Below are 57,671 nucleotides of genomic sequence, written 5' to 3' on the forward strand. Positions count from 1 at the left end.
ATGGTGGGGTTCCCCTATATAGGACAGTAACGTCAAAAGGAACAGCAACATGCCAACAAAACTACACTCTTTTGTATTAATGCTACCCGTCATTATCTTTTCGTTGTTTATGCCATACATAGTAAACGCGAAAAGTGACAATAATGTATACCAACCTTCAGATATCACCAAGGTGGTCATGCTGGGAACAGGCACACCGTTTAATGACGCTAAACACTCAGGGCAATCCATTGCTATCGTGGTTAACGATCAAGTTTATCTGGTTGATTTTGGTCCGGGTGCTGTACGTCAAATGGATGCAGCTAGAAAACTTGGTTTTACTGGCTTTCCTGGTAATACCGTACGCCCGACATTCTTGAAAACCGCCTTCTTAACTCACCTAGACTCTGATCACACGACTGGTTTACCCGATATTATCCTTACTCCGTGGGTACTTGGCCGCAAAGAGCCACTACAGCTATTTGGTCCTCCCAATACCAACTTTCTCGTTAACAACGTATTGGCAGCCTATAAGTCAGATATTGATCACCGGATGAAGGGAGCACAACCCGCAACGCCTGAAGGCTATAAAGTAAATACCACAATCATTAAAAAGCCGGGTGTTGTTTATCAAGATGAAAATGTACAAGTTGAAGCTTTCAACGCCCGTCATGGCGACTGGCCCGATGGCTATGCGCTTGGCTACCGCTTCACGACCCCTGACCGCGTTATCGTGATTTCAGGTGATACTGCTTATGATGAAGAGGTGATCAAAAATTATAAAGGTGCCGACATTTTGATCCATGAAGTCTATAGCATGAAAGGACTTGCGAAACGTACCCCTGATTGGCAGAAATATCACCAAGCAGCTCACACATCGACTGAAGAATTGGCGAAAATTGGCAACCTAATAAAACCCAAACTGATGGTACTTAACCACGTTTTGTACTTCGGGGCGGGCGAAGAATCTATCGATAAGGAATTCCGTAGTTTCTACGATGGTAACTATGTCATGGGACAGGATTTAGACGTCTACTAACTATTGCTATCAATTAAAAATAAAACACTGGGCAGCAATACTGCCCAGTGTTCAGTTTAATACCCAGTATCTTCACACAATGTGTTGCTATGAAGAATATAAAGAGTGATTAACGACGGCGACTGAAAGTGGGTCTTTCATGTCGAGTATTTACAGGCTCTTCAACCGTATGTACGGGTGCTGGCGCTTCATACTCCGAGTCATCTTCACTTTGATGTTTTAAGCGAGTTTCCTTATACATTTCAGCCATGTATTGCGAAGGAGACTTCGCCTCAGACGTATCACTAAGCGTCGCTAGGTAAGCCACTAAAGCCGACTCTTCATGTTCATTTAATTTCAGATCACCCACCGCAAAGGTGGCAATATTGTGGTCAAACTCTGGATCGGGCCAGCAATTATTTTCCATTGCCTCTTCAACAGTAACATTTACACCAACACAACGCGTTTTTTCAAAGAAACAAGCGGTAGAAGCTGCCATTCTTTCAGCATCATTGGTTGCAAGATTACATGCTGCAATTGCAGCAGGATCGTCAATTAAGCCTGATGAGTTATAGAAGTGTACGAGTTGCTCCAATGTTTTAAACCAACCATTGTGGGTGTATGCTTTTGAAAATCCAGCATGAGGCCTTTTATCTACATTACGCAATGTTGGTACTTTATGTTGTCCTAAGTTCCCAAACGCACCAGTAAGCGCAAAGACACCTTCATTCGGCTCTGGATCTTCTGGTATTTCATGATTTCTTGGAACCCCAATATTGAAATACCGATCATCGGTATAGCGCTGGAATTTTGCCGTACCATCAGGATCATTATCGCTAACATGGCAGAAGAAGCACCGGCCATTAAAACCGTAAAAGATATCATGACCTTCATTTTCTAAATCAGAAAAGTCATCCAATGGAAATGCACCATCAGCATCGTTTTCCAAAGCAATATCTCGTTTAGAATCAAATGGGTTATTATCACTCGACATTTGCCATGATGCTAATGATACTGCAAATCGACCAAACGCTTGTTGAACATCACTATCGGTACTACAGCGAAGTTTTTTGCCCCAAGCATATTGATACAGCTGCGGCCCCCACAATGTCTGCTTCACCTGTTTACACACCTTATACATATTTGGCAAAGCCTGTTCAACAGGGTTAATAAACGGACTAGCATGTGCCTGATCAGCCATTGGCCCTAAATACTTGCTGTACATATCGTAATATTTACTATCAATACCGGCAAATACATCAACTTGTTGCTCTAATAAGTCGCCTGTCGCTCGGCCATTCCAAAATGCCCCACCACAAGGTACAGAGAAAGGTGGAAAAGGTACTGAACACATTTCAAAGTTCGCGAGACCTGTAACATTTTTCTCTTCATCCAAAAACTGCACATACTTATTTGTTGGCGGTTTAAGCGAACCAACGCTAAAGCCATCAGAACCCGTTACGGCAACTTGCCCTAAGTTCACTTCCGACACACCATTTGTTCCGCCAGTCCCTCCCGTATGACATGAAGCACACGACTGGTTTCTATTGACTGAGATCTCTGTAAAAAACAATCGTTTACCCATCTCCTCCAAATAAGTCATATTTTCAGGGTTTGAAGTAGGAAAAGATGGAGTATCACCAATCGCATGAGCGCCATAAGGGAAAAGACCTAGACTAACGATTAACCCCACAGTAGTACTACACCATATATCTTTATTATTTTTCAGTTTATTCTTTGTTTTTGTATTTATCATGGAATCCACCAGAATATCAACCTAGACAAGGACATCACTTTATATCAATAGCTATTTTCTCCTCTCAACATTTAACCAGAGGCACAAACTAAAACTAGCACGATAAATATAAAATCAATTCTCATCATCAGTAATTATCAATAAAAAGAAAAGTAGCAGGTTTAATCATCATCTTTATCCTAAGACGAAAATTTATATTTTATTAACAACTATAATCATTCTTATTAATGGATGTTAAATTCACAACTATTATTGAATTAATAAAATTAAGACTAAGTCTTATTAGTCGATTAATTTAACGCTACTTTGTCGTAGAACTATAAGATTAAAACTGAAATGTCTGACATTTCAGACAATAGACACGCGTTATATATAGCGTGTAGCGCTAATATGGGGGAAATATCTAAGGTTTATGTTAGGCCAACCTGCCAACGTCAGCCTATCAAAAGTACTGCAACGCAATATTACGTCGCCATTAATTTTAATCGTTTATATTTTCTCGTATCACCCGTGCAGGGTTTCCCACAACAACGGTGTCAGCAGGCACATCTTTTGTTACCACGCTACCACCGCCAACAACCGCCCCATTACCAATTGTTACACCCGGTAAGACCAAAACATTGGCGCCAATCCATACTTTATTACCAATGCTGATAGGTTTAGCAAATTCTTCATAAGTGTAACGCGTTTTAGCGTCAATCGGGTGACCAGCGGTGCATAACGTAACGTTTGGCCCTATCATCACATAATCACCAATAATTACTTTGCCACAATCGAGGATCACGCCATTGGCATTCATGTAAAAATCTTTGCCGACCTCAATGTTATAACCATAATCACAAGCAAAGTTACCATTTAGTGATGTCGACTCATCCGCTTTGCCAAACAATTGTTGGATCAACTTTTGTTTCTCTTCAGCATCAAAACTATTCGAAATTTGATGACATAGCTTACGCGCTACACCACGATCATCAGGTAACCCATCTTTCCCTGGGTGATATAGCATGCCACTAATTAAACTCTTTTCTCTATCGCTCAACGCCATTGATAGTACCCCTAAAAATTTTACCCATAATGATTAAACTGAGTGCAAAAAGAACAATATGACTTAAACGATTTACAACAGAATATTCCACCACATTTCACTCATTATAAAGATTAAGAGTTCATCTAATAGCCATGATTTTAAAATATTTCCCACTGTGAGATGAGCATCACATCAACCTTGATATGCTTCATATCCATAAATATAAAATTCAACTGAATCAATACTTCAAGTTTGCATCACAATGTTTACCGTAACATATTTACCTATATAACGAGGAAGAGAATTATCAACTTTCAAAAATTAAACTAAAGGCTTAACAAAAAGATCATCAAACGATGACATTAGTTTTATCTCTTTTACTATACCGACCATTTAGATAACCAATATAAATACTGTTAATTATAATGTTGAAAACACTCTTGCAAGAAAATTAAGCATTTAACATTGAGGTATTTACATAATCACTTGTTAAACATTGAATTAACGTCACACCAGCACCAATGACCAAGTCATATTTTACTGCTAAATTTCAATTACAAACATAATATTCAAGCTAGGTTAAAATAATGAAAACGTCTAACTATGATAAGATTACCCGATACTTACATTGGTCAATGGCAGCCATCATAATCTATGCGACAACGGCAGGTTACGTAATGCATTTGGTGGTCGATAGTCACCCTAGCATTTTCCAGTTTTTATCAATATTAAACATGTCACTTGCAACAGTCGGTAGCATTGTCTTTATTTTCCGCTGGTTTTGGAAGCACCTCCGTCCAAACTATAGCTTTACAGACCACTCAATTCCATCTTGGCAAAAAAAAATAGCTCATATGGTTCACGATATTATTTATCAGCTAATGTTCATCGTTTTCATCAGTGGTTTTTTGATGCTAGAAACAAATTATGAACTATTTTGGCTCATAACCGTTCCGAACCCTATTTCTTCCCCAGAGGTTAATTCTTTCTTTTTTAGCGTTCACAGAGCCAGTTGTTTACTTCTAGCTATCGTTGTTTTACTCCACGCTTCTGCTGCGGTTAAACACCATTATTTATCAAAGAACTTAGTTTTACTTCGTATGTTAGGTCGAGCATAGCCTTTATTAGCAGAAAGCTTGTCCCATACTCGTAGGCAAAAAAAGGCCTAACATAATATATGCTAGGCCTTTACCATTTAATCCGCTGATTTTAACTTATGACGTAGCTATATTAATGAAGATTTGTGCACCTACAAGCAAGAAGTCTTCATCAACAAAGTATGGATTTGAGTGCAGATAATTATTGATACCTTTCGCACTGTTGCCTGAGCCAAGGAAGAACATAGCGCCTTGCTTATTCTTTGCAGCTTCAACCATTAGGCTAAAGTCTTCGCTACCCGTCATCGGCGAACCTGTCGCATCTAACAGCTCTGCTGGAATCGTCTCGCTTGCTGCTTTAACCACACGTTGATAAGCGCTCTCATGGTTAATTACCGCAGGGTAACCACAGTAATTAATTGAGGTTTTATAACCACGTAGTTCACTTTGAGCGACAATACCTTCAAAGCTATTTTGCAGGATTTTATTCGTCTCTGAGTCCATAGAACGAATGGTACCGCGAGCTTGAACATTGGCAGCAACAGCGTTTGGAATCGTACCGCCATTAAACAAACCACACACAAATACCGCAGGTGAGAATGGGTTGGTTTGTTTAGCAACGATGTAGTCCATATCTTCAATGATACGTGCACCTTCACGGATTGCATCAAGGCCTTTATGCGGCGTTGAACCGTGTGCAGACACACCCTCAATGTCTAATGTCCAAGCATAACCATAAGAAGACATAATGTTGTTGTTCACACGAACAGCACCACATTCCATCGCCGCATCGTTGTGAAGTGCGTAAACTTCATTAACGCCTTCCATGCAACCCAGCTCGACCATTTTATTAGCGCCATCAACACGCATATCTTCTTCCGCCATTTGGAAGATGAAGCGTACGTTATGACGTAATTCACTTTGATTTGCGGCTAAGTACTTAGCCGCAGTCAACAAAATGGTCATGTGAGTATCGTGACCACAGTTATGAGATCGACCTTCATGCGTTGACGAATACTCATTATCGGTCAAGTCATCCATTTCCAATGCATCCATATCTGCACGGAAACCAACCAAACTAAACGCTGGGTCAACAATCAAATCAGCAATAAAACCGGTATAGCCATCGTAACTGACTACTGTATAACCGTACTCCGCCATCAGCGTTTTACAGTACTTCGAGGTTTTGTACTCTTCACCAGATAATTCTGGAATCATGTGTAAATCACGACGTGTTTTTACACTGTATTCTTGAAGGCTAAGAAGCTTTTCGTTTAATTCAAACTTACTCAACATTAGATAATTCCCTTCATGGTGAAACCGATTTGCGCAATAATTGATGCACCAAAGAAACAAGCGGTAGAAACAACGAAGAACAATACAACGATCTTCCAAGATAGCTTCTTAAGCTCTTCCATTTGGCCACCAACAGACAAACCAGCAAAGGTTAGTAGTGGAACACAAGCAGAAAGGAATCCAACTTTACCAATAGAATCCAGAATAAAGGTACGAACCACGGTGTCTGGTAGACATAGGAAGATACCAATCAAGGTCGCGTAGGCAAATGTTGGCAGTGGTGACTTGATGTACTCTTTAGCAACAAGCGATAAGAATACAACCACAGCCATAGCGATAAAGCTATCCCACATGCTTAATAGTGGAGTACCGTCTGTTAGAGTTTGTGTAAAAATAGCAAGTGCTAGTGCTAGAAATACAAACTTCATATCATTGATAGCATTAAGCATTAGTTGATACCTCTGAGTTACCCTTGTTGCACATTTTATACACGAATTCAGCTAGCGGCAGACCAAGGAACGTTAAAGACAACGCACCAACAACCGATGATAATAAGTTTGAAGCAGCAGCAATACTTAATGCTTGGCTAGCCATTTCAGCATCAAGACCACTCACTAACGATGCAGATGCTGCACTTAGCATAGAGCCACTACCAACACCACTACCCGCAGCTAGAGCGAAAGGATGAAGCCCCGTCATAGGTGCGATGCTACCAAGAACACTGAACCAAATAGTACCGATCACTGAACCACATAGGTAGATAGCCAGCACACCTACATATTCAGGAGAGCCTGTACCGTATTTACCCTGAATTACCGCAATAGATGGCTCACGACTGATTGACGAACAAGCACCAATAGCATTTCGACCAAGACCGAACTTAACCGCAAGAGGAACCGCAACTAAAATAGGCAGTAAGTTTCCAAGTTCTTGGAAAAGAAGTGGTAAACCTGCATCAATAATATTATCTAAGTTTGGAATGATCATTCCTGCGTACTGAGTACCAAGAACAAGAAGAGAAAAGCCAACCATTTTTGAAGCAAAAGATTCTTCTTTGTCTGTAAATGTTTTTCCCCAGACTTTAACTTTGTCTCTAACAACATTCAGTGAAACAGTCATACCAATAATGACCGCAAATAACATTGGAAGAATTGCGATTGATACTGATCCAACCTCAATTGATTGTGCCCCAATTACAACTTGGGCTAAAAATATAACAAGCATAACAATAATAGTTGTTATTACAGTTACTTGTATGGATGAGCGTTTACTCATGGATGTATACCTTATAAATATGCGTTAATTGCGCGAAGAGAATAATAGAGATGCCGCAGATAATTTTTGTGATATCAATCCACTTAAGTAATAACGAAAAGTTATTACTTATTAATTATTTTCGACTCAAAACATTTAATTAACAGAACGCACATAAAACACCCCACATCTATTCTTATAACGATTTAAAAGTCACAAAGACCTTACAGTCGTGCTCATTTAAGTCGCTCAACAAAGCGAAAAGATAAACCTGTTAACCCATGAATTTTAATTTATCCACAAATCCATTACAAAACAGGAGTAAAAAAACCATTCCCAATAGAATAAGTCACACCGCTTATTAATATTTTGTAATAACTTTCGAGTTCTATAGACACAATATATTTGAGGTTAAATATGCTTCTTTCTTAACCATGTAAAATGTAATGACCCGTGGATGTATGTGGTTTAATTGTTGCCATGCGTGCGGCAGATTCAGCTAAGAAAAGCTAATCAGTATCATAACCAGTACTCTCAGCAGGCTGATGTTCGATGATCATTAAGAAAACCTTTGGATTTAACAGTACTTTTTAGCTACGCATTAAACTGCATATATCATTTTAAACTCAATTCCAAAACAAACCTCACATAAACTTGCGACTTAGTTATTATAAATAACAATTTGTTCTATGAAGCGCACCGCAAACTCTGGCAGAATGCCTATATTAAATAATTTTGCTGATTTTAGAGGTGTTTATATGAAACTACAGCAGCTCAGATACCTAAAGGCGGTTGTCGATAACAACTTAAACATTTCTCTCGCCTCAAACTCTTTGTATACAACCCAACCGGGTGTTAGCAAGCAGATAAAGCTATTAGAGCAAGAGCTTGGAGTAAAAATATTCGAGCGTAAAGGCAAATCACTTAGCTCCGTAACTGCTGTTGGTGATTTGATCATTCAAGAAGCCATTCAGATGTTGGATATAGAAAGCAGGATCAAGACTATCGTTAACGATCATGTGAAGCCGGAAGAAGGCTTTTTGAATATCTACACCACCAATACTATCGCTAGATATCTATTACCGAACACCGTTGATCAGTTCGTTAAGCGATACCCAAAAATTAAATTTCATATTGGTAGCTCACAACTCGATAAATACGGCCATTTAATTAAACGAGGCCAATCCGATTTTTCGATTGTTGCTCAAAAAGTTGAACATGATTCAGACGTCATTGTTTTACCTGCATACAAATGGAATTTAGGGTTGATCGTTCCTAAAAATCACCCTTTAGCGACGAATAAAGAAGTCACTCTTGAAAATATCAGCCAATATCCGCTGATCAGTTACGAGCCCGGCTCTACAGGTCGAATAGCCCAAGACAAAGCCTTCAAAGAGCATGGGATCAGCCCTTACTATTTCATGACGGTTATGGATGTCGAGGTCATCAAAAAATATGTTAAGTTGGGATACGGTATAGGTGTTGTTGCACAAGTAGCAGCAAATGACGTGATTGACGATGAACTCATCAATATTCCTCTTGAGCATGTTTTTGAGGCTTCTGATGCTTGGCTCTGCTATAGCCGTAATCTCTTTTTACAAAAGTACATGCTCGATTTTATCGAAAGCTTCTGCCCTCACCTAACTCGTGAAGTCATGGAGAAAATTGCTAGCTATACAGACAACGATATTGTGAAGTTATCGAAAACCTTTCAGCTGCCAGAGTATTAATTCTTAAAATTGTCCGCCCTCTCGGCAAGGCAGCACCACGCTTACAGTCTTGGGTCGCGCAACCATCTATGTAAATATCTACATAATCACGACTAGGTCGATGCTACCGTAGCATGACACCAGCTACCTTTGGTCGAAAGATATCGCTGGAAGCGGGCATAAGTTAACTCAAACATATGCGCTACAAAATAAGGTTGAAAATACACTTGTACTTACTTAGGTACAGGTGTAAGCTTTACTCAAGCCATAATGGCATCGTACTACGTCCTATATTAGGGTGTAGTGCACGAAACAGATGAGGAAACTCTGATATTACGCTGAGATAATTTCAGGTAATAGAGTGTTAAATTCGGAGCTGACAACGCCTAAAAACGCTTAGTGAAACACGGAATCATTAACTATGAAAACCTATACCTATACCGAAGCCCGTAGTTCGTTGAAAACGGTATTCGACACGGTGGTTGACGATTGTGACCAAGCGTTGATCCACCGCCGTGACGGCGAAAATGTCGTTGTGATGTCGGAGTCCGAGTTCAACAGCTGGCAAGAAACCATGCACCTGCTGAGTAGCCCGGCTAATGCCCAACGCCTCCGTGAGTCCATGCGCCAATTACGTGCGGGTCAAGGCCAAACACGAGAACTGATTGACCATGACGAAGACGACAACGAAGCGCAATCTGACATTTGCTGATCATGCTTGGGACGATTACCTGTACTGGCAGACCCAAGACAAGAAGACCCTGAAACGCATAAACAAGCTCATCACTGCCATCAAACGCGATCCGTTTGAAGGCGAAGGTAAGCCCGAGCCACTGAAACACGACATGACGGGGTTCTGGTCTCGGCGCATCGACTCCACCAACCGCTTGGTGTATGCCATCACCGATGACGCTATCCTAATTGCCAGCTGCCGCTACCACTATTGATTGAAAGGCCACTGTTCACGGTGGCTTTTTCGTTTGTAGTACCTAGATACTACTTTTGGCATCTTCTCTCTTGTGGATAACATTCACTATTCCAAAGATAACATGGCGAGTAAACTCGCTAATTAATGCTTTTCCTAAGCCAATTTTTAAACTGTGCGACCTTATATTGATTATCTCGATTCCTATTTACAATGATGTAATGGTTACTCTGGCTATCCAACGTTGCTGGATGAGCTATAACCAAATCCCCAGCTTTCAAAGCATCTTCAACTAAAATAGTTTTAGCCAATAGCATACCTAAACCTTGGCACGCGGCCTCCATCGAAATTTTAGTACTATCGAATTCAAGTTCAGGATCGGTGAATGGCATACCTGGAGAATGTAAATTAAACCAATCACGCCAACCTTCACTGTACCCCATCGTCGCGATCTTAGGGTAGCTTGAAATCGCTTCTATGGATTGATTAAAATCGTACTGTTTTAAATAAGAGGGACTTGCAACAACAACCCAGCGCTCGTTGTTAGTAATCCGCTCAGCATCTTTACCTTGCCAGTTACCATAGCCATTTATAATCTCAATATCGACAGACTGATTCGTTGACGGATATAAGTTAACGGTAGAATAGAACTTAATTTTTAAATTTGGGTTTTGCCTTTGAAAATCAGCAAGTCGAGTTAGCAACCATGCGCAGCAAAAGCTTTGTGATATTCGGATGGTCAGCGTGTGACTCACATTTTTACCAAATAGACTTTGTGTACCAACTTGAAGGTTATTAAAGGTTTCCGTTAGCAAAGGCAGGTAATTAATCGCTTGATCGGTCAAAGTTAGGCTCGAACCTTGGCGAATAAAAAGTGCTTCATTCAGGTATTCTTCTAGAAGCTTAATTTGTTGACTAATAGCACCTCGGCTGACACTTAACTCTTCCGCTGCCCGTGTTAAGCTTAAATGCCTCGCGGCTGATTCAAAAGCGCGAAGTGAATTAAATGGGGGTAAGGAACGCTGTATTACTCTCTCTACTCGACTCATATTAAAGCCCTATCAATCCAATCAACCTAACAATAAAATCATGGGTAATACTGCTCAGCCAAATAGCAAGATAGGAGCCGTATTGATTCAAATTACAACTAAGGTACTGCGACGCTTGATACTGCTTGAACAGGGTGGCGAACATCGCAAGAATAGTCCGCAATATCTATCACTTTATCGCATACCTGACGAATTAAGGTGTGATCATGGCTAATAAGCAGTAGTGCACAACCAATGCGCTGTGTTTGTTCGATTAATAAACGCATTGTTGATGCCGCAGTAATAGGATCAAGTCGTGAAGTAGGTTCATCCGCAACTAATAACTTAGGTTCCATTAAAAGCGCGCGCAATATAGCAAATCGCTGTAATTCTCCACCTGATACTTGTGCAGGTTTTCGAGAGAGTAATGTTGGGTTCAAATGCAAACGTCTCATTAAATCGGCTATGGGTTCTTTATCAAGACCATGTAACTGACACAAGTCATCTACGTTTTGTCCCAATGAAATCGATTGTGCAAACGCCGATGGTGGGTCTTGATATAACTTGAGTGCTTTACCTCTACTAAGGCTATGGCAACGTAATATGTTACCGCTATCAATAGTAGTCAAGCCAAGTACCATATCTGCTAGTGTCGACTTACCAGTACCACTATCTCCAACAACACCGACTATTTCCCCTTGATCTATGGTGAAATCTAATTGGTTGAACAACCTTTTTCCACCTCGATACTTGTTGAGTTGGTGACACTGAATCAATGCGTGGGATTGATGAGTACGATCCCGACTAGATAACGTGTAGTGTTGCGCTTCAATCAGCTGCTTCGCATATTCAGATATAGGCTGTTGAAGCAGCTTTTCGCAGCTACCACGTTCGACAATCTTGCCCAACCGCATCACGATAATCTCGCCACCTAACGCTCGAGCTATGTCAATATCATGAGTAATAGTGAGTAAACAGCCCTTCTTACTGTGTTGCTTCAATAACGTTATGATCTGCTGCTTTCTACTCGCATCGAGCCCTTTAGTTGGTTCGTCTGCAATCAATACTTCACCACCAGCTGCCGTTGCACATAAATAAGCCAAGCGCTGTGCCATTCCGCCAGAGAGCTGGTTTGGCACTTTCAAGCCATCTTGCCCTAACCCGAAGGCGCTAAAATTCTGCTTTGTCGACTTTTTTGACTGTTCTTCTGACTCATGATTAACCAACGTTTTGACTAACGCGTACTGTTTTTCTCCCGCCATAATCGGGTCTAACGACAACCATGGTTCTTGAGGCAGCATGGTAATCTTACGTCCCCAGTATGATTCAAGTTCTTTCTGAGAAAGGTTTTTCTTACCAAACAAGGTTATTTGGCCGTCACTGTGAAGTCCTGCAGGCAAGGCCCCCATAATGGCTTGTGCTAGCAAACTTTTTCCTGAGCCAGTCTCACCGAGGATGGTTACTGGCTTTCCTAATCGTAAGGCCACAGACAAGCGCTCAACAATGCAATCTTCGTCTGAGTAAATTGAGAGGTCGTTGACCTCAACAGCAGGGTTAGTCATGCTTCCCTCCTGCAATCAGGTTAAAGCTTAAGACCAAGACGATAACCGCCGCAAGAGGCTGAAATAGAACCCAAGGCGCATCACTATAGTAAGGGAATAGCTCTACCATCATTAGCCCTAACTCCGCATGGGGGGGCTTAAGGCCTACATAAACAAATCCAATTGAAGCCAATGCCAAAACAGCATTTCCTGCGCTAAAGCACGCCAAAGTAAACACATCTTTTTTGAAAGCAGGCCATAAATGACGCTTAAAAATATACCAGCCCCCAAAACCGTATAGTAATGATGCCTCTACTTCAGGGTATTGCATGGTGACAATGGTGCGAGAGCGAATAACACGAAAGTACTCAATCCAAAGTACTAATGAGATAGCAACATACAGAATAAAAAATGACCCTGGGATTAACGCGCCAAATAACAGCACTAAGATTAACCCCGGCAGTGCTAACAACACGTTAACTAGAAACGAAAGTAGCTTGTCTATCCAACCACGCTTCCAGCCAGCAACCACCCCAAGGAAAACACCTAATGAGGCCGAAGTACCTACGCTAACAAACACCATGAGCAATGACGTTTTAAGCGCACTGGACAACCTTGCTAAATTGCTACGGCCAAATTGATCGGTACCAAGAGGTTCTATGGCAGAGGGATTGGCAAACACCATATCTAAGCGTTGAAGGGCAGGATCCCCCGCAAAGAAAAACGCCTCGATAGCAATAACAACGCAAAGAGTCACTAGCAACAACACGCCAGCCCTCTGTGAGAAACTGAACGATGTCATGCTAGTGCCTCCTCTTTTTGCCTAGGGTCAAGTAAATACACTACAAAATCGACCGCCCCGTTGATCAACACAAATAGCAAACCCATCACCAGTGCAGCGCCTTGGATCATAGGCACATCACGGCCAAAAATCGCATGTGCCAACGCATGTCCAATACCAGGCCATGAAAACAGCGATTCAATCATAACAATCCCTTCAATAAGCCCTACCGCTTGAATACCAATGAATGAAATAACAGGTAACGCAATATTGGGCTGAGCATGATGCGTAAAAGCTTGCTGTTCATTTAATCCCTTAAAACGAGCAAATCGATAAAAAGGAGAATTAACGACATCAAACGTGGAGTTTCGAATAATCCTACTCGACAGTGCCGCCATCGAGAGCGCCAGCGAAATAGCTGGAAGAATGACATACTCGCTGCTCCCAAACCCAGCAACAGGCAGAAGTCTTAGCTGTAATGCAAAGAACAGCACCAACACTAAACCAATCACAAATACGGGTTGCGCGCGTAAATAGACAGATACGAACAGTGAGGCTTTATCCGCAATGCCACCAGCATTACGCCCTGTATATAGCCCAATAGGAATGGCTATCAATAATGAAAAGAAAGTGGCAAAAAGAGCCAGTTGTAGTGAGTGTCCTAATTGGTGCTGTAACTCATCAATGACAGGGTTTCCACTCACCAGTGAATCCCCAAGGTTGAATTGAACTAAATTAAACAACCACTCTAAATATTGTATGAATACAGATCTATCCAGCCCCAACTCTATCCTTACCGCATCAGCTGCAGCTTGATTTACATAATCGTAACCGTAACGTCCTGCTGCAATTCGATAAGCAAAATCCCCAGGGAGTAGCTGCATCAAAATAAAAGTTAACGTGCCCACCGCCCACGCAACGAAAGCGGCTTGCCCTAATCGTTTAGCAATGATCTTAGTTAGCAAAATACATCTCCGATACTCGGTAGTTATTTTCAAAGGGATCAAATTGAAAATTCATAACGCGCTCGTTGATCGCCACCTGCTGGGTATAAAACACCACGGGGATCAATGGCATTTCATCTGCTAGGAGATTAGCAGCTTGCTGTGATAGTGAATAAAACGCCTGATCTGTACTGTTCATCATGCGATCTAACACAGCGTTTAACGCTTCAGATGACCAGTTCATTGGCCCCCAATCACTGCCTTTGTGAGTACGAGTATCATCAATTAATAAAGCAAGAGGGTCAGATATAATGCCAAAGTTCCTCGCAATAAGAGCCAGCTCCAAGGTGCCATCATGATGCCTTGATGGAATCGCGCTCGAGTTATCAACACTAATGTTAACCTCAATGCCAACTTGACGTAATTGAGCCTGTACCGCCGTCGCGATAACCGTCAGCTCTGGGCGATCAGCATAGGTCACTAAATTCACACTAAAACGTTCGCCATCACGCTCAAGTATGCCATCGACGTTAGGCTGCCATCCTTGTTGAGCTAACAGCTGTTGTGCCTTTACTCGATCTTGTTGCTCGACTTGCATACCTGACAGGTGCCAATTTGATAGCGAAGGAGGGAATAATTGATACGCCTCAGAATCAGGAATTCGCACAATATGTTCTGATATGCCTTCTCGGTTCAAGGCCAAACTCATTGCTCGACGAACATCCTTGTGATTAAGAAATTTATGTTCGTTATTTAACTTAATGAGTACCGTGCGAGGAATAGACTCACTGTACACATCAATGTGGTTAGTTCGTTTAAGCACCTCTATGCTGGCAGGATCAAGGGTATAAATCAGATCCGCCTGCCCGCTTTGAGCCTGCAAAGCTCGACTTTCCGCCCGGTGTCCCGTTAGGTAATGAACGTGCTCAATAGCTGGCTTATCACCCCAGTATTGATTGAAGCGTGTAACATTCAGCTTATGCGGTGGCGCCAACAGTGACACTTGGTAAGGGCCTGTGCCATTAATGTCAAATACACTCCCCTCTTGGTCAAAAGAATTCGGAGACAAAATAGCCGTAGAGAAATGTGCCAATACCGATAACAATGGTCTGTATGGTTCGCTCAGCTCAACAACAACTTGTTGATTATCTGAATAAATACGCTTAAGCGGTAGTTGCTGCAAAACGCCTGGCTTGTTAAGTGCGTGAGATAAAGAAATAACGATACTTTCAGCCGTTAATGCCTCACCATCATGGAACAAAACATCCGGCCTTATATCAAAATACCAGACTAAATTATCATCACTGGTACGCCATTTAGCCGCTAACTTTTCAGATACTTTCCCATCAGGCTGTACTTCAAGTAGCGTTTCAGCTACCTGCATTCGAGTATAGATAAAGCCATCTTTGGATAGGTCTTGGCTTGTAAACTCAAAAGGACCACCTATAGTCAGTGTTTTCTCTGTATCAATCGCTTGATAATCAAGAAGTAACCAAGCAAGAAGAGCAAAAGCCAGAGCAATGGTCGTGTTTTTAAACATAACTAGATACTACCTACCAACACACTGAATATGCCCAAAGTGATATAACCATACCCGCTGGCATTCACCACCTTGTGGTAATTCCTATATTGTTTAGGAACCATGCCAAACATCACGCCGATAATATGAATAAGGACAGAGCCGAGGAAAAAACCCTTTCTAAAACCCGTTGGATTAATTAACCCACCAATTTCGATGCCATGAGCATATCCGTGAAAGACGCCAAAGAATAAAACAAACGAAACCATCATATACAAAGGTGGCATCCGCTTAAGGGCAAGTAACCCACCAAGCAAAATCAATGAAACAGCAATTGCCAATTCAAAGTAAGGCAGTTCAAACCCACGTTCACCCAAATAAAGTCCGAATAACATTGAAGCAATAAACACGGCAGGAACCTGCCAAATAGTTGAACCACCAAACCGGCTACTTAAAACCCCAACGGCCAGCATTGCAAATAGATGCAGCCAACCGCTCAAAGGATGAATAACTCCATCAATAAAGCCAGCGGTCGACTCAGCACTATGAGCAAATGCAAAAGAGGAAGTAAGTGATAAAATTAAAAGCAACAATTTCATAATAAAACCAAAACGAACCTTTCTAAATACAAGCTGTCGGTACGATATATCAATAATATTATAGTTTCATTTCAACTTGGACTACACCAAGGATATTATTTTAATAACACCCACAAAAAGCAATATTTAACTCGCAGTCACATTTAAYTTCTGCATTGTTTAGAAAATCTATACAAGCGTTAATTTTTCAGTCATAAATCGATCATATGCTATGAAGAATCAACCTATTAAGCATTCATGATTAATATACACAATGAAAACATTACTTTTAAACAAAATGACACAGTTCATGAGACAGCCTTTAGCTATCTTTTTTTTAATCGCACTATGCGTCCTTGTTATTGATAAAACAATTTTGTTTGATAGACAAAGTAATAACGTTTTAATAAACCAAGATAACTTAAGAAAATTCGTAAATGTAAAATATGGCTTAGATAATGCTAGCATGATTAATTCATACATTAATGCGTTAGAAGGCGAACAAAAAGATAAGCTAATAAATGAATACCTCACTAATGAAGCATTATATAACTTCGCTTTAAACCGTTCATTAGATAAAAATGATGAAGATTTAAAATCAGTCATTACAGCAAAATCACAAAATATAATTGAAATGATGATTAACGCTGAACAGCCTATTCCTAGCTTAGAAGATGCCAAACAGTATTTCATTGATAACAATGACCAGTATGTCAAAGGTGAGAGTTTCAACCTCATGCTAATAAATAGAAAAAATGAAAGTAAAACATTACTGGAAAAATTACAGAATGAACCCTTAACGTTAAGACAAGCTGTTGGCCTATCCGATATCATTAATTTCGACAAAGTATTTAGGCAAGCAGATATTACCACCATAAAAGACGTGTTCGGACAAGAACAAGCCACACAAATTATCACTCAGAAAGATGATGATTGGTCTGGTCCCTATAAGACACAGAGTGGCTACCATTGGGTGAAAGTTAATCGCAACCCAGCTCAGTCCCCTGACTTTGATTCAGTTAAAGAACAGGTTATCAATGATTTATATAACGAAAAAGTGGAAGTTCGTTTACAACAAATCATCGCAGATCTTATTGGACAACTGAATATAAGGTCGGATATCTAACATGAATATACTTTTCCGCTCTGCAATAAGGTTATTGCTAGTATTATTAACGCTATTTGCTACACCGGCATCCTCTCATGGTTTGGAGCCCATTTTTATTTCTGTCATCACAATGGAAAACAATCAATACCGTGTCGAATTGCGATTGCCAGATGAATACAAGGAGGAGAACAGCCCATACTTTATCCTTCCTGACACCTGTAAAAGTCATGAGTTTAACCACTTAATATCAACGATAAGTTGCCAAGAAACACTAACAGGAACAGAATTAGAAATACGGTATGACTACTACGTACCTCAAATATCAACGCTTATTAATTATTATGATAAAGATGGCAATAATGAATTAAATGAAATTGATGGTCAATTGAGCTGGACTGTACCAGAAGAAGTTAATAACACGGAAAAGAATAAGCTATTTTTAATCGTTGGATTTGAACATATATTAGGTGGGTTTGATCATATATTATTTATTGTTTGTTTATTAATGATAGTTCAATCCAAAAAGAAATTGATTCAAACCATTACTGGATTCACCATTGCACACTCCATAACATTACTCTTAGTTAGTACCGGCGTCATAAAACCGGCGATAGAGCCTATTGAGCTTATCGTTGCAATGAGTGTGCTGTTATTAGCGTATGAAATAGCGACGAATGAGAATAGTTTGACTCACCGCTTCCCTATTACCATCTCTATTTTTTGTGGGTTATTGCACGGCATAGGGTTTTCATCAGTGCTATCTGAAGTTAATACTACTGATTTAATTAATCTATCTAGTATTTTGTTTTTCAATCTAGGTATAGAACTTGGTCAGCTATTAATTGTTTCATTGTGGCTAACAATGGCATTCGTAGCGAAAAAACTGTCTTTCAATAAAAGTGAAATGTTTAAAGCAAAAATTATATCTGTTTATTTAACAGGGGGCCTGTCTCTATTTTGGGTCTTAGATCGTCTTTTTATTTGGCTCGACGCTCGAGCCGTTCATTTGTTTGTTTAATTTACACAATAGGAAATAGCATGAATAAGTCGCTTATCTATAGCGCAATAGTCGCTTTACCGCTTCTAGCAGGCTGTAACTCTTCATCTGATGATACGCCAGATGAACCATCTGATGGTATTTTTGGCCGTGAAGGTAGCATCATTGAATTTTTAGCAACACCATACCTGCAAAACCCAGCAACAGACGGTATGACTGTTATGCTGGAGCCAACAGTTGAAGGAGGCCGCTCACCTGAATCAACCGTTTATTACCGAGAACAAAACGATACAGGACCATTTACAGCAATCACCACTGCTGGCTCTGAATACGATGAACTGGGGCTTGTACAGCGTGCACGTATTAACGGGCTAAAAAGTGATACCAAATACGATTACTTTGTTCGTACATCATACGGTGACTCTAAAGTATATAACTTCCGTACTTGGCCAACAGATGCAGATATTAACAACAACAATGAGTATACCTTTGTTGCAATGTCTGACACCCATGCAAGTGATCGTGATCGGTTTGGAGAAGGGTTAACTGGCCTTAGAGATATCTACGAACACGGCATTATTAAACATGAGTGTTTAGACGATATAACCACGTGTAATGATTTAGTTGCAGGTATCATTGTTGCTGGTGATCTTGTGTACGCATCTAACGCGCGCAAAGCATACCGTGACTTTTTCAATTCTTCACATGAATTGGCCGCTTATATCCCAGTACTTCCAACACCAGGTAACCACGAGCACGATGGCGGAAACATCGAAGCATACGATATTTACCTAGATTGGCCAGAGCAGATGGGCTGGCATAAAGCTCGTTATACGTATTCGCTAGACTTTTTAAACCTACGCCTCTTCTTCTTCGATAGCTTTGTTAAAACAGACGGCGGCCAAGAGTACCAATATGACTGGACCATGGAAGAGCTAGAAAAAACAACTAGTGACGCCAGTATTGACTACGTACTGGGTGTTACTCATGCGCCATGTAAATCTTCAATGTGGCTATCCGGTGAGTCATGGAAGTCTTGTGACTTCGTTGGTCTACTACACGATTATTCAGAGCAGTCAGGAAAAATTTCAGGCCATATGTTTGGCCACACGCATGCATATACTCGTGGTAACGATAAAGATGTACCACACGTCGCGCTGAACGTTGCAACGTCTGTGGGCCGAATTGACCACTTCGCCGAGTTTGCTCAGAAAGATTATGATAGCGTGGCTGTGTCTAACGACAGCAATGGCTACAACATCTTTACGCTAAAAGCGGCGGGTGAAAAGCAAATGACCATGACGCGTCGTACTGGTGGTAGCTTCTACCGCGGTATCGACCTTAGCTTCCCTGTCTATGAAACCCAAGTTTATAAAATGAATAATGGCCCAGATCAGCCTATATTCGAGCGCTTTGAGTTCACAGGGCCGGGGGTCATTAGCTTAGCCGCAACTGATTTCCAAGGCCTTGAAGGCACAGAGCACTACGAAACCCACTGGCAGGTATCTACCTCTCCAGAGTTTGAAGATGATGTGTCAGATATTTGGGGGAACACTACTCGTGCCTATAACTGGTGGTATAACGAAACAGATTTCTTAGATGAAGATGGCAACCGCATTCACGATGAATGTAACCCGTATGCAGATAAGAATGAAGAGTGTGAAGGACTCCTGCATACATTCGCCGTCGACACACAAGAAGGCGTCGATATTACTCAATATGAAACAACCACGACCACCGCTCCAGGTAGCACTATCTATGCGCGTGTACGTTACCGTGACAACAATCTAAACTGGTCTGAATGGTCGACAAGCGAGTCGTTATTTTACGCTGGGGTTGCGACAGATAACGTAGTTATCAATGGCGATGCAGAAGCCGGTGATGAAGACAGTTGGACTCATCGCGCAAAAACAGACACTGGTGCTGAAAACGCGCTTCGTTCTTTACCACTCGGCGCTTGTGGAATTCCTGATGCCCGTGGCGCGCGTGTGTTTCAGCTAGGTAACTTAGGGGGAGAAGACTGTAACGGCTATGGATATGGCTTTGGTGGTGTGGCGTATCAAGACGTCAATGTCTTCGATGCCCTCGAAGACTATACCGGTAATGAGCCACTTTATGCGACGTACTCAGCCTATATGATGAACTGGGGCAGCGCCAACGATGACCCTATCTGGCTATACGTGGCATTCCTTGATGAAGGTGGAAACATTATTGGTGAGAGTGAGCATATTAAAGCTAACTCACCAAAAGTACTGACTAAATACATGGGAAGCACTCTAGCGCCAGAAGGTACACATTCAGTCCGCGTTGTACTTGAATCTGACCACCAGTCAGGCACGGATACAGATGCGCAATTTGATGATGTTGAGCTAATTCTGAGTATGCCAAAGTAACGTAAATAAACGGAAGCGCTTTTGGTTATTAGCCTCAAGCGCTTCTTCTATCAAACACGGTTATAAAAAACCGAGATTCATAACGTCATATGTAAGATTGGAAAGGGTTTCCCCATATCATCTAACGGTGAACGTGACGCAACCGTAAAGCCCATATGTTGGTAGAAACCAACGGCTTGTGGGTTTTGTTCATTCACATCAACCGCTTTGGCATCGAGTTCAGCTAAAGCGTATTGCAATAGCGCTTTGCCGACACCTTGTCCTCTTACTTCATTGAGTACAAACAGCATTTCAATTTTTTGCTCATGCACACCAATAAAGCCAGTAATAGCCCCTGCATCATTTTTAATGCAACGAAGCGATACCGCAGGAAAAGCTTGTTCAATGATAATCGGTTTAAAAAACGCAATATCCTCATCAGTGATGAAGTCATGGGTTGCTCGGACTGAATTTTCCCAAACAATTAGCATTTCTGCATAATCGCTAGGAAGCACATTTTCTACAATCATAATAATCTCTAATGATAATAAGTTGCTGTATGTGCAGCCGCGAACAGGGATTATATCGAAATAAGGCGACTATGGCAGCCTTAGAATTACCCCAATTGCTAATTTACGGAGTGACATGAAATTAAGCTTCATTCTTTTTTCTTGAAAACCCAAGACCGACTAACCCAAGTCCAAATAATGCAAATGAGGCTGGCTCTGGTACATAACTAGCATTAAGGGAAACATCATCAACAAGATAATGCCCACCAAAGCCCAGTTTGAGCAGATCAATGGATCCTGATTGAGCTCCATAGTATTCATAACTGCCATTTAAACCGGTAGTCACACTCCACACTAAACTCCCATCATTATACCCTTCTAGTACTCCCGTTAATGTATCAGGGCCACCTGACTCTTTTGCCGTTCCCCATTTTTTAGCCCACAAACCATCGAAGGTAAAATCCGCATTATTCTCATCCGTGATTGTAATAACAGAGCCATAACCCGAATTAAAAAAGCCAAATTCCCCACTATGCGCCCCATAATTCCAAGACGATCCATCAAGATCAATCCACCTTAAATTATTCGAAAAATCAAATCCTTTATAATTAGCCACATAACCATGGTTATTTTGAATACTGCCGCCGGGGATATCATCAAATGTTAAAAGGTTGGCATTCGCTTGGCTGACCAAAAAAAGTAAGGTAAGTGAGCATATCGTTTTCTTCATATCGTATGACCTAAAATGAAATGTATTTAAGTTAATTAAGAACAGCAAAAAGCAAACCAACAATTAAGGCTTTGATTTTTAAGCAAATTCAACATCATATAGGACGTAAAATGCAAACCAACATGCAACAAATACACACCAAGTTGCATATTGCTAAGAAAATAATCATTTTCGATTAAGAAAGCTTACTGTGAGAGTTTTGTGATAAATCTACGATTGATTTATGAAAACAGTGAGAGAGCTCTGCAACATTTGTCCGCCATAGTAATTACGTGGTTCATTACTAAATGGATAAAACAATGAAAAAGACCTTAGCTTCAATAGCTGTTGCCAGTGCATTCTTAGGTTCAATCACAGTCAGCAGTGTCTCCGCTGCCGAAATTGATGTCACTATTACCAATGCAACCAAAAACATTTACTTCACCCCTTTATTGGTGGCGGCACACAGTAGCGATGTTTATTTATTCCGCTCGGGTGAAAGCGCATCTCCAGAGGTTGAAGCCATGGCGGAAGGTGGTGATATCTCAGGCCTATCATCCGTAGCAACCAATGCTGGCGCTATCGTTGCCGAAGACCCAGCTGGCGGCATTCTAGACCCTGGCGTCTCAGCCACAGCCAGTATGAATACTGGCGACGCTGACAGACTTTCCATCACCGCCATGCTTTTACCAACAAACGATGGCTTTGTCGGCTTAGACAGCTGGGAAATTCCCGTCACACCGGGTAGCTATACGATATCGCTTAATAGTTACGATGCTGGTACCGAAGCCAATGATGAGCTTGCCGCTAGCATGCCTAACCCGCCTTTCATTAACTTCGGCACGGGGGGAACTGGTGTCGAAACTGTTGTGACCAATGACAAGGTGCACATTCATCCCGGTAACTTAGGCGATAGTGACCCTGCAGGTGGCCTAAGTGACATCAACAGTGCCACTTACCGTTGGTTAAACCCTGTGGCGATTGTCACTGTGACGGTTAAGTAAGGAGGCTATATGAAATACCGCTTAATACTAATAGCAACCAGTGCCACCTTACTTGCCGGCTGCCCTATTCTTGATGATGACGATGACACACCACCAGCAGATACCTTGGTGAGTTACACCGTTGAAGTAAAAAATCTTACGCCTAATCAGCCTCTGTCACCGCTTGCGGTACTTGCACACAGTGCAGATTATCAGTTATTCGAAATCGGCCAGCCTGCATCAACTGCTCTTGAACTTCTAGCAGAAAGTGGGGACAACAGTGAAGTGCTTAACGATGGTAGTGTGGCCTATAGCTTTTCTGGCGCAGGAGTGATCCTTCCCTCCTCAAGTGACACCGTCACGATTACGGTTGACCCACAGGAAGCACAGTACCTTTCAATCAGCAGTATGCTCGTCAATACCAATGATGGCTTTGTCGGTGAAACCCAAATTTCATTGGCTAGTTTAGATGTTGGAGACAACATGAGCATCAATATGGCTGTTTGGGATTCAGGCACCGAAGCCAATGATGAAGCGGCTGCAACTATCCCCGGCCCAGCCGCAGGTGGTGAAGGGTTTAACAGCAATCGTGATGACAACGATAGAGTGTCATTTCATGCGGGAGTGATCAGCCAAGATGACGGGTTAGAAAGCTCTGTTTTAACGGCAAGCCACCGCTTTCTAAACCCCGGGGCGCGGTTAACCATTACTCGTACAGAGTAGCGTTAATTGTCCATCAGAATGAAAGAAATATCAGTACATCCGGTCGTTAGCTAGGGAGTATGTAATTTAGCTTATCAATGATCGGGATGTACTGATGAAAACGCAAACCAAACAGGTTGATCCTGCTATGATCCTCATTGTGGAAGACGATAATGATTTAGCCGATCTCATCTCCATGCACTTGAGCTTTCAAGGTCATGAAGTCACTCGCGTTATGACGCTGGAGCAAGCAAGATGCTCAATCGAAAATAATAACAAGACTGAAAGTCCGTTTGATCTCTTAGTGCTCGATAGAGGGCTTGAAGATGGGGATGGCCTAACACTATGCCAAGAGCTGCGCCAACAAGATAACTGGCTACCAGTACTGATGCTCACCGCTCGCGATACCGAAAAAGATAAAGTTGATGGCCTTGAGTCCGGCGCGGACGATTACCTCACCAAACCGTTTAGCGTATTGGAGTTCCAAGCTCGGGTACGCTCCATTCTAAGGCGTAAAATCCACCCTCAGCAGCCCCACAAAAATGATCATAACGATAGTAAGCAGCCACTAACCATTCAGACAAATGAAGAAACGATTCTTTCTTTTGAAGGGCTAACCATCCGGCCGCAGTCACATCAGGTAGAGCTAGATGACCAACCGATCTCCCTGACCGCTACCGAGTTTACCTTACTCCATTTTCTTGCGAGTAAACCTGGTCGCGTTTACAGCAAAGACGAACTGTTAGACCGAGTATGGCAAACCAACTTCAGTGGCTATCACCATACCGTTTGCAGCACCATCAATCGACTACGCACCAAATTAGAGCTCCCTTACACCCAACATAAATACATCCACACGGTATGGGGCGTTGGCTATAAATTCCAAGCACGGCCAAATGCCGCTTAAGGAGCAGTCATGAACTTTAAGCACCGATTACTGTTATTAACAGGCTTTTGGTTTTTTATCTCTGCGCTATTGCTTGGCAGCTTGTTTGCCTACCAGCAACAATTAGTCGAGCAACGAACTCAACAAACCCTGCACAAAGAATTAGCAGCCCATATGCGAGATGATAGCCCGCTGATGCAAGGCACCGACTACAACCCCGCCGCACTGAAATCTATCTTCCATACCTTAATGTTACTTGGGCCGGACTTTGAGATTTACTTTCTCGACCAACAAGGCAATATTCGCGCTCACGCGGCCCCTGAAGGAACAATGCTACTCGACAATGTTAACCTCTCACCCATTCAGCGTTTTCTCGATAACCAACGCTTTCCAGTTCTAGGGGATGATCCACGTAATCCAAATATTCAGAAAGTATTTTCCGTCGCACCGATCACCGAGTTTGGTTCAATCGTCGGATACTTATACGTGGTTATAGGCAGTGAACAACGTGCACTGCTTGCTGCACAAGAGCAGCTCCCTCCCCTACTCTATTTCACTGGCCTCTCGCTACTTCTGATCATCGGCTTTAGCATTCTTACTTACCGGTTAGTTAAACGCACTTTGCTCAAGCCTATTGAACATGTCACCGGCGATCTCCAAGCACAAGCTGGTAATGATTTCCGCCTAAAGCCTGACTTTGTTAACCAAGTTCCGGAGTTAAAGCCTGCCGCCAAGCAACTCTATTTAATGGCACAACAAATTCAGCAGCAGTTTTTACAACTACAACAAGAAGAAGCAAAGCGCCGCGAATTGCTCATGCAGTTAAGCCATGATCTTAAAACCCCGCTTTCAAGTATTTTGGGTTATCTCGAGACGTGGAAGATTCAAAACCAAGGCCACGATCCACTCATCGATACTGCACATAGAAACGCAGAGAAACTGGCCAATCAGTTAAGCGAGCAACTAGCCTTAGCGCGAAATCAGCAGCAAGCGCCACAACCTAAATTTGAACAAGTTAAGTTATATGATGTTATTCAAGAAACACAGGAAAGCCTTGCGCCAGAAGCCAATAAAAAAGGGCTCTTATTCGCCCTTTCTACGCCACAACAAGAAATTGTATATGGTGATAGGCAGTTGCTAATGCGCCTGTTTGCCAATCTATTTGAAAATGCTATTCGTCACGCACCAAGTAACAGCCGTATCTCATTAGACGTTACTCACCATCAGTCTAATTTAACCATCACGCTACGAAATGACATCGATCCCAACGCCCCATCAGGTTCGATGGGGCTAGGTACCAAGATCATTCACTCCATTCTTATGCTTCACCATAGCCAACTAGTCACAGAGCAAGATGACACGCACTTCTTGCAGCAATTTCACTTACCTGCAACCTCTAGCTAAAGCAGTGGCTTTACTCTTCCAATAGCAAGCTGCCCAAACGACGGGCAGCAGCATCATCAACCACAGGCTGTATAGAGATATCCATTTCTGAATTCCAAGCCAGCGCATAGGCAGTTACGGCTTCAGCGTTATCTGACTCTATAATTGCAACGCCACTCCCGCTGACTAAATCATGCCATCGCCCAAGCATTGTCATCTCATCGCCCATCATCTCTTTATCCATCCCTTCGTTCATCTGGGCGAAATGTGCTAATACTGGGTGTAATCTGCCTTCATGAAACTGCCAAGATACTAGGAATAACATGCTATATACCTCGCTAATAAACTCACGGTTAAATCGGATTATTTAAGAACACAATGAATCGCTTAGAGTATAGGTAATTAAACGATCCCTAGCTGCTGGAGCATCCCCATTTGATCCCACTGCTCCCAACGCTCAACCACTTGACCACTTGACCATCAACTACGGTATCTAATATTAGTCCATCGAATTGGGCTTGGTTTCCTGTTGGCTCGTTATCCCCAAGCATGCCACTATGCGTCCCTTTTGCCGACCACCGTGTCGCCACTTGATTTCCCGCGACTATTTGATCTTCAACCGTAAGCTTCAGGTCTGGAAATGCTGTTAGCAGCCCACTCACCAGTCCTTTAAATTCCTCAACCGAAAGACTGGGGGCTGGTGCCCCAGCGATATGAATAACGGAACCAAAGTGTATACGGTTCACGACACTCTAAAGGTATAGACGATGAACTGGAGATGCGGGCAGATAACAATCATTCAATATACCCAAGTGACTTCAATATACGCTTCTTAAGAACGCAGTCACTTGGATATAGGCCGAACCGATTTCTTCCGCTTACGAATTTTATACAACGTGAGGATAAGCACCGAACTAACAACAACGGTTAATACGACGAATATGTAAATAAAATTGTTACTTACTGTATAGTATTTAAAAGTATGAACAATCGCGATAAAAGCCACAAGATACATCGCGATAACAGAAAACAGTTTATAGAATTCAAACTCACTGACCTTCCTAAGCATCATTTACCCCCTGTCGACTACAAGATAATGATTTACTAAAGTATGGTGTTGCTTATATGACCTTGCTTGCTCCATACAGAATAATCTATATGCAATAAATGTTTTTCGCCTCAAGTAGATAGAATACAAAATAGAACAAACCGTTATATTTCAACACAGTGTGAATAGGTGTTGCACATATTTACATCTATTTCTAAACGTAAAATTTAAAGTACAATTAGACAACAGCCATAGCAGATCACATTGGCTCCCCTCAAACTAAGGTTAAAGGAAGAAACCATGAATTACATGTATGATTACGTCATTATTGGTGGGGGAATCGTTGGGATTTCAACCGCTTGGCAACTCAAACAACGGTTTCCGGATAAGTCAGTGATCGTGGTTGAAAAAGAAGATCACCTTGCAGCGCATCAAACAGGCCATAACAGCGGAGTTATCCATGCGGGCGTTTACTATGCGCCTGGCAGCTTGAAGGCGGATTTTTGTAAAGCAGGTGTAGAAGCGACACTCTCGTTTTGTAAACAACATAGTATTCCGGTTGAAAACTGCGGCAAACTTTTAGTCGCAACAAATGAAATCGAGCTTGAAAGAATGCATGCGCTATTTGAGCGTTGTCAGCGCAATGGCATTGACGTTGAACGGCTTGATCAAGCCGCACTGCAAGCCAAAGAACCCAACATCACCGGTTTAGGGGCAATCTTAGTATCTGCTACCAGCATTGTGGACTACAAACTAGTCACGGAGAAAATGGCCGAATCTTTTCTTTCTGTGGGGGGTGAAATTGCTAAGCGAACTGAAGTTACTGCAATGACGGAAAATTCTGAAAGCATTGCTATTCATTGTAAAAGTGATGGCCAGCCTGTCCATTTATCAGCGCGTTATGTCATTAGCTGCTCAGGACTAATGGCAGATCGCTTGACGAGAATGCTGGGAATCAAAACAGATTTCCAAATCATTCCATACCGTGGTGAGTATTATCGCCTTAAACCCCAGCATAACAATATCGTAAATCATTTGATTTACCCTATCCCAGATCCTGAACTGCCATTTTTAGGTGTTCACTTAACGCGGATGATCGACGGTTCTGTCACTGTTGGCCCCAACGCTGTTCAGGGCTGGAAACGTGAAGGTTATGGCTCTCTTAATTTCAGTCTGCAAGACACTGCCGACATGCTCACCTTCAAAGGGTTCTGGAAGGTAACAGCGAATAACTTAAAAACCGGTTTAATAGAGACTAAAAACTCATGGTGGAAACCTGGTTACCTGAAACTAGTCAATAAATACTGCCCACAATTAACAGCAAAAGACTTAACGCCCTACCCAGCAGGTGTTCGGGCACAAGCTGTTTTGAATGACGGTACGCTGGTTCACGATTTCTTATTTGCTGAGAGCCCACGTAGCTTGCATGTTTGCAACGCGCCTTCTCCGGCTGCTACCTCAGCAATCCCCATCGGTCACTATATCTGTGACAAAGTCATCGCATCGGTAACAAAAGAAAGCAGTTGTAAAACACGACGAGAAGAAATACAAATACCAGACACAACAACCCCGTAATTTATCTGGTCTATCTTATTTCCCCCAACAAAAAATTGCCACCTTACAGATAGGTTCTAAGGTGGTATTTTTTGCTTATGGCCAAGTCATGTTCAAAGTCTTGCTTTGATTGATAACCTAATGCCTGCCATGCTGATTGATAGTCGGTACTAAAATCAACGACTAATCTCGCAACCCATTGTCTGCGGGTATTTACACTCATTTTCTTAATCATTGCGGCTACTGTTTTCATAACGGTTATCTCTTGTGCTGGAATACCGTCACTATAAGCAAGCATCAATGGCAAACTAACAGTAAGCCACCAACTAGTAATACTTTTCCATCAACCGCTATTCTTCAATACTAAAATAAGTACTATATCGCTACATAATAATAGTTTTTTATCACCATCAAGAGACTCAAATGGCCATTATGCAAAGCCATATAGAAAAAGTGCCACAACGACAAGGTATGTCCTGGCGATACAAAAAAATCGATGGAGAGTTTAAGCCTAGTGACTGGCACCATCATCAAGAGTTTGAGCTGGTTATCAACCGTAATATTTCAGGCAAAGTCAATATTGGCCATTACCAAGGTGAGTTTTCGCATAACAGTATGATGCTAATTGCGCCCAATTTGCCACATGCATTTGAAACAACCACGGTCCATAATCCGCAGCACGAAATACATATAATTTGGTTTAAGAAAGAATGGATAGCAAACATGATGTTCGCCTGTCCAGAGCTAAGAAAATTAGATGTCGTATTAAAACGCGCAGAAAAAGGTCTGAGCTTTTCACCACAAGCCGCAGATTTAGCCGTCGAATCGCTAAAAAATTTAGTCCAACACACTGCCATTTGTCAGCTAGGTGTTCTATTGCAAGTACTTGACGTTATCGCTTCGGACAAAGAAACCACAACGTTACTTTCATATTCGCCGCAGCCGTCTACGGCAGATAAATCCAGCAATAAAGAAAAAGTTGAAAGACTCAGTCAATATATCGAGGCGCATTACCACCTACCTCTTACTCTCGCCAGTCTCGCTGATCACATGAATACCAGCGAAAGTACCATTCACCGCTGGTTCGATCTTCATTTCAGAGAGAGCTTTAGCCAACACCTTAAAAAAGTCAGGCTGAACCATGCTGCAGAGCTGCTACAAAGTACAAACCAGCCTGTTTCTCTGATTTGCGAAAATGTAGGGTACCGAAACCAAGCTAACTTCAACCGCCAATTTAAGCAATATAAGCTTATGACGCCCAGAGAATACCGGTACAAATTCAAAATAGGTCACTCTATATAATGTGGGATGGGACAAGGCCGAAAATACACACATTAATACACTAAGTGTCAGGAAAGTTTACATATTGCCAAGTAAAGAATGATAACGAAAACGTAATACATTAATTTAACTAAATTTAATTACTTGGCATTTTATTTGCTTTAACCACCTAAGAGGAAGTCAGTCAATAACAACCGGAGATTACATGTCTACAGTTAATTTTAAAACAGGATTATGCCTCGCCACCATAACTGCCGTAATGATTGGGACATCTACCGTTCATGCAGCACCAATTTCAGTTAATGTCGATGGTGTACTAACCCCTGGGGAATACCTCGGCGGGGATAGTAACGGAACCAATACCTTGCGATGGTATAACGATCACCAATCGAACTACGACTATAACGACCCGATTGTAACAAATGACCTACACTGGGAAATAGGAACCGACGGCGGTAACTTTATACTATCTACTTTCTTTGAAGTCCCCGGCCATGCACGCCGTATGATCTGGGATGACGGCTGTGACTACGACAAAGATAATGCCAGCAAAGATACGATCGCTGAAGCCGGTTGTACAGATCTCGGAAATGCACTAAATTCACAAGGCTTAACAAATTCAGAAGTCATCGATATTTTAAATGCTTACGAAGACAACCACCATGGTGATATCAACCTCAGTCATCATACGCAAACAGACAGCGAGCTGTTTGAATTGCAGACAGACGATACACCTAATTCAGCAACCACCCTATTTATGGCTCACTGGGATAACAGTGACTCAACGCTTGGTAGTAACTATCTAAACCATGCGACATCCTACGACTGGGTACTCGACAACGGCTGTGATACAACGTTTTGTGATGCATGGCTAACAACAGCCTCAATTGAGGTTCAATGGTCGTTTCAAAACCAGATAGATGCGCAAAACTTTTTAGGTAATATCGGCCAAATGCGATTACACCTATCTGATGAGGCAAGAGTCCTTCCTACTCTGACCAACACGCCCGAACCACCTACAGATGTTCCAGAACCTAGTAGTTTAGCTCTATTCGGTTTAGCTCTCGTTGGCCTTGTACGATCAAAACGCAGGCTCGGTGAATTTTAGTCCTAGTAAATTAAGGCCTTATAATTCTTCGAGTTACGGTATCAATTTTTGGTACTTAGTTTCTCAATTCAACGTATAAAAACGCCCCTTTCGGGGCGTTTAGTTTTAAATGAAAGGTGTCTAGAAATTAGCCGTCATACCTAAATACCAGCTACGGGGTTCAATAGAGTAACCTCGCTGGGTAACATCAACTTCATCAAGCTGCTCATCGGTAATGTTACGCACGCCAGCACGCACTCGCCAATCAGCATTAATCAGGTAATTCATACCTAAATCTGCTGTGGTGTATGATGGACGGTAAATATCGTCAGATTCTGAAATCAGTGCTTCACCATTATAGTTAACACGTACAAACGTATCTAACCAGTCGGTCGCATACCAAGTCATACGTACGTTTGCTTGGTGATCCGGGCGATCTTCCAGCGCTGAGCCTGTCGTCTTATCTTCTGTATCTAGGTAGGTGTAGGCACCATTCACTAACAATGTTGGCATCAGTTCATAATGCGCTGTTAATTCAAGTCCCTGAGTCATCGCTTTGTTGATATTTTTGTAGGTGAAGATGTCTCTACCATCGGGTGCAATACCCACAGCGTTGTCGCGATCTTGAGCGATTAAGTTTTTAATCTCGTTACGGAATAGACCTGCTTCGATTCCCCACGTCGACTCATTATAAATGGCTGACACTTCATAGCTGACACTGGTTTCAGGATCAAGATCTGGGTTACCCACAACCTGGCAATCACCTTTACAGCTATTAATAATGTTTTCTTCAGAAGTCTGCAATAACGTTGGTGCATTAAACGCTGAGCCTACGCCCCCTTTCAACGTTAGCTTATCAGTTACTGAGTTAACCAAATAAGCACGCGGGCTCCAATGGCTACCATACGCCTCATGAAAATCTAAACGAGTACCGTAAGTTAATGTATTCGAATCATTAATTTCCCACTGATCCTGAACAAATAATGCTTGCTCATGAACATCCGCTTTGCCCGTTTTTGTCAGGCTTTCAGGGTTGTTAAGTTCTGAATAACTCCATTCGCCCCCAACGGTTAAAATATGATCGCCGACATAGGTCGTCGCGTGCCCGTATACCTGCTGGTTCGTTTCATCAACATCAGAAACACCATTATCAATTTCTGCTGCATCTACACTACTTACCGCATCACGATTATAACGTAACTGAGCTTCACCCCAGTTAAAGGCACCATTATAAGTTAGTGCCTGCATATCACGTTTAACGCGAGTATCTGACTCTGTTAGGCCCGCCGTAGATTCAAGCACACCTTCACGATCGTCATCATTGTACGAGAAGTCAAACGCAAGATCATGATCATCATTGATATACCAAAGGAGGCTACTGCTTAGTGCCAATGTATCACGCTCTTCTAACGTGGTCGCCTGCGAGCGATCGTACTCATTACCTTTATTATCTTCTGCTGTACCAGAGAAAGCATTGTATGCATCACGCCCACTCTTGTTGACTGAAAACGACAGGTATAACTCATCATCAATCAACGCACCAGAGGTGTTAAAACCGGTTGAGTATTCACCACCATTGTCAGCATCCCGGTAGCTGTAATCACCACTAACTTGTGACTGCCACTCATTGGTTGGCTGCTTTGTGATCACGTTGATCACACCACCTAGCGCTTCAGATCCATACAATGCAGACATTGGGCCGCGGATAACTTCAATACGCTCAATACTCTCTTTTGGAATAGTCGATAAATCAAAATCATTTCCACGGAAAATGGCATTAGACGAGCTAAGTTTGCGGCCATTTACCAAGATCATCGTAAACTTCGAATCCATACCTCGGATAGAAATCATTTCACGCCCCGCTCGACCACCATCCATCTGGCTGTCGACACCAGCAACATTTCTCACGAGATCATTCAAAGCTAAACTCGGTTCAGAAAGAATGTCTTCTTCGGTGATCACTGCAATAGAAGCCGGTGCTTTAGCCTGCACCATTTCGGTACGAGTTGCAGTGATAACCATCTGCTCATCAGTCGTGATTTCATTTGACTCGGCAACAACGGATGATGAAAACAACGCAGTGATAACTGCTAGGCTAATAGATGAGAGCGAAATTTTGTTATTTGATGGCATGGTATGTTTTCCATAACGCAAAGGGTAATGATAATTCTTATTATTAGCATCCTCTTGCACGACATCTAGGTCAACAATATTATCTATACACCTTCCGCATACCGACTATTCAATTTATTAATATAGATATTTATCCGGCACTTAATAATTAACACTACCGTTTTTTACCTTTTGAAACATATTCCAGTTTGCTTTTTATTTTATTTATAAATGGATTTAAATTGTTCTCTAACCCAAATACACATTTCATCGGTATGGTGTCTTTGGTGCCAATATAAGTAAATTTCTTTTAAATCTGGCTTTATTTCCGGAATAGCATCACGAAGTACAATATCCCGACCTTTTGCTAAATCAGTCGCAATTTGAGCTGGAAGCAAAAATATGACATCACTGACCTCGCTAAAGTTCGCAGCGGCAGTACAACAGTTTAATTTTATCGGTGAGTGTAACGACTCCCCACGCTTTAAATGGCCGTTTGCTTTTAGCCTTTTCTCTATTCGGTTTTGAGTAAAACCCATAATGGAAACGCTACCTAAACTCGATTTTAAAAAGTTCTCTAGCGTTATTTCTTCGTTAGCTAACGGGTGGTTGGCACTCATCAGCAACTTAAAGTCGAGTTCTGCAATTGCTAGCCGATACAATTGGTGGGAACTAGAGGTCGGCGTAAAAGCAGAGATAACAAAGTGAACATCCCCAGCCTCCAAAGGCTCAAAGTGATCACCAGAAGAACTATCGACACTTAGCGTCATATTAGGCGCCATCGAACGTAAATGAGAAAAGAACGGCGGCAACAACCAATTGATTTCCGGTAATAAGCCGAAAAACTTAATCATTTTATCACTTTCCAAAGGATTAAATTGCTTACCTTGAAATAGGCGTTCAACCCCATCAAGTACATGATCTAATTCAACCTTTAACGCCTGAGCTCTTTCCGTTAAGTTATAGCCAGTTGGCGTTCGAATTAATAGCTCATCATTAAACATATTCCTCAAGCGCTGCAAAGAGCGGCTCACCGAAGGTTGGCTTATACCTAAGCATTCAGCTGTTTGAGAAACATGCCTCTCATTAAGCAATACCCTTAAAACAGTCAATAAGTTTAAATCTAAATCACGAATATTCATTATCTGTATAGCGACTATAGCCAATATGTATTTGAGGGCGTGGAGTATATATCCTATTTTTTATCCCCTCAATTTGTACGTAAATATAATTTACTGAACACGGTATCGAGTAAAGAACGTAAATTTCCTGATGCTTTTTCAATTTTCATGCGTAATATCAATAAAAACAATTCTCATTTGTGATTAGATTGCATTTATCAGCTTTTAATCAGCTTCCAATTTACAAGGTTAGTTATGACACGCTTTTCCACGGCTTTAAAATCAGCACTGATCATGGGTGCATTATCATTCAATGTACCGGCAATGGCAGAAACCGTTTCCGTTGAACACCCTCTTGGCACTGCGTCTTTTGAACAAACACCACAACGTGTTGTTGTTGTTGGCGGCCATGGCAGCCTTGATACTCTAAATCGCCTAGGTGTTGAACCTGTCGGTACAGTAACGACAATGCTGCCAAATTACCTTGCTGATTACAGTGAAAAAGCCACCTCAATTGGTAGCATGAAAGAAGCTAACTTCGAGCAAATTTTCACCCTTAAGCCAGATGTCATTATTGCTGAAAGCCGCATGGTTGATGCTTACCCAACCCTTTCATCGATCGCGCCAACAGTAATGCACGTGGTTGAGAATGGTAACTACTGGGAAGATACTAAGAGCAACTGGCGTATGCTTGGCAAGATTTTCGATAAAAACACAGAAGCCGAAGCACTTATCAAAGAAACTGAAGCACAATTCGCCGAAGTTCGTGAGTTGGTACAAGCTGAAGGCCTGAAAACACTGGCTGTAATGAATAGCGGTAATAATATATCCATGTTCGGTGAAACAAGTCGTTTCTCTGTACTATTTGACGAGTTTGGTTTCGAGCCAGCACGTACATCTGATACTCAGAATCCACACGGTAACCTCATTTCATTTGAATTCATTGCTGATGCAGCACCCGATGTACTTTTCATTCTTGACCGTGAAAGTGCAATTGGCCAAAGTTCAGGTAAAGCACAACAGCTATTTGATAACCCATTGGTTCAAAGCACACCAGCGTACAAGAACAACCGTATTGTCTTTCTTAACCCAAGTGCATGGTATCTGACCATTGCTGGCGTTAACGCAACAGAAATCATGATTGAAGATGCTAGAAAAGCCGTAACTTCAACTCAATAACTTCCTAATAGCCCGGTTTAGCCGGGCTTATCTATGATTATCATGCGCAATAATAAATTACTTTTGGCTGTTATCGCCCTACTCCCCTTAGCTGCTGTCTCCCTGTTTATCGGTGTTGCCAATATCAGTTTAGATAGCCTGCTAGCTGGTGATGAACACACCCTTTCAATTCTTTTTAACAGTAGACTGCCACGACTTCTTGCAATTTGCTTAGCGGGTGCAGGGTTAAGTGTCGCAGGCTTGATCATGCAGCAAGTCTGCCAAAACCGCTTTGCTTCCCCTTCAACAACAGGCACCATCGACTGTGCCATGCTGGGGTACGTACTGGGCATTGTCTTCTTTGCTGGTGCCAACCAATGGGTCAGCTTAGGCGTTATCCTCATTTTTGCATTGGCAGGTACACTGCTATTTGTTCAGTTTTTACAACGGCTTCAGTTTAAGAATGCTGTATTGGTGCCACTCATTGGTATTATGTACGGTAATGTCGTCTCTGCAATGACAACCTTCATTGCCTACCGTTATGATCTGGTTCAATCCATGTCAGCCTGGACAGTCGCCAACTTTGCCTCTGTCCTACAGGGCAACTACGAGTTTTTATACCTTGCCCTACCCGCTTGTATTATCGCGTACTATTACGCGAGCCAATTCAGCGCAGCAAGTGTCGGTGAAAGTTTTGCCAAAAATATCGGCTTAGACTTTAAGAAAATCGTCTTTATCGGCGTATTGATTGTCGCGATTTTATCTTCAACTGTCGTAATGATTGTTGGGGTTATTCCATTTCTTGGACTCATAGTTCCTAACCTCGTTGCAATCTTCATGGGCGACAACATGCGCCGTAATCTACCTTGGACTGCATACTGGGGCATGGTGTTGGTACTGGCATGCGATATCCTTGGTCGCTTGATTATCTTCCCTTATGAAATGCCAATCTCGATGATCATCAGTATTTTCGGTGGTGCTGTCTTTATTACCCTTGTTCTTAAGGATAAAACGAATGCGTGACAGTATTAAAGTTTCCCTACTTGCCATACTGGGATTACTCATTACTGGCTACTTTATCGGCCAAGGGCTTAATGCCCAGAACTACCAGTTTTTCCTCTCATTACGTTTACCAAAAGTAATGGCAATCATACTGGCAGCCATTGCAATCTCGACGTCATCGCTGGTATTCCAAACTATAACCAATAACCGTATATTAACGCCGTCTATTCTGGGTTTTGATTCACTCTACGTGATGATTCAGGTCATAATTGTGGTGATGTTCGGCAGCATGAGCGTGTGGTTTGCCGATCCGAAGGTAAACTTCCTGCTTACGACAATTGCCATGAGTGCCTTCGCTATGGGGTTGTTCTCGCTTTACTTTCGTCGTGCCAATAGCAACGTATTCACTCTGTTATTAATTGGTATTGTTTGTGGCAGCCTATTTAGCAGTGTTACCAACTTCTTCACGATGATCCTTGATCCAAATGAATTCGCCAACCTGCAAAACACCATGTTCGCGAGCTTCAATAACGTGAATGGTGAGTTAGTCTACTGGTCGATCATTCCGCTGGGTATCTGCCTAGCGTACTTATACACTTTATCCAACAAACTCGATGTTTTTTGGTTAGGTACAGACAACGCCAAAAGCTTGGGTGTTGATACCCAAAAAGTCACTATGCAAGTCATGATGGTGATCACTGTAATGGTCTCGATCTCAACAGCATTGGTTGGCCCAGTACTGTTCTTTGGCTTGATCGTTGTTAGCCTGACCCGCCAACTCTTCCGCAGCTATCACCATCGCTTCTTGATGTTAGCATCAAGCACAATGTCTGTTGTGCTACTGGTTGGCGGTCAATGGCTTATTGAAACAGTCTTCGCTTTCGATACGACCATCAGTGTCATCATCAATTTTGTTGGTGGTAGCTACTTCCTTTATCTTCTAATGCGTAACAAGTTTTGATTTATCATGATTAAATTAACAGGCTTATCTAAAAAATATAACGACACCTTGGTGGTTAGCGAGGCGAGTGCCCTGTTCCCATTAGGAGAAGTCACATCCATTATCGGCCCGAATGGTGCAGGTAAAAGTACCCTGCTTTCGATGGCGAGCCGACTGACAGAAAGTGATGCTGGTGAAGTACTTATCGCTGATAAGCCGCTTTCACAGTGGGATACTCAAGAGCTATCAAAACGCTTGGCAGTATTGCGTCAATCTAACAATATCAATATGCGTTTCACTATTCGTGAATTAGTTGCTTTTGGCCGTTTCCCGCACAGTAAAGGCCGACTGACAGATGAAGACAATCGTGTGATTGATCAAGCACTAGCGCATTTAGATATCACTCATATCCAAGATAAGTTTTTGGATCAGTTAAGTGGTGGCCAACGCCAAATGGCGTTCATTGCCATGGTCGTTGCACAAGATACTGATTACATCTTCCTTGATGAACCGCTGAACAACCTTGATATCAAACACTCAGTAGAAATCATGCAAACTATTCGCCGCCTTGCTCATGAGATGAACAAAGCCGTTGTGATTGTAATCCACGATATTAACTTTGCTTCTTGTTATTCAGATAACATCGTTGCGATGCGTAAAGGTGAAGTGATTAAAAGTGGCAAAGTGGATGATGTGATCCAAAAAGCCATTATGGAAGATATCTACAGCATTGAGTTCAACATCCAAGAGGTGAATGGTAGCCGTATCTGCATGTATTACGGCGGTTAGTCACTATCGAAATGAGGCTTGGTTTGTTGTAGTAAAGCGCCAAGCCTCATGTAAGATCGATCACGCAACTTGCACAGGTGGTTCCGATTTAAACCCGCGATGAATATTGATGCTAGTGATCAAAGCAAATACTCCAATAACTACACCTAAATGCCACGCTTGAGATAAACCCAACTTAAGTAATGCCATACTCATTAATGATGAGATAATCATTTGTCCACCACCCGCTAGTGCAGCAACGGTGCCCGCTTTATTTTTAAATGGCATCATCAGTTTTGATTGCGCACAAGGTAGCGCAATACCATTTCCCATCGCCATTAAGAACTGCCCTATCATCACGAAAAGCGGATCTAGTGGCATCGTAATCAGCCAAATAGCCGACAACACATGTATGGCTGGAGCACTCGCTAACATGCGCTGAATGCCTATTTTAGGCCTCACTTTGTTGCACAAAAAGCTACCCAATAACATGCCACAAGCTGGGATCAGGGCCCATAAAGCGTACTCATCAGATTCCATTCCGATTTGATTTTGCATAACAAATGGCATCAATGAAATCGCGGTCACCACCAAACTGAAGTTCAGCCAACTGACAGACGCAAAGCTCAAAAAATACGATGAACTCAGCAGAGACTTATAGTCACCCAATACCTTTTTAATTGATGGTACTGCTGACTTGTTCAGCATGGTTTCACCGAAAGAAAAGTACAAGATCATCCAAATGATGCCAATGTACGAAAGTAAAACAATGAATACCGCTAACCAACCAAAATAGTGGTTAATAAACCCACCGATGACTGGGGCAAAGATAGGGGTAAAAGAGGCCACCATCGTGATGTATGACAACGCATGGGGAAGCTGCCCCCCTGAATACGAGTCACGTACCGACGCCCTTGCAAGCACAGCACAACAACCTGTCCCTATACCCTGAATAAACCGCCCAAAGACTAGCCATTCAAAGCTGCTGCTACCCAATACCGTCACGGTCAGGCCAACCAAAGCCAAAATAAGGCCCGATAGCAAGATAGTTCGACGCCCAAGCGCATCTGAAAGCGGGCCATAAAGAAACTGTGATGGCCCAAAACCCAATAAATACACGGCAATTAATAACTGGGCTTCATCAATCGATATAGAGAATGATTCCGAAATCATCGGTAGCGATGGGAACACGAGCCCCATGCTCAGTTGCCCAATACTAATGATCAAACAAGCAAGTAGTATTGGCCTCCAATTTAACCGCTCATTCATGATTTAGAGCCAGTTGATGCCTTTGCTTTTAAGCTTTCTGCATCTTGACGCTTAATGACTTTATGGCCATCTTCCGTTACGCCTTCTTTCCAATAACTACTGAAATAACAATTTTTTCTGGCTACGCCTTTATCAGAATTCACATAGCTTCTCAGTTCACGCATCATGCTAAATTCACACGCACACCACACAGAAACATCACCTTCAAGCCACTCTAACGCTTTCACGTTTTGTGCGAGTGAAATGTCACTATCGGCTACAGAATTGACAACCAGCTTCATACCTTCTGGCATAGGGAGTATTTGCATGTCATCCGTTGTCGTTACATTCACCACAACATAACCTTTCGCTTGTTTTGGCAATGCACTAAGTTTGGCCTTCAGGGCTGTCAGCGATGTCATATCACCAATCATCAAAAACCATTCACCTTGCTCTAAATAGCTTTGAATCGGCTTTGGCCCACCAATCGTTATAGTGTCACCTTCCGCAGCAGTTTGAGCCCAACGAGCAGCATACCCACCAGCATCAGGGTTTAGTGGTGCTTGGTTGTCACTATCATGGCGAACTAAATCAAGAGTAATTGATTGATTCTGCTGGTCGAAACTGCCCACCGTAAAGGTACGTAATACGGCTTTTTCACCTTCAGCTAACAAGCTAAGGTTGGTCTCTCCTTTCGCTGTAAACATCAATTTGACATACTGACCAGCACTATCAGCAGGAAAGAGGCTGATATCATTCCCCCCCAAAGTGATACGCTGCATGTTAGGAGTTACTGTTGTATTTGATAACACTGTAAGTGTTTTAGGTTGCGGCTTCTTATTCATTATTTAATCTCTTCTATTTATTTTCATCGCCATCAGCCTGATGATGCTTATGCCGACGACGTAACTCTCCGGCCTCACCCATTTCAGACAATTTAGCTTTTACACGTTTCACCGTAGACACGCTCGTTTGTGCGCCTTCTGCCGCTTCTTGTAAGGTTTTACCTTCGAGCAACAATGAAGCAATCAAGCGATGTAATTCTTTATTTGCTCTACGCCCTCGAAACTTTTGTTTCCATTCATCGGGATCATCACGTAATGCCTCGCGGCCAAATTTAGCGGCTGCTAGCCGATGACGACTATCAGCTTCTGCATAACCGGTAAGTAATTTCATCATCATTCCTGTCATTTCACAGTTAGGACGAAATAACAGGTTTTGGTTGATCGTTTGAATGCAAACGCCTTTATTGAGAATGCCATTTATCGCATCACGACAGCGTTCGAAATCACGTCCAAGTGCCCCTATCCACCAAACGACCAAAGTATCGCCTTCCTGCATCTGCTCATACATAATTTGGTACACAGGTCGCTCTTCAACAGGTACGTAACCTTTCACACCAGTTTCTTGAAATAACTGGGCAGAAGGGTATGCCGCCTTTATCTCCGCGACATGTGCTTCGAAATCTTGGTATTTGGGTGACAAGCGAACATAAGCATAAGTGCTGGACATACTTATCTCTCTATTCTCACTAATGGCTCATTAAGATATATAGACCATAATATAGGTTCAAAATGAAATTTCAACACTAAACGAACCATTTTAATGAAAATAATTATCATTTAATCTGAGAGGGTATGAGCACAACTAAGGTAGGCAGTTGGAAAGTAACAAAATATCTAACGTAGAGAACAACGGTTTTAACCAGTAAGTCTGATCAAGTACTTTATAGCTTGGTATAAGCTAAAAAATTGGCCTGATTATTATCAGGCCAATTTTAGAAAAGTAATGAGTTTATAAGGGTTTAACGGGGATTGGCTGTATAGCAGTAAGTTCGAAGCTAATTGCTCCCATCGGGCATGACATCCGACATTGGCCACAGCCGGTACATTTATCTTTCAGTACCGCGGGTCGTTTATCGCTTAGATCAATGGCCTGTTTAGGGCAATCTTCTGCACACATCTCGCAATAACCGTGGAGTAAGCGACGACAAGAGCCGCTAAAGGTGGGGATCATGCCAGTCGATGCAACGTTATTCGATAGGGCTTTTGTTGGGCAAGCTTTTTGGCATTCTCCACAATCAGTGCAGTAATTACAGTCAAGATGAAGCTCTGGCTTACCAGCAATCATACTGATCACCTGTTGTGGGCAGGCTTTTTCACACTCGCCACAGCCATCGCAAAACTTATCAAGTAATGCTTCGTCAACGGCTTGAGGAGGGCGAGCTACTTTACGAGTAAATGATTCGACCACAGCTTCTTGCTGCGTTTTCTTTACACCTGAGAACAAGCCTCGGAACAGACCTCTCCGACTAACGTGCTTATGTTCTAATACCGCTTTGTAGTACTTTTCACTTTTTTCTGCCACAACCTTGCCCTATTTCATTAGCGATGCAAACGAACGATACGGTAATCAGCCTTCACTAACTGAGCAAACTGGCGTAGCGTGCCTTCAGCAGCAAAACTAATTCCTTTATAAAAATCAGTTTCAGCTTCATCACGCATGATATGCAGCATTCGTGGTGCCCATGTTAGTACATGTTCAGTTAGGAACTTTTCCAGTGCACATAATAATGGTGATGGCTTATCTTCATCAAGATCTTGCTGCAGTGCCATCTCGGAAAGATGAGCAAGAAAAGTGAAAATTAAACCAATATGATCTTCTGGCTCACGTTCGCCCGTGTCAATTTCGATACCGAATTGAGCATAGAACGCTTTAATATCTAATGTTGGCTGACCAAAGATAGTCTGCTCTTCGGTCAAATATACCGATGCCCAAGGCGCAGCCTTCAATGCATCAGGACCAATGAACAAAGTCTGAAAATCCACTGATAAGCTTTTAATATCTGGTTGTTGCTTCAGTAATTCAAGCCCTTGCGCTAACGAGTCGTTATCAGCATCTAACGGCCACTGCTCAATCAATGATTCTTGGTAAATTGCATCAACAAACTCAGCGGTTGGTGCTTGATGAAAAGCCTGATAAAAGAATCGGCTTACCAGCGACAAGCCTGCTAATGTTTGAAATTGTTGCTCAGTCATATTTCTTCCAAAAAAGAAGGCTGAATAATCAGCCTTCCTTGCTTAATCAAATAGAGTGAATAGTTCTCAACGTGTTTTACATACCAGCACTTGCACTGATGTAAACATCATAGAAGAAAGCACGTCCCATAAACTCAGACACGAGTACCAACATAAAGCTCGCAATCGTAATATGCTTGGCACTGTGCGTACCTTTCATTGCACTCACTAACCAGAATAATACACCAGCCAGCAGCAAACCAACACGCATCATTGCTAGACGGAACGAGTAGTCCACAACCTCGAATGGGTTAACGTGAAGGTCTAACTGACCAAGCCATACCAAGTAGGCGGCATAGCCCATTAACGCGACTAACCCAAATACAGATGCTGAAACCGCTAGAGTACGATCTGCTTTTTCACCCAGTTCACCCATGCCAGTAGACTGAACACGTAGCATAACTGCTGCCGCAATCGGACCCAATACGGCTGCCGTCATTAAGAACTGGAATGAAGTAAATGGTGTATTCCACGTTGGTACTGTCACCAACGTATAAACGTTAGCAATGGCTAGAATGAATACCACACCTAGTACCATTGCAACAGGCAGTAAACGTTGGCGAATTTCAGGCTTTATATTGAACAATCGCATACCTGTGTACGCTGCACCAGCGCCACCAAATAGGCTTAAGCCAACGATTTCAAGACTAAGAGCACTGCCATGAGCAAGACCAAACATCACATTGAACATGCGAAGTGGATGACCAAGGTGAGTGACCGATGCGATAGCACCAACACCCAGCAATACGAACACAGCAATAAAACTACGTGTCATTGCTTTTTCGTTTGGCTTAAATAACATTTCAACCAAGCCGAGCGCAATGAACATACCAACGGCACTTTGTGCCAATACAGTAAAGAAGACTAGTGATAACTGGCTCATTCGCCCACCTCCGTTGGGTTTTGGATACTTCCCTTCTTATCGCCGGTTAGTTTGCTATTTGAACATGTACTAACAATTAAGTTAGGGCTTGTTAAACGAGGATCTGGCAACGGCGCAATATCTGCACGGACGCCGTATTTCTCGCGTAGCTCGTTAATAGGGCCGAAATCTAGTGCACGTAGCGGGCAAGATTCAATACAAACAGGCTTTTGACCAGTGCCGATTCGCTCGTAGCAACCGTCACACTTAGTCATGTTTTTCTTTTCTGGGTTGTACTGTGGTGCACCGTAAGGACATGCCATTTCACAGTAACGACAGCCTACACAGACCTCTTCGTTAACCACAACCAAGCCGTCTTCTTTACGCTTATGCATCGCGCCTGTTGGACATGCCTTAGTACAAGCAGGGTTACTACAGTGGTTACAGCTAATTGACATGTAATAAGCGAACACATCATTGCTGAATGTGCCATCTTCATGCTTTACCCAATCACCACCAGCATATTCATAAACACGACGCCAGTTAACGCCGACCGGTAGATCACTTTTGTCTTTACAAGATACTTGGCACGTTTTGCAGCCAGTACATTTACTGGTATCAACGTGGAAACCATATTGAGTCATTTACGCTTCTCCTTAGGCCTTGGCTACTTCAACTAGAATGGTGTGCTGCGCGTTACCTTTTGATAACGGGGTCGCACGTGGTGACGTTAGCGAGTTGATACAACCGCCTTGGTCAACCCCTTTCTTGTCTGGGCTATACCATGCACCTTGGCCCATGGCTGCTACACCCGGCATGATACGAGGCGTTACTTTTATTGCGATACGAATTTCACCACGGTCATTCCATACTTTAACGAAATCACCGCTCTTCAAGTTGCGCTTCGCCGCATCCATTGGGTTCATCCAGATGCCGTCGAACACCGCTTCACGTAGCCACGGGATGTTATGGTAGGTGGAGTGGGTACGGCCTTTGGTATGATACCCAAACAGTTGCAGTGGGAATTCTTGGGTCTTCGGATCCAAGTGGCTTTCCCATGTCGTCACGTACTTAGGCAGCGGTGTAATCACATCACCGTCTTTTAGATCCCACTCTTTAGCAATCGTCTCTAGCTTGGTTGAGTAAATCTCAATACGGCCAGATGGTGTGCCTACAGGGTTAGCTTCTGGATCATTACGGAATTCTTCCAGAGCGATACGGCCTTCTTTCGGCGCAACAATTGTGTATGGGCCTTCTTTACGAAGTTGCTCCAGCGAAGGAATGTTTGGATCTTGCTTCATTCGCTCTGCATACAAGTATTCCAGCCACTCATCACGAGTACGGCCTTCAGTATATTGCTCATATAAGCCAAAGCGCTTAGAAAGCTCTGCACACATCTGGTAGGCACTGCGTGTTTCATACAATGGCTCAATAGCACGAACCAACGGCCATAGACCGGCCATAGAACCTGATGCGTAGCCGTCTGAGCTTACTTCGTTGTTTTCAATTGTGGTGACATCTGGCAACAGTAGATCTGCATAGCGAGCTGAAGCGGTCATGTGGTTATCACACACAACAATGAACTCTGCTAATGACTCATCTTTGATGATTTCAGCGTGACGATTAAGGTCTGAATGCTGGTTCATCAGCATATTGCCAGAGTATGAAAGGATGAACTTAATTGGCGTACGCAAACGCTCGCCACCTTGAATACCATCCGTTTTATCTGTCATTTCTTCGTGGCGCCAAATAGCATCACTCCACTTGAAGAACGGGACTTTTACTTTTATTGGGTTTGGATCGACAGGAATAACTGGCGCAGGATAGCCATAGTTCGCTGGCATATCACCGGTATTAGTCCCCGGCAGGCCAATGTTACCAGTTAGGATTGGCAGCATAACAATGGCACGAGACGCTTGCTCACCATTAGCCTGACGCTGGATACCTGAACCTTGAGTGATAAAACAAGGTTTTGCCGTACCAATTTCACGTGCTAATTGAATGATCTTCTTCTCAGGAATACCTGTAACTTCAGCCGCCCACTTTGGTGTCTTTTCGATGCCATCAGTGCCTTGGCCCAGAATGTGAGCTTTGTAATGACCATTTGCAGGCGCACTTGCAGGCAATGTTTTCTCATCAAAGCCCTGACAGTACTTATCAAGGAATGCTTGATCGACAAGATTCTCTGTGATCAGAACATGAGCAATACCTTCAACCAAGGCTGCATCGGTACCTGGACGAATCGCTAACCACTCATCCTCTTTACCCAGCATGGTATCAGTGTATCGTGGGTCAATAATGATAGTACGAACATTTCTCTTACGCTGAGCAGCGATGTGCTCATGTATCTCGCCGCCACCACTCATACGGGTTTCTGCCGGGTTGTAGCCAAACATCACCAGTAATTCAGCATTCTCAATTTCGGATGTATACGAACCGAAAGCCGATGCTTTTTTATCGCCATAGGTAAATGGCAGCGCAAACTGGATTTGTCCCCAGCTGTAGTTTCCGTAATATTCGAGGAAACCACCCATCATATTAAATAGTCGCGTGAAACAACCTTTACCGTCAGTACGGTAGCCCTGCGTTCCTGAACCATAAGTAACAAAAATGGAGTCGTTACCGTATTCTTTAATGGTGTACTTCAACTTGTCTGCCATCAGATCAAGTGCTTCGTCCCAGCTGATACGCTCGAAACGGCCTTCACCACGTTCACCTATACGCTTCATTGGGTATTTAAGACGGTCAGGGTTATAGACGCGGTGCTTGATTGAACGACCACGCAGACATGCACGGATTTGGTGTTGACCAAATTCACTATCGTCACCACGGTTATCGGTTTCAATCTGCGTGATCACGCCAGCTTGGGTATGCACTCTTAAAGCACAACGACTACCACAGTTAACCATACATGCAGACCACACGGTTTTGGTCTCACTCGCGGCTTCCTCTGTTTTAGCGACAGCTTTTAGAGGTAGACCCGATCCAACAGCTACCGTAGCGCCACCGACAGCTGCACTCCATTTAATGAAGGTACGACGCTTTATCGGGGATAGAATTGCTTCATTTATCCAATTTTTCATATTGCGACCATTATGAATGTGAGGGGTTAAACTCACACAGATGCAATCAACCTTGCGTTGATAGACAACAGAGTAAGTTCTTAAACCTATTATTTTTTGATGATACTAAAGTAGTAATCGCTGAAGATTAATGATCGGAATCAAATTAAGAAGTTATGTGTTAATAAATTACATAAAGCTTAAGTTATTTTAAGAGCAAAAATTAACCGTGAAAAATCAATATTTAAACAACAACAATGATAACAACCACCACGCACTATAAGTGCTTGTTTTATAGTTTGTTTTTTATTGGTATTAATTCCCAATTAAGAAATGAAATCACCATTAACTTGCTGTTAATAATCTTTAATAATGATATATATAATTAAATAAATCGCACAGCGCCTATAATTCACACTTTCAATTCAACATATAATAAGCATGGTAAAAGCCTAAACTAAATATTTAGGCTTCATAGAAGCATCAGTTAGCCTTTAATAATTTTAACTGTAAAAGATTTATGATTACTGCCTTCCCCCCGCCCCTGCGGTACAAACTCAACAAAGTTGGTAATACTTGGTAAAGCATCTTCCTGATGATGTGATACATAGAGCAATTGGCTTAAGTTTTCCTTTGCGACCATTTCTAACGCGTTATACACCAATCGACGACTGAGGAAATCTAAGCCTTGGTACGGCTCATCTAAAATCAACAACAAAGGCTGTTTAATTAAAGCACGGGCAATAAGCAGCAGCCGCTGTTGACCATATTCAAGTTGACGAAATGAAACCGATGCCAAGTCAGACATGTGGAATATTGCTAACCATTCTCTCGCTTGGTTGATCTCATTCTGGCTCGGCTGTTGGTACAGACCAATCGAATCATAAAAGCCAGAAAGTACGACATCGAGAGCACTGCACGATACCCGGTATTGCAAGTGTAAAGCCGATGACACCATGCCTATATGTTGTTTGATGTCCCACACGGTTTCACCACTACCACGCTGCATACCGAATATAGAAATATCATTACTATAACACTGTGGGTGATCACCAAAAATCAAGCCAAGTAAGGTACTTTTTCCGCAACCATTAGGGCCTCTAACCTGCCAGTGCTCGCCGTTATTAACTCGCCAATTCACATTCTGAAAAATCAGTTTATCTATGTACTCGACCTTGCCATTTGTTAACTCCACTAACGGATCTGGCATAGCCGCTTGATGACGTTTTTTACGAATTAATGTAAGTACTTCCTCACTTCGTTCAGCAGATTGGGCTTTTAGTTGCTGCAGTACAGGGTGATGTAGCCACTCATCACGCGTCAGGGTTTGGGCTAGATTACCACCATCAAATAGTGCGATATGGCTAATACAATCGGGTAACTCATCCTCTCGTGAAGTCACTAGCAGAAATTGCACACTATCACTTAAATTATTGAGTAATAGTGACAAATCACGCTGGTGCTGGATATCAAGTCCAGCATATGGTTCATCTAACACTAGCAGTGATGGTTTAGGTGCTAAAGCTCGAGCCAACATCAGTCGTCGCGTTTCCCCAGTCGAGAGCATACGAAAACCACGCTCTCGCAGTGCCACTAAATCAACCTGCTCTAAAATGGCTTCCAGTTCACTGACATCTGCACAGCATTCGCGCACCAGCTGCTCAACCGTCGAACCAGAATCAATCCTATCGAGGAAGTCGGTGTCGTCTTTTTTAATTTCAGCCTCTAACAGTGCTTGCTGACGAGCAAGCGACATCACGCCAACCTTCTCAGGTAAGCCAAGAATGTTCCCTGAGCTTGCTTCAAGGTCGCCGCTAATTAAATCTACAAGGAGGGTTCCTGCTTGGCCGTAACTAGAAAAAATAGCCCAATGTTGGTTTGATTGAACTTGCCACTCAGGAATAGATAGGTCAGTAGTTGCGCTTTGATAGTGGAGTTGGGTAAACGTAATGGACATAAATTAGCATTCCTTGCTGGTATAAAGGCAAAAAGTCATAACCTTCTATCCTATGCCCTGCTAACTTTTTGCTCAATAGCTTATCGACTTGCCTAGTTACAATGTTCAGAGCCCCCCCCTCTAACTTAACCAATTACATTAACAAGAAATAAAAATATTCATTCAAGTGTCCATATTTTTTACAGTTTCACGTTAAAAGATATCAAAATACAATATAAATGATTGATTATATTAACAATTAAAATTTGGCATAAAGATTGCCATCTATTGAATCACACATATTAATTCATCGAGGTTTGTTGTGATGAGCAATATAATTCGTTTAGTCTTTTCTTTACTTTTGATCCTTCAAGTATCTTCAGCACATGCTGCTCTAATTTGGGATAATAACCTAACACCAGATGGGTTTAATGGACGAGCGACATCACCACCAGCTTTTCCCGATATTAGAGTGACTGATGATGTTAGCTTTACTCAGTCAATGACAATTACTGAATTTCACTTTACTACCGTTGATGATAATGGTTTTAACCCTAGTAACTTAATCGAGTTTTATGTATACAGTAATCTTGCTGGACAACCAGATTCCTTACTAAATACAATAAGTACATCCAACTTTTCACGCACGGCAGCTGGCGGAACACTATTTGGGCGGCCAGTTTACAACTACTCAATACTAGGGCTGAATTTAGACCTTACCGCAGATACGTATTGGATTGGATATCGCCTCAGTAATGCCTCTGGTAGCGGAACAAGCTGGTGGATGACTTCTGATGGAGGTCCAGACGGCAGCTCATCATCAACTGGCTTTTTCTCTCTTGATTCAGGAAATACTTGGAATGCGGAAGGCAATGGCTGGCACCACGCATTTACTCTTTACGGCGAAGTACCTGCCCCTTCAAGCATACCTTTAATCACCAGCTTTTTATTTGTTATTACACTATTACGTAGATTACAAAACAAAAGTGTCAAAAAGTAATCATTGAGTACCTCCAATGGTAACTTGCTATTGGAGGTATTCAAATGTGCGCGATTATATTCTATTAGTTGATTTTAAAGCTCCCCACCATGCCATTAAGCTGGCTATTGGTCACAGCAAGTTTCTCGCTGCTTGCAACGGTATCTTCTGCATTATTGTTTAGCTCACGGATCATGTCATGAATAGCTATCATGTTCTGATTCACATCTTCCGTAACGACACTCTGCTCTTTGGCAGACTCTGCAATTTGAGCGGTCAAGTCGTTAATCTGACGAATAGATCCCGTCATAACATCTAATGAACCCATCACATTTGCTGTGTGTTCAACGGTTTGGCTGCAACTGCCTTTTGTAGTTTCCATTGACTGTACAACAACAGATGTAGCCTTACGTAAGTCAGACAACATAGCATCAATTTCAGAGGTACTTTGCTGAGTTCTCGCTGCCAACGCACGTACTTCGTCCGCGACCACGGCAAAGCCACGCCCTTGTTCCCCTGCTCTTGCCGCTTCAATAGCTGCATTTAGGGCGAGTAAATTAGTTTGTGCGGCTATTTCACCAATGACATGAAGTACACCATCAATTTTTTCAAAATCATCACTCATTGTTTGGATTGAGGATGACATGCCATCGACCTCTTCAGCCAAAGCATTAACACTGAGTGAAGCTACACGAACCACTTCTTTTGATTTTTCCGCTTCGATATTCGTTTGCTGGGTAAACTCAGAGGCTTGAATACCACTTTGCGCAACAGAATCAGCCGTCGCACTCATCTCATTGATTGCGGTTACCACTTTTTCTGTTTCTTGGGTATGACGGTTAAGCAGTGATTTATTCGACTCTGCTTTGGTTTTAAGCTCAACCACTTCTTTCTGTATCTCATTGTTTGATTGTGCAACGTCCTGCATCATCCGTTGAAGGTTTGCTATAAAACTATTAATGCCTATCGCAATTTTGCCTAAATCATCATTGCTATACACATCAAGACGGCGCGTTAAATCAGCATCCCCGCTCGACAAACCAACAATAATATTACGAAGCGAACTCAGGTGTTTAAAAATGCTGTTAATGATCACAATACTCAGTGGGATTATGATCATAGAAACAAGTAACAGCGCAAAGGTAATATTTTGACTTAAGGCATTAGTATTTTTCTGGATAAACCCTCTATCGATATAGCCCGTTAACTGCCACTCCTTGCCACCAATGCTTAATGAGTTCGTATATGGGATCAGATCACCCTCAATACGGTTTGAGAAAATTAACGTCCCTTGCGGATCACGCAGCTCCATATAGCTACCTTCAACCGCCGATTGTGCTAGCAACTGCTGAATGTTTCTTAAATCAACATAGAAAATATCACCACTATTGTTACCTCTTGGTATCGTGATGCTGATCAGTGGAGTCTCGTTTTCAAAAAACACATTACTTATTTCTACACCATTTGCTGCTGAAATTTGAGCAATGCGCTGTTGTGCCAATTTGTCATCGTCAATACGACCTTCATCGCTAACGACAATATCTGAGATAACTTTGGTTACTGAGTAAAATCCACTACGTTGTTTTATTTCAGGTAGACCCGTCAAACTCAGTGATAAATTTTCTGCTAGTAGTACATTGTTATTAAAATCTTCTACTAACTTATCATTAACCAAGCTTATTTGTGCATTTATATTTTTAGCATCACTGTCAAAAATATAACGGCTAACATAGTAATTAACACTAAAAAATGACGTTAACACGGTCGCTATTAATATTAATATTAGAATTGATAGGATCTTTATCTTGAATGAGATTTTGCTGGCCATCTTTATTCCCTGTTAGCAGAATGGTTTTGGTTTTTATTAGAATAGCCGTATACATTACAGGTATAGCGGATAAATAAATATAGTTCAGATCGACAAAAACAAAAAAGGCTCAAAGAATTGAGCCTTTAATTAAGGAGAGTTTTGCTATTTATTTTTTAAAAAATGCGCGTTTCAACGCCATTTCCAAACCACGAACTTCAGCAAGACCTTTTAAGCGACCAATGGCTGAATAGCCTGGGTTGGTTTTCTTCTTTAGATCATCAAGCATCTGGTGGCCATGATCAGGACGCATTGGGATTAAGCGCATATCGCCTTTTTCATCACGACGCTGTTCTTCTTCCAAAATGGCCATTACAACATTGTACATATCAACGTCACCATCAAGGTGAGCAGCTTCATGGAAGCTCATTTGGTTCTCTTCACGTTGTGTCGAACGCAAATGCGTGAAGTAGATACGATCACCATGCTGCTTGATCATGTTAACCAAATCATTATCACCACGCACACCGTAAGAACCAGTACACATTGTAATACCATTCATCTGGCTTGGTACTTCTTTAGTCAGCCAATCAATATCTTCAATGGTTGATACAATACGTGGTAAACCAAGAATTGGACGCGGTGGATCATCTGGGTGAACCGCCATCTTTAAGCCGTTCGCATCACAAATTGGCATTAACTCTTTTAAGAAATGTGCCATGTGCTGGCGAAGATCGTCTTTGCTAATACCCGCATAGCGATCAAGCTGAGCTTGGAATTCTTCCAGTGTATAACCTTCTTCCGCGCCAGGAAGACCAGCAATAATATTGCCCGTTAATTTAGCAATATCAGCTTCAGACATATTATTAAAATAGTCCTGAGCTTGAGTTTGCTCTTCTGCTGAATAATCGTTTTCAGCACCAGGGCGCTTAAGAATATGTAATTCAAACGCGGCAAAAGCAATCTGATCAAAACGCAGAGCTTTTGAACCATCTGCCATTTCAAATTCTAAATCGGTACGTGTCCAATCTAAAACAGGCATAAAGTTATAACAAACCGTATCAATGCCACACTCTGCAAGGTTACGTAATGTTTGCTTGTAATTATCAATCCACTGTTGGTAGTTACCTGTTTGCGTTTTAATTTCTTCGTGTACAGGCACACTTTCAACAACAGACCAAGTTAATCCTTTCGCTTCAATAATTTCTTTACGCTTAAGAATTTCTTCTTTAGTCCACACTTCACCATTAGGGATATGGTGTAATGCGTTTACTATACCTGTTGCACCAGCCTGACGAATATCATCAAGGGAAACAGGATCATTAGGGCCATACCAGCGCCAGGTTTGTTCCATGACAATCACCTTTTTACAGACATACTTAACCCGCTTGAACATATTCAAGTTAAGTACTTTTTGACTTTAAAATAACAGTTAAGAATTAACTGTCAGAAATAAAGGCCAATAAATATTGGCCTGCACCATTAATTATTATTGATGCTTATTCACCACTGAGGAGAACAACCGGATTAGAGCTAAATAAATAACCATCAAAATTCGGGTCATCAATATCAGAAAGTTCTAATAATCGTTGCTTTACATTTTCAAGGTGTTGCCACATGGCGTTTTTAGCTGCAATAGGATCTTTACGCTGCATTGCAGCAAGGATCTTAGCGTGATCTTCAAGCCACTCTTCGCGGTAAGCCATATCATTGATGTGAGTATGAAGCTTTTTCCACATCGGACTTTGCTCACGTCGCTCCCAAGAATGCTTGAGCATGTCCACCAGCACTGAATTTTGCGTTGCTTCTGCAATACACAGGTGAAACTGTTCATCACCCGTACAATTTACAGAACCACATGCAATCTCGTTCCGTTCCAATTCAAGTGCGGCGCGCATTTTTACGATATCACTCGGTGTTACTTGAATCGCGGCAAACTCAGCAATATTACTTTCTAGCAACTGCCTTGCTTGCAGCATTTCAAATGGCCCAGCGTCATCGCTAATCACATTCTCGCGACCGTTAGAATGACTAGGAATATTTAAAACATATACCCCGGAGCCTTTCTTTACCTCAACAAGGTTTTCCAGCTCAAGCATGATAATCGCTTCACGTACAACGGTACGGCTAACATCCAGCCTTTCAGCAATGTCACGCTCTGGTGGTAAACGGTCCCCTACTTGGTAATGGCCGTCTATTAACTCTTGTCTTAGTACTAACCCTAACTCTTGATAAGGCCGTTTCGGTTCAAAAGGCATCATGATGATATTGTCACTATTTTCCATTGCACTATTACGCCATCATAATGACCAAATAAAATTGGTCAACCTCTTTATATGAAAGTGTGGCAACACTCTGTATTTATGTATATTTAATTTGCTTTTTAAGCATTATTGAACCGCTTGGATGCGCTCAACAATTTCGTTTAGCTCAGGGTTAGATGTTTCTAGTGCATCATACATTGGCTGTACCGCTTCTACGAAAGCAGCTTTATTAGGTGTAATGAATTTAACACCCAGTTTTTCTGCATTTGCACGCTCTTCAGCTTCAGATTCAGCCCATAGCTTCTTCATCAGTTCCATAGAGTTGTTAGCAGCTGTTTTCAGCGCGTCACGGTGCTCATCAGAAAGGCCATCGTACGCTTTAGTCGAGATAACCAATACATCTGGAACCATGGTGTGCTCGTCAAGGCTGAAGTATTTAGAAACTTCACCATGGCGGCTTAGGCTAAATGATGGAATGTTATTTTCTGCTGCATCAACAACACCTTGCTGAAGTGCAGTATACAACTCGCCGTATGCAAGCGGTGTTGCGCTTCCGCCAAGTGCATTAACCATCGCGATTGCAGATGGGCTTGGCTGAACACGGATTTTCATACCTTTCAGATCTTCAGGTGTGTTAATTGGCTTCGATGTATAGAAGCTACGTGCACCTGCATCATAGTAAGTAACACCAACAAAGCCACTGTCACGTGAAGAAGCAAGAATTTCTTCACCTACTTCACCTTCTTTAACATTGTAATAGTGTGATTTATCACGGAAAAGGTATGGAAGGTTAAAGGCAGCATAAGCTGGTGCGAAAGCTTCAAGCTCAGCAGCGTTCGTTTTCACCATTTCTAGTGCACCGTTCTGCATCAGCTCCATAGACTCACGCTGTGTGCCTAGCTGTGCATCTGGGTAAATACGGATTCGAACTTCACCGTCAGTTAATGAACGAACTTCTTTCGCCATCGCGTCCATTGCTTGGTGAACCGCATGGTCACGTGGGTGGTTGTGGCTTAATTTAAATGTTGTTGTTGCATAAGCAGATGCAGTTGCGCCGAAAGTTAATGCTGCGCCAATTACTGCTGTTAACACATTTTTACGTGTCATCATTATTGTTATCTCCGTAAGATTGGTAATCCATTTGTGTAGGGTAATCTTGGTTACGGGGCTCATATTGTCGTTAAAATAGAAAATCGTCAAAACAAAAAATCGAATTGGTTGACCCAAATCACAATAAACACCCAAAAATTGGTCAACCAATGCTAAGTGTGACGCCCTTCACATGACTTTTTGACTCCCTTACCTATAATCTCAGCCAGAAATGAGCATGCTACTTAGAGACGTGATTAACACCCTCTTGCATTGGTTAACCAAACCTTAAGGCATGCATCCCCATTGAAAGGAACTGAAGATGAATAAACTGGTTGGTTATATAAATAGAGGATTAGCGATGTTTACTGTATCGCTTTCTTCTTTTTTGGTTTTCTGCGTTATTTGGCAAGTAATTTCACGCTACGTTATTGGTAAACCAAGCACTATTACAGATGAGCTTGCCCGCTATCTCTTTATGTGGGTTGCCTTAATCGGCGCAGCCTACACAACAGGCCAAAAACGCCACCTTGCTATCGACCTCCTAACAATGAAGCTCACAGGTAAGCGCAAACTCATCAATGAGATTTTCATTCAGTTTGCCATTGCCGCTTTTGCCTTCATTGTTCTGGTATATGGTGGAACCAACCTTGCACTAAAAACGCTAGCAACAGGGCAAGTAACGCCTGCACTAGGACTTGAAATGGGCTATATCTATTTCTGCCTACCAATCAGTGGCGCACTAATGATTTTCTATTCAGCCGTTTTTGGTTCAGAAAAAGTCAAACAATTGTTTTCTCATCAACCATCTGCCGTTGAAACTCAACAGAATTAATTAAATAAAGGATTACCACTATGGAATGGCAAGTCATTCTCACACTTTTTGGTAGCTTTGCAGTTCTCCTTACTCTCGGGATCCCTGTTTCTTTCGCTATCGGTTTATCGTCGCTTGCAACAATCATGATGAGCTTACCGCTTGAACCCGCGATTGCGGTTGTCGCGCAGCGTATGGCTGCAGGTCTTGATAACTTTGCACTATTAGCTATCCCGTTCTTTATTTTAGCGGGTAACATCATGAACCAAGGCGGCATCGCAATTCGCCTAATTAACTTTGCTAAAGTGCTAGGTGGTCGACTACCAGGTTCACTGGCACACGTAAACGTGATGGCAAACATGATGTTTGGCTCTATTTCAGGTTCTGCGGTTGCTTCTGCTGCTGCGGTTGGTGGCACCATGTCGCCGCTACAGAAGAAAGACGGCTATGACGAACACTTCTCAGCAGCTGTAAACATTACTTCGTGCCCAACAGGCTTACTTATTCCACCAAGTAATACATTAATTGTATTCTCGTTGGTATCTGGTGGTACATCGATTGCAGCCCTGTTCTTAGCAGGCTACATCCCTGGTCTCATTATGGGCCTTAGCTTAATGTGCGTTGCTGGCTTTATTGCTAAGCGCCGTGGTTATCCAGTTGCACCAAAGCCATCATTGGCAGAAGTTTGGGATACGCTACTTAAAGCAATACCTTCGTTGATGCTTATCGTCATCATTATGGGTGGTATCATCGGTGGTATCTTCACAGCGACAGAAGCCTCTGCCATTGCCGTGGTGTACACCTTCATACTTGCTGTACTTATTTACCGTGAAGTGAAATTCCGTGATTTACCGAAAATCATCCTAGAATCAGCAGTAACAACCTCTATCGTACTGCTACTAGTCGGTGCTTCAATGGGGATGTCGTGGGCAATGGCAAATGCCGATATCCCTTACATGATTGCAGATGCCCTACTTGCTGTTTCTGAAAACCCATTGGTTGTTCTATTGATCATCAACATAATCTTATTGATTGTGGGTATCTTCATGGACATGACACCAGCGGTTCTAATATTCACACCAATCTTCTTACCGATTGCATTGGACTTGGGTATTGACCCTGTTCACTTCGGTATCATGATGACCTTCAACCTAGCAATTGGTATTTGTACACCACCAGTAGGTAGCGCATTGTTTATAGGTTGTTCGGTAGCAAAAGTGTCTATTGATAAGATCATCAAACCTCTACTGCCATTCTATGCCGCACTGATTCTTGCACTAATGGCTGTAACCTTTATTCCTCAACTAAGCCTATTCCTTCCTGGTTTAGTACTGGGTTACTAATCAAAGAATAAAAGCACTTCAACACCCACATTAAATATTCCGCCAGCATCGCTGGCGGAATCAAGGACAAGACAATGGATAATATTGCAAACACAAACGTTAATACTCAGGTCATTCGCCCTAATTTCGATCGCTCTGCACTAAAAAGTCGTATCGTTCATCTTGGCTTTGGTGCTTTTCACCGAGCACACCAAGCGTTGTTCACCAACGAAATGTTAGAAAAAACAGGTAGCGATTGGGGTATTTGTGAAATTAACCTGTTCGGTGGTGAAGACCTTATTACCCAACTGCGTGAACAAGACCACCTATACACAGTGGCTGAAAAAGGGGCTGACTCAACAACGGTCAAAATGATTGGCTCTGTCACTGAATCATTGCACCCGAACTTCGATGGCCAACGAGCGGTACTCGCCAAAATGGCAGAAGAGCAAGTTGCCATTGTTTCAATGACCATTACAGAAAAAGGCTACTGCGCTGATCCTGCAACTGGCCGTCTAGATAAAAATAATGGTTTGATTAAAGCTGACCTAGAAAACCCGCGAGAGCCAAAATCTGCAATCGGCTACATTGTTGAAGCACTGCGTATTCGTCGCGAATTAAACCTGAAGCCATTTACTGTCATGTCTTGCGATAACGTACAAGAAAATGGTCATGTCGCGCGTGCTGCCGTTTTAGACTTCGCAAGCCTTGTTGATCAAGAACTAGCAGGTTGGATTGAATCAAATGTGACCTTCCCTTGCACCATGGTCGACCGCATAGTACCTGCAGCAACCCCTGAAACATTAACTGAAATTACTGAGCTTGTTGGCGTTGCAGATCCTTGTGGTATCGCTTGTGAACCATTCCGCCAATGGGTAATTGAAGATAACTTCGTGAACGGTCGTCCAGAGTGGGATGTTGCTGGCGCAGAGTTTGTTGCTGATGTTGTTCCCTTTGAAGAAATGAAACTGCGCATGCTAAACGGCAGCCACTCATTCCTTGCTTACCTCGGCTACCTTGGTGGCTACCAACATATTTC

At 42.3% G+C, this 57,671-nt stretch carries 53 protein-coding genes and 2 pseudogenes (1 of these 55 running past the window's edge); 23 read left to right on the plus strand and 32 right to left on the minus strand.

Annotation, left to right across the window (positions count from 1 at the left end; genetic code table 11):
- The first annotated feature begins 49 nt into the window (after positions 1 to 49).
- Positions 50 to 1,018, plus strand: a complete 969-nt coding sequence (locus L4D09_RS17485) for an MBL fold metallo-hydrolase (protein WP_428458801.1) — start codon at positions 50 to 52, stop codon at positions 1,016 to 1,018.
- 109 nt (positions 1,019 to 1,127) lie between these two features.
- On the opposite strand, the gene L4D09_RS17490 is transcribed toward L4D09_RS17485, so the two are convergent.
- From L4D09_RS17490 to L4D09_RS17500, 3 genes and pseudogenes are all read right to left on the minus strand, one after another.
- Positions 1,128 to 2,753 (minus strand): cytochrome-c peroxidase, encoded by a 1,626-nt coding sequence (locus tag L4D09_RS17490; RefSeq protein WP_428458802.1) that lies wholly within the window; start codon positions 2,751 to 2,753, stop codon positions 1,128 to 1,130.
- Positions 2,754 to 3,255: 502 nt separating this feature from the next.
- Positions 3,256 to 3,402 (minus strand): annotated as a pseudogene (locus L4D09_RS17495) (DapH/DapD/GlmU-related protein); the annotation flags it as partial.
- A gap of 240 nt (positions 3,403 to 3,642) precedes the next feature.
- Positions 3,643 to 3,798: pseudogene (locus tag L4D09_RS17500) on the minus strand (maltose acetyltransferase domain-containing protein); the annotation flags it as partial.
- A gap of 569 nt (positions 3,799 to 4,367) precedes the next feature.
- Here L4D09_RS17500 and L4D09_RS17505 point away from each other — a divergent pair.
- A complete protein-coding gene (locus tag L4D09_RS17505; RefSeq protein ID WP_428458803.1) occupies positions 4,368 to 4,898 on the plus strand; it encodes a cytochrome b in 531 nt (176 codons plus the stop codon).
- A 96-nt stretch (positions 4,899 to 4,994) separates the two neighbouring features.
- Here L4D09_RS17505 and L4D09_RS17510 read toward each other — a convergent pair whose 3' ends face one another.
- Genes L4D09_RS17510 through L4D09_RS17520 form a run of 3 tightly spaced genes read right to left on the minus strand, consistent with a single transcriptional unit; the run spans position 4,995 to position 7,448 of the window.
- The gene (locus L4D09_RS17510) at positions 4,995 to 6,173 is read right to left on the minus strand and encodes a M20 metallopeptidase family protein (protein ID WP_428458804.1); all 1,179 of its coding nucleotides are present in this window, start codon (positions 6,171 to 6,173) and stop codon (positions 4,995 to 4,997) included.
- Entirely contained in the window at positions 6,173 to 6,622 is a 450-nt protein-coding gene (locus tag L4D09_RS17515; protein ID WP_428458805.1) for a hypothetical protein, read from the minus strand. Before L4D09_RS17515 ends, L4D09_RS17510 begins: the two co-directional genes overlap by 1 nt.
- Complete coding sequence (locus tag L4D09_RS17520; protein ID WP_428458806.1) at positions 6,615 to 7,448, minus strand: DUF3100 domain-containing protein; 834 nt, start codon at positions 7,446 to 7,448, stop codon at positions 6,615 to 6,617. The genes L4D09_RS17515 and L4D09_RS17520 overlap by 8 nt, the downstream gene beginning before the upstream one ends.
- A gap of 737 nt (positions 7,449 to 8,185) precedes the next feature.
- Here L4D09_RS17520 and L4D09_RS17525 point away from each other — a divergent pair.
- The 3 genes from L4D09_RS17525 (at position 8,186) to L4D09_RS17535 (ending at position 10,083) form a co-directional block, all read left to right on the plus strand.
- A complete protein-coding gene (locus L4D09_RS17525) occupies positions 8,186 to 9,157 on the plus strand; it encodes a LysR substrate-binding domain-containing protein (RefSeq protein WP_428458807.1) in 972 nt (323 codons plus the stop codon).
- 400 nt (positions 9,158 to 9,557) lie between these two features.
- The gene (locus tag L4D09_RS17530; RefSeq protein WP_428458808.1) at positions 9,558 to 9,848 is read left to right on the plus strand and encodes a type II toxin-antitoxin system Phd/YefM family antitoxin; all 291 of its coding nucleotides are present in this window, start codon (positions 9,558 to 9,560) and stop codon (positions 9,846 to 9,848) included.
- On the plus strand, positions 9,808 to 10,083 hold the full coding sequence (locus L4D09_RS17535; RefSeq protein WP_428458809.1) for a Txe/YoeB family addiction module toxin: 276 nt from the start codon (positions 9,808 to 9,810) through the stop codon (positions 10,081 to 10,083). Before L4D09_RS17530 ends, L4D09_RS17535 begins: the two co-directional genes overlap by 41 nt.
- 118 nt (positions 10,084 to 10,201) lie before the next feature.
- Here the strand turns inward: L4D09_RS17535 and L4D09_RS17540 are convergent, their stop codons facing one another.
- From L4D09_RS17540 to L4D09_RS17565, 6 genes are all read right to left on the minus strand, one after another.
- Positions 10,202 to 11,110: a LysR substrate-binding domain-containing protein gene (locus tag L4D09_RS17540; RefSeq protein ID WP_428458810.1), complete on the minus strand. Its 909-nt coding sequence runs from the start codon at positions 11,108 to 11,110 to the stop codon at positions 10,202 to 10,204.
- Positions 11,111 to 11,208: 98 nt separating this feature from the next.
- Entirely contained in the window at positions 11,209 to 12,651 is a 1,443-nt protein-coding gene (locus L4D09_RS17545; protein WP_428458811.1) for an ABC transporter ATP-binding protein, read from the minus strand.
- On the minus strand, positions 12,644 to 13,432 hold the full coding sequence (locus tag L4D09_RS17550) for an ABC transporter permease (protein ID WP_428458812.1): 789 nt from the start codon (positions 13,430 to 13,432) through the stop codon (positions 12,644 to 12,646). The genes L4D09_RS17545 and L4D09_RS17550 overlap by 8 nt, the downstream gene beginning before the upstream one ends.
- Positions 13,429 to 14,376 carry an ABC transporter permease gene (locus tag L4D09_RS17555; RefSeq protein WP_428458813.1) on the minus strand — a complete coding sequence of 316 codons (948 nt, stop codon included), beginning with the start codon at positions 14,374 to 14,376 and terminating at the stop codon, positions 13,429 to 13,431. Before L4D09_RS17555 ends, L4D09_RS17550 begins: the two co-directional genes overlap by 4 nt.
- Positions 14,366 to 15,895: an ABC transporter substrate-binding protein gene (locus L4D09_RS17560; protein ID WP_428458814.1), complete on the minus strand. Its 1,530-nt coding sequence runs from the start codon at positions 15,893 to 15,895 to the stop codon at positions 14,366 to 14,368. The genes L4D09_RS17555 and L4D09_RS17560 overlap by 11 nt, the downstream gene beginning before the upstream one ends.
- A 2-nt stretch (positions 15,896 to 15,897) precedes the next feature.
- The gene (locus L4D09_RS17565) at positions 15,898 to 16,473 is read right to left on the minus strand and encodes a HupE/UreJ family protein (RefSeq protein WP_428458815.1); all 576 of its coding nucleotides are present in this window, start codon (positions 16,471 to 16,473) and stop codon (positions 15,898 to 15,900) included.
- 289 nt (positions 16,474 to 16,762) lie between these two features.
- On the opposite strand from L4D09_RS17565, the gene L4D09_RS17570 reads away from it, so the two are divergent.
- The 3 genes from L4D09_RS17570 to L4D09_RS17580 are packed head-to-tail and all read left to right on the plus strand — an operon-like array spanning position 16,763 to position 20,950.
- Positions 16,763 to 17,578 (plus strand): peptidyl-prolyl cis-trans isomerase, encoded by an 816-nt coding sequence (locus L4D09_RS17570; RefSeq protein ID WP_428458816.1) that lies wholly within the window; start codon positions 16,763 to 16,765, stop codon positions 17,576 to 17,578.
- Between the two features lies 1 nt (position 17,579).
- Positions 17,580 to 18,578, plus strand: a complete 999-nt coding sequence (locus L4D09_RS17575; RefSeq protein ID WP_428458817.1) for a HupE/UreJ family protein — start codon at positions 17,580 to 17,582, stop codon at positions 18,576 to 18,578.
- A gap of 20 nt (positions 18,579 to 18,598) precedes the next feature.
- Entirely contained in the window at positions 18,599 to 20,950 is a 2,352-nt protein-coding gene (locus L4D09_RS17580; RefSeq protein WP_428458818.1) for a purple acid phosphatase family protein, read from the plus strand.
- Positions 20,951 to 21,027: 77 nt separating this feature from the next.
- Here the strand turns inward: L4D09_RS17580 and L4D09_RS17585 are convergent, their stop codons facing one another.
- Positions 21,028 to 21,459, minus strand: coding sequence for a GNAT family N-acetyltransferase (locus tag L4D09_RS17585; RefSeq protein WP_428458819.1), 432 nt, complete (start codon positions 21,457 to 21,459; stop codon positions 21,028 to 21,030).
- Positions 21,460 to 21,580: 121 nt separating this feature from the next.
- A complete protein-coding gene (locus tag L4D09_RS17590) occupies positions 21,581 to 22,168 on the minus strand; it encodes a PEP-CTERM sorting domain-containing protein (RefSeq protein ID WP_428458820.1) in 588 nt (195 codons plus the stop codon).
- A 299-nt stretch (positions 22,169 to 22,467) separates the two neighbouring features.
- On the opposite strand from L4D09_RS17590, the gene L4D09_RS17595 reads away from it, so the two are divergent.
- From L4D09_RS17595 to L4D09_RS17610, 4 genes are all read left to right on the plus strand, one after another.
- Positions 22,468 to 23,151, plus strand: coding sequence for a spondin domain-containing protein (locus tag L4D09_RS17595; protein WP_428458821.1), 684 nt, complete (start codon positions 22,468 to 22,470; stop codon positions 23,149 to 23,151).
- A 9-nt stretch (positions 23,152 to 23,160) separates the two neighbouring features.
- A complete protein-coding gene (locus L4D09_RS17600) occupies positions 23,161 to 23,853 on the plus strand; it encodes a spondin domain-containing protein (RefSeq protein ID WP_428458822.1) in 693 nt (230 codons plus the stop codon).
- Between the two features lie 94 nt (positions 23,854 to 23,947).
- A complete protein-coding gene (locus L4D09_RS17605; protein ID WP_428458823.1) occupies positions 23,948 to 24,739 on the plus strand; it encodes a response regulator transcription factor in 792 nt (263 codons plus the stop codon).
- A gap of 9 nt (positions 24,740 to 24,748) precedes the next feature.
- Positions 24,749 to 26,122, plus strand: a complete 1,374-nt coding sequence (locus tag L4D09_RS17610) for a sensor histidine kinase (protein ID WP_428458824.1) — start codon at positions 24,749 to 24,751, stop codon at positions 26,120 to 26,122.
- A 10-nt stretch (positions 26,123 to 26,132) separates the two neighbouring features.
- Here the strand turns inward: L4D09_RS17610 and L4D09_RS17615 are convergent, their stop codons facing one another.
- Positions 26,133 to 26,426 carry a DUF3303 domain-containing protein gene (locus L4D09_RS17615; RefSeq protein WP_428458825.1) on the minus strand — a complete coding sequence of 98 codons (294 nt, stop codon included), beginning with the start codon at positions 26,424 to 26,426 and terminating at the stop codon, positions 26,133 to 26,135.
- Positions 26,427 to 26,514: 88 nt separating this feature from the next.
- Positions 26,515 to 26,847 carry an ester cyclase gene (locus L4D09_RS17620; RefSeq protein WP_428458826.1) on the minus strand — a complete coding sequence of 111 codons (333 nt, stop codon included), beginning with the start codon at positions 26,845 to 26,847 and terminating at the stop codon, positions 26,515 to 26,517.
- Positions 26,848 to 27,449: 602 nt separating this feature from the next.
- Between L4D09_RS17620 and lhgO the strand changes: the two genes are divergently transcribed.
- Entirely contained in the window at positions 27,450 to 28,724 is a 1,275-nt protein-coding gene (lhgO, locus tag L4D09_RS17625) for an L-2-hydroxyglutarate oxidase (RefSeq protein WP_428458827.1), read from the plus strand.
- 43 nt (positions 28,725 to 28,767) lie between these two features.
- Here lhgO and L4D09_RS17630 read toward each other — a convergent pair whose 3' ends face one another.
- A complete protein-coding gene (locus L4D09_RS17630) occupies positions 28,768 to 28,956 on the minus strand; it encodes a hypothetical protein (RefSeq protein WP_428458828.1) in 189 nt (62 codons plus the stop codon).
- A gap of 170 nt (positions 28,957 to 29,126) precedes the next feature.
- Here L4D09_RS17630 and L4D09_RS17635 point away from each other — a divergent pair, with 170 nt between their 5' ends.
- Entirely contained in the window at positions 29,127 to 30,005 is an 879-nt protein-coding gene (locus L4D09_RS17635) for an AraC family transcriptional regulator (RefSeq protein ID WP_428458829.1), read from the plus strand.
- Positions 30,006 to 30,189: 184 nt separating this feature from the next.
- Entirely contained in the window at positions 30,190 to 31,092 is a 903-nt protein-coding gene (locus tag L4D09_RS17640; protein WP_428458830.1) for a PEP-CTERM sorting domain-containing protein, read from the plus strand.
- A 120-nt stretch (positions 31,093 to 31,212) separates the two neighbouring features.
- Here L4D09_RS17640 and L4D09_RS17645 read toward each other — a convergent pair whose 3' ends face one another.
- Positions 31,213 to 33,204, minus strand: coding sequence for a TonB-dependent receptor domain-containing protein (locus L4D09_RS17645; protein WP_428458831.1), 1,992 nt, complete (start codon positions 33,202 to 33,204; stop codon positions 31,213 to 31,215).
- 200 nt (positions 33,205 to 33,404) lie between these two features.
- Entirely contained in the window at positions 33,405 to 34,325 is a 921-nt protein-coding gene (locus tag L4D09_RS17650) for a LysR family transcriptional regulator (RefSeq protein ID WP_428458832.1), read from the minus strand.
- Between the two features lie 234 nt (positions 34,326 to 34,559).
- Between L4D09_RS17650 and L4D09_RS17655 the strand changes: the two genes are divergently transcribed.
- From L4D09_RS17655 to L4D09_RS17670, 4 genes are read left to right on the plus strand one after another with little or no spacing between them, the layout of a single operon-like run.
- Positions 34,560 to 35,483 carry a siderophore ABC transporter substrate-binding protein gene (locus L4D09_RS17655; RefSeq protein ID WP_428458833.1) on the plus strand — a complete coding sequence of 308 codons (924 nt, stop codon included), beginning with the start codon at positions 34,560 to 34,562 and terminating at the stop codon, positions 35,481 to 35,483.
- Positions 35,484 to 35,525: 42 nt separating this feature from the next.
- Positions 35,526 to 36,485, plus strand: coding sequence for an ABC transporter permease (locus L4D09_RS17660; protein ID WP_428458834.1), 960 nt, complete (start codon positions 35,526 to 35,528; stop codon positions 36,483 to 36,485).
- Positions 36,478 to 37,425: an iron chelate uptake ABC transporter family permease subunit gene (locus L4D09_RS17665; protein WP_428458835.1), complete on the plus strand. Its 948-nt coding sequence runs from the start codon at positions 36,478 to 36,480 to the stop codon at positions 37,423 to 37,425. The genes L4D09_RS17660 and L4D09_RS17665 overlap by 8 nt, the downstream gene beginning before the upstream one ends.
- Before the next feature lie 6 nt (positions 37,426 to 37,431).
- Entirely contained in the window at positions 37,432 to 38,193 is a 762-nt protein-coding gene (locus L4D09_RS17670; RefSeq protein WP_428458836.1) for an iron ABC transporter ATP-binding protein, read from the plus strand.
- Between the two features lie 60 nt (positions 38,194 to 38,253).
- Here the strand turns inward: L4D09_RS17670 and L4D09_RS17675 are convergent, their stop codons facing one another.
- The 9 genes from L4D09_RS17675 to modF form a co-directional block, all read right to left on the minus strand.
- Positions 38,254 to 39,441: a multidrug effflux MFS transporter gene (locus L4D09_RS17675; protein WP_428458837.1), complete on the minus strand. Its 1,188-nt coding sequence runs from the start codon at positions 39,439 to 39,441 to the stop codon at positions 38,254 to 38,256.
- Positions 39,438 to 40,265, minus strand: coding sequence for a siderophore-interacting protein (locus tag L4D09_RS17680; RefSeq protein ID WP_428458838.1), 828 nt, complete (start codon positions 40,263 to 40,265; stop codon positions 39,438 to 39,440). The genes L4D09_RS17675 and L4D09_RS17680 overlap by 4 nt, the downstream gene beginning before the upstream one ends.
- A gap of 13 nt (positions 40,266 to 40,278) precedes the next feature.
- Positions 40,279 to 40,932, minus strand: a complete 654-nt coding sequence (locus L4D09_RS17685) for a recombinase family protein (protein WP_428458839.1) — start codon at positions 40,930 to 40,932, stop codon at positions 40,279 to 40,281.
- A 282-nt stretch (positions 40,933 to 41,214) separates the two neighbouring features.
- A complete protein-coding gene (locus L4D09_RS17690) occupies positions 41,215 to 41,787 on the minus strand; it encodes a 4Fe-4S binding protein (RefSeq protein WP_428458840.1) in 573 nt (190 codons plus the stop codon).
- Between the two features lie 17 nt (positions 41,788 to 41,804).
- Positions 41,805 to 42,458, minus strand: a complete 654-nt coding sequence (locus tag L4D09_RS17695; protein WP_428458841.1) for a TorD/DmsD family molecular chaperone — start codon at positions 42,456 to 42,458, stop codon at positions 41,805 to 41,807.
- A 76-nt stretch (positions 42,459 to 42,534) separates the two neighbouring features.
- Positions 42,535 to 43,380, minus strand: coding sequence for a dimethyl sulfoxide reductase anchor subunit family protein (locus L4D09_RS17700; protein ID WP_428458842.1), 846 nt, complete (start codon positions 43,378 to 43,380; stop codon positions 42,535 to 42,537).
- On the minus strand, positions 43,377 to 44,003 hold the full coding sequence (locus L4D09_RS17705) for a DMSO/selenate family reductase complex B subunit (protein WP_428458843.1): 627 nt from the start codon (positions 44,001 to 44,003) through the stop codon (positions 43,377 to 43,379). The genes L4D09_RS17700 and L4D09_RS17705 overlap by 4 nt, the downstream gene beginning before the upstream one ends.
- A 12-nt stretch (positions 44,004 to 44,015) precedes the next feature.
- On the minus strand, positions 44,016 to 46,442 hold the full coding sequence (locus L4D09_RS17710; protein ID WP_428458844.1) for a DMSO/selenate family reductase complex A subunit: 2,427 nt from the start codon (positions 46,440 to 46,442) through the stop codon (positions 44,016 to 44,018).
- A 466-nt stretch (positions 46,443 to 46,908) separates the two neighbouring features.
- Positions 46,909 to 48,378, minus strand: coding sequence for a molybdate ABC transporter ATP-binding protein ModF (modF, locus tag L4D09_RS17715; protein WP_428458845.1), 1,470 nt, complete (start codon positions 48,376 to 48,378; stop codon positions 46,909 to 46,911).
- 304 nt (positions 48,379 to 48,682) lie between these two features.
- Between modF and L4D09_RS17720 the strand changes: the two genes are divergently transcribed.
- Positions 48,683 to 49,357, plus strand: coding sequence for a hypothetical protein (locus L4D09_RS17720; protein ID WP_428458846.1), 675 nt, complete (start codon positions 48,683 to 48,685; stop codon positions 49,355 to 49,357).
- 64 nt (positions 49,358 to 49,421) lie between these two features.
- On the opposite strand, the gene L4D09_RS17725 is transcribed toward L4D09_RS17720, so the two are convergent.
- The 4 genes from L4D09_RS17725 to L4D09_RS17740 form a co-directional block, all read right to left on the minus strand.
- Positions 49,422 to 51,164: a methyl-accepting chemotaxis protein gene (locus L4D09_RS17725; protein WP_428458847.1), complete on the minus strand. Its 1,743-nt coding sequence runs from the start codon at positions 51,162 to 51,164 to the stop codon at positions 49,422 to 49,424.
- Positions 51,165 to 51,312: 148 nt separating this feature from the next.
- On the minus strand, positions 51,313 to 52,497 hold the full coding sequence (gene uxuA / locus L4D09_RS17730) for a mannonate dehydratase (RefSeq protein ID WP_428458848.1): 1,185 nt from the start codon (positions 52,495 to 52,497) through the stop codon (positions 51,313 to 51,315).
- A gap of 145 nt (positions 52,498 to 52,642) precedes the next feature.
- Positions 52,643 to 53,428 carry an FCD domain-containing protein gene (locus tag L4D09_RS17735; RefSeq protein WP_428458849.1) on the minus strand — a complete coding sequence of 262 codons (786 nt, stop codon included), beginning with the start codon at positions 53,426 to 53,428 and terminating at the stop codon, positions 52,643 to 52,645.
- Positions 53,429 to 53,533: 105 nt separating this feature from the next.
- Positions 53,534 to 54,517, minus strand: coding sequence for a TRAP transporter substrate-binding protein (locus L4D09_RS17740; protein ID WP_428458850.1), 984 nt, complete (start codon positions 54,515 to 54,517; stop codon positions 53,534 to 53,536).
- Between the two features lie 301 nt (positions 54,518 to 54,818).
- Here L4D09_RS17740 and L4D09_RS17745 point away from each other — a divergent pair, with 301 nt between their 5' ends.
- The 3 genes from L4D09_RS17745 to L4D09_RS17755 form a co-directional block, all read left to right on the plus strand.
- Complete coding sequence (locus L4D09_RS17745) at positions 54,819 to 55,331, plus strand: TRAP transporter small permease (protein ID WP_428458851.1); 513 nt, start codon at positions 54,819 to 54,821, stop codon at positions 55,329 to 55,331.
- Between the two features lie 20 nt (positions 55,332 to 55,351).
- Complete coding sequence (locus L4D09_RS17750; RefSeq protein ID WP_428458852.1) at positions 55,352 to 56,653, plus strand: TRAP transporter large permease; 1,302 nt, start codon at positions 55,352 to 55,354, stop codon at positions 56,651 to 56,653.
- A 74-nt stretch (positions 56,654 to 56,727) separates the two neighbouring features.
- A protein-coding gene (locus L4D09_RS17755) for a fructuronate reductase (protein ID WP_428458853.1) crosses the window boundary here: on the plus strand, positions 56,728 to 57,671 show its 5' portion. Its footprint extends 520 nt past the window's final position; the window shows 944 of its 1,464 coding nt (coding positions 1-944); its start codon is at positions 56,728 to 56,730; its stop codon lies beyond the right edge, outside the window.

Origin of the sequence: Photobacterium makurazakiensis (assembly GCF_050336715.1) — a bacterium.
GTDB classification, from domain to species: Bacteria; Pseudomonadota; Gammaproteobacteria; order Enterobacterales; family Vibrionaceae; genus Photobacterium; species Photobacterium makurazakiensis.

Coding starts and splice junctions, on each gene's coding strand:
- L4D09_RS17710 (WP_428458844.1), bottom strand. CDS start 46,442: ATGAAAAATTGGATAAATGAAGCAATTCTATCCCCGATAAAGCGTCGT.
- L4D09_RS17605 (WP_428458823.1), top strand. CDS start 23,948: ATGAAAACGCAAACCAAACAGGTTGATCCTGCTATGATCCTCATTGTG.
- L4D09_RS17485 (WP_428458801.1), top strand. CDS start 50: ATGCCAACAAAACTACACTCTTTTGTATTAATGCTACCCGTCATTATC.
- modF (WP_428458845.1), bottom strand. CDS start 48,378: ATGTCCATTACGTTTACCCAACTCCACTATCAAAGCGCAACTACTGAC.
- L4D09_RS17515 (WP_428458805.1), bottom strand. CDS start 6,622: ATGCTTAATGCTATCAATGATATGAAGTTTGTATTTCTAGCACTAGCA.
- uxuA (WP_428458848.1), bottom strand. CDS start 52,497: ATGGAACAAACCTGGCGCTGGTATGGCCCTAATGATCCTGTTTCCCTT.
- L4D09_RS17545 (WP_428458811.1), bottom strand. CDS start 12,651: ATGACTAACCCTGCTGTTGAGGTCAACGACCTCTCAATTTACTCAGAC.
- L4D09_RS17665 (WP_428458835.1), top strand. CDS start 36,478: ATGCGTGACAGTATTAAAGTTTCCCTACTTGCCATACTGGGATTACTC.
- L4D09_RS17700 (WP_428458842.1), bottom strand. CDS start 43,380: ATGAGCCAGTTATCACTAGTCTTCTTTACTGTATTGGCACAAAGTGCC.
- L4D09_RS17725 (WP_428458847.1), bottom strand. CDS start 51,164: ATGGCCAGCAAAATCTCATTCAAGATAAAGATCCTATCAATTCTAATA.
- L4D09_RS17670 (WP_428458836.1), top strand. CDS start 37,432: ATGATTAAATTAACAGGCTTATCTAAAAAATATAACGACACCTTGGTG.
- L4D09_RS17540 (WP_428458810.1), bottom strand. CDS start 11,110: ATGAGTCGAGTAGAGAGAGTAATACAGCGTTCCTTACCCCCATTTAAT.
- L4D09_RS17675 (WP_428458837.1), bottom strand. CDS start 39,441: ATGAATGAGCGGTTAAATTGGAGGCCAATACTACTTGCTTGTTTGATC.
- L4D09_RS17685 (WP_428458839.1), bottom strand. CDS start 40,932: ATGTCCAGCACTTATGCTTATGTTCGCTTGTCACCCAAATACCAAGAT.
- L4D09_RS17630 (WP_428458828.1), bottom strand. CDS start 28,956: ATGAAAACAGTAGCCGCAATGATTAAGAAAATGAGTGTAAATACCCGC.
- L4D09_RS17565 (WP_428458815.1), bottom strand. CDS start 16,473: ATGAAATTGTTGCTTTTAATTTTATCACTTACTTCCTCTTTTGCATTT.
- L4D09_RS17750 (WP_428458852.1), top strand. CDS start 55,352: ATGGAATGGCAAGTCATTCTCACACTTTTTGGTAGCTTTGCAGTTCTC.
- L4D09_RS17600 (WP_428458822.1), top strand. CDS start 23,161: ATGAAATACCGCTTAATACTAATAGCAACCAGTGCCACCTTACTTGCC.
- L4D09_RS17550 (WP_428458812.1), bottom strand. CDS start 13,432: ATGACATCGTTCAGTTTCTCACAGAGGGCTGGCGTGTTGTTGCTAGTG.
- L4D09_RS17570 (WP_428458816.1), top strand. CDS start 16,763: ATGAGACAGCCTTTAGCTATCTTTTTTTTAATCGCACTATGCGTCCTT.
- L4D09_RS17640 (WP_428458830.1), top strand. CDS start 30,190: ATGTCTACAGTTAATTTTAAAACAGGATTATGCCTCGCCACCATAACT.
- L4D09_RS17585 (WP_428458819.1), bottom strand. CDS start 21,459: ATGATTGTAGAAAATGTGCTTCCTAGCGATTATGCAGAAATGCTAATT.
- L4D09_RS17680 (WP_428458838.1), bottom strand. CDS start 40,265: ATGAATAAGAAGCCGCAACCTAAAACACTTACAGTGTTATCAAATACA.
- L4D09_RS17705 (WP_428458843.1), bottom strand. CDS start 44,003: ATGACTCAATATGGTTTCCACGTTGATACCAGTAAATGTACTGGCTGC.
- L4D09_RS17535 (WP_428458809.1), top strand. CDS start 9,808: ATGACGAAGACGACAACGAAGCGCAATCTGACATTTGCTGATCATGCT.
- L4D09_RS17505 (WP_428458803.1), top strand. CDS start 4,368: ATGAAAACGTCTAACTATGATAAGATTACCCGATACTTACATTGGTCA.
- L4D09_RS17580 (WP_428458818.1), top strand. CDS start 18,599: ATGAATAAGTCGCTTATCTATAGCGCAATAGTCGCTTTACCGCTTCTA.
- L4D09_RS17520 (WP_428458806.1), bottom strand. CDS start 7,448: ATGAGTAAACGCTCATCCATACAAGTAACTGTAATAACAACTATTATT.
- L4D09_RS17595 (WP_428458821.1), top strand. CDS start 22,468: ATGAAAAAGACCTTAGCTTCAATAGCTGTTGCCAGTGCATTCTTAGGT.
- L4D09_RS17645 (WP_428458831.1), bottom strand. CDS start 33,204: ATGCCATCAAATAACAAAATTTCGCTCTCATCTATTAGCCTAGCAGTT.
- L4D09_RS17510 (WP_428458804.1), bottom strand. CDS start 6,173: ATGTTGAGTAAGTTTGAATTAAACGAAAAGCTTCTTAGCCTTCAAGAA.
- L4D09_RS17530 (WP_428458808.1), top strand. CDS start 9,558: ATGAAAACCTATACCTATACCGAAGCCCGTAGTTCGTTGAAAACGGTA.
- L4D09_RS17560 (WP_428458814.1), bottom strand. CDS start 15,895: ATGTTTAAAAACACGACCATTGCTCTGGCTTTTGCTCTTCTTGCTTGG.
- L4D09_RS17695 (WP_428458841.1), bottom strand. CDS start 42,458: ATGACTGAGCAACAATTTCAAACATTAGCAGGCTTGTCGCTGGTAAGC.
- L4D09_RS17490 (WP_428458802.1), bottom strand. CDS start 2,753: ATGATAAATACAAAAACAAAGAATAAACTGAAAAATAATAAAGATATA.
- L4D09_RS17525 (WP_428458807.1), top strand. CDS start 8,186: ATGAAACTACAGCAGCTCAGATACCTAAAGGCGGTTGTCGATAACAAC.
- lhgO (WP_428458827.1), top strand. CDS start 27,450: ATGAATTACATGTATGATTACGTCATTATTGGTGGGGGAATCGTTGGG.
- L4D09_RS17610 (WP_428458824.1), top strand. CDS start 24,749: ATGAACTTTAAGCACCGATTACTGTTATTAACAGGCTTTTGGTTTTTT.
- L4D09_RS17735 (WP_428458849.1), bottom strand. CDS start 53,428: ATGGAAAATAGTGACAATATCATCATGATGCCTTTTGAACCGAAACGG.
- L4D09_RS17655 (WP_428458833.1), top strand. CDS start 34,560: ATGACACGCTTTTCCACGGCTTTAAAATCAGCACTGATCATGGGTGCA.
- L4D09_RS17740 (WP_428458850.1), bottom strand. CDS start 54,517: ATGATGACACGTAAAAATGTGTTAACAGCAGTAATTGGCGCAGCATTA.
- L4D09_RS17720 (WP_428458846.1), top strand. CDS start 48,683: ATGAGCAATATAATTCGTTTAGTCTTTTCTTTACTTTTGATCCTTCAA.
- L4D09_RS17660 (WP_428458834.1), top strand. CDS start 35,526: ATGCGCAATAATAAATTACTTTTGGCTGTTATCGCCCTACTCCCCTTA.
- L4D09_RS17745 (WP_428458851.1), top strand. CDS start 54,819: ATGAATAAACTGGTTGGTTATATAAATAGAGGATTAGCGATGTTTACT.
- L4D09_RS17615 (WP_428458825.1), bottom strand. CDS start 26,426: ATGTTATTCCTAGTATCTTGGCAGTTTCATGAAGGCAGATTACACCCA.
- L4D09_RS17650 (WP_428458832.1), bottom strand. CDS start 34,325: ATGAATATTCGTGATTTAGATTTAAACTTATTGACTGTTTTAAGGGTA.
- L4D09_RS17590 (WP_428458820.1), bottom strand. CDS start 22,168: ATGAAGAAAACGATATGCTCACTTACCTTACTTTTTTTGGTCAGCCAA.
- L4D09_RS17575 (WP_428458817.1), top strand. CDS start 17,580: ATGAATATACTTTTCCGCTCTGCAATAAGGTTATTGCTAGTATTATTA.
- L4D09_RS17635 (WP_428458829.1), top strand. CDS start 29,127: ATGGCCATTATGCAAAGCCATATAGAAAAAGTGCCACAACGACAAGGT.